At 60.5% G+C, this 55,436-nt stretch carries 60 protein-coding genes and 1 pseudogene (1 of these 61 running past the window's edge); 27 read left to right on the top strand and 34 right to left on the bottom strand.

The window, feature by feature from the left end; genetic code table 11:
* The 8 genes from regB to trxA form a co-directional block, all read left to right on the top strand.
* On the top strand, window positions 1-135 hold the end of the coding sequence (gene regB / locus ACW9UQ_RS05985) for a sensor histidine kinase RegB (RefSeq protein WP_458930106.1). 1,266 nt of this gene lie to the left of the window's left edge; 135 of the gene's 1,401 nt are visible here — the last part of the coding sequence; the start codon falls outside the window, past its left edge; the stop codon is at window positions 133-135.
* A 96-nt stretch (window positions 136-231) separates the two neighbouring features.
* Window positions 232-1,779 (top strand): PAS-domain containing protein, encoded by a 1,548-nt coding sequence (locus ACW9UQ_RS05980; protein ID WP_458930093.1) that lies wholly within the window; start codon window positions 232-234, stop codon window positions 1,777-1,779.
* Between the two features lie 67 nt (window positions 1,780-1,846).
* On the top strand, window positions 1,847-2,335 hold the full coding sequence (tsaE, locus tag ACW9UQ_RS05975) for a tRNA (adenosine(37)-N6)-threonylcarbamoyltransferase complex ATPase subunit type 1 TsaE (protein ID WP_458930092.1): 489 nt from the start codon (window positions 1,847-1,849) through the stop codon (window positions 2,333-2,335).
* On the top strand, window positions 2,332-3,336 hold the full coding sequence (locus tag ACW9UQ_RS05970; RefSeq protein WP_458930091.1) for an aminoglycoside phosphotransferase family protein: 1,005 nt from the start codon (window positions 2,332-2,334) through the stop codon (window positions 3,334-3,336). Before tsaE ends, ACW9UQ_RS05970 begins: the two co-directional genes overlap by 4 nt.
* Window positions 3,333-4,034, top strand: coding sequence for a nucleotidyltransferase family protein (locus ACW9UQ_RS05965; protein ID WP_458930090.1), 702 nt, complete (start codon window positions 3,333-3,335; stop codon window positions 4,032-4,034). Before ACW9UQ_RS05970 ends, ACW9UQ_RS05965 begins: the two co-directional genes overlap by 4 nt.
* On the top strand, window positions 4,031-6,967 hold the full coding sequence (gene addB, locus ACW9UQ_RS05960) for a double-strand break repair protein AddB (protein ID WP_458930089.1): 2,937 nt from the start codon (window positions 4,031-4,033) through the stop codon (window positions 6,965-6,967). The genes ACW9UQ_RS05965 and addB overlap by 4 nt, the downstream gene beginning before the upstream one ends.
* Window positions 6,964-10,275, top strand: a complete 3,312-nt coding sequence (gene addA / locus ACW9UQ_RS05955; RefSeq protein WP_458930088.1) for a double-strand break repair helicase AddA — start codon at window positions 6,964-6,966, stop codon at window positions 10,273-10,275. The genes addB and addA overlap by 4 nt, the downstream gene beginning before the upstream one ends.
* A 70-nt stretch (window positions 10,276-10,345) precedes the next feature.
* Window positions 10,346-10,666 carry a thioredoxin gene (trxA, locus tag ACW9UQ_RS05950; RefSeq protein ID WP_458930087.1) on the top strand — a complete coding sequence of 107 codons (321 nt, stop codon included), beginning with the start codon at window positions 10,346-10,348 and terminating at the stop codon, window positions 10,664-10,666.
* 93 nt (window positions 10,667-10,759) lie between these two features.
* Here the strand turns inward: trxA and rlmN are convergent, their stop codons facing one another.
* Both rlmN and ACW9UQ_RS05940 read right to left on the bottom strand, forming a co-directional pair.
* Window positions 10,760-11,932 carry a 23S rRNA (adenine(2503)-C(2))-methyltransferase RlmN gene (gene rlmN, locus ACW9UQ_RS05945; RefSeq protein ID WP_458930086.1) on the bottom strand — a complete coding sequence of 391 codons (1,173 nt, stop codon included), beginning with the start codon at window positions 11,930-11,932 and terminating at the stop codon, window positions 10,760-10,762.
* Window positions 11,933-12,017: 85 nt separating this feature from the next.
* Window positions 12,018-12,539 carry a hypothetical protein gene (locus tag ACW9UQ_RS05940; RefSeq protein ID WP_458930085.1) on the bottom strand — a complete coding sequence of 174 codons (522 nt, stop codon included), beginning with the start codon at window positions 12,537-12,539 and terminating at the stop codon, window positions 12,018-12,020.
* 235 nt (window positions 12,540-12,774) lie between these two features.
* Here ACW9UQ_RS05940 and ACW9UQ_RS05935 point away from each other — a divergent pair, with 235 nt between their 5' ends.
* On the top strand, window positions 12,775-13,770 hold the full coding sequence (locus tag ACW9UQ_RS05935) for an asparaginase (RefSeq protein WP_458930105.1): 996 nt from the start codon (window positions 12,775-12,777) through the stop codon (window positions 13,768-13,770).
* A gap of 18 nt (window positions 13,771-13,788) precedes the next feature.
* Here the strand turns inward: ACW9UQ_RS05935 and ACW9UQ_RS05930 are convergent, their stop codons facing one another.
* Window positions 13,789-14,442, bottom strand: a complete 654-nt coding sequence (locus tag ACW9UQ_RS05930; protein WP_458930084.1) for a DUF547 domain-containing protein — start codon at window positions 14,440-14,442, stop codon at window positions 13,789-13,791.
* A gap of 94 nt (window positions 14,443-14,536) precedes the next feature.
* On the bottom strand, window positions 14,537-14,722 hold the full coding sequence (locus ACW9UQ_RS05925) for a hypothetical protein (protein ID WP_458930083.1): 186 nt from the start codon (window positions 14,720-14,722) through the stop codon (window positions 14,537-14,539).
* 137 nt (window positions 14,723-14,859) lie between these two features.
* On the opposite strand from ACW9UQ_RS05925, the gene ACW9UQ_RS05920 reads away from it, so the two are divergent.
* On the top strand, window positions 14,860-15,387 hold the full coding sequence (locus ACW9UQ_RS05920; RefSeq protein ID WP_458930082.1) for a hypothetical protein: 528 nt from the start codon (window positions 14,860-14,862) through the stop codon (window positions 15,385-15,387).
* Here ACW9UQ_RS05920 and ACW9UQ_RS05915 read toward each other — a convergent pair.
* Window positions 15,384-15,836, bottom strand: coding sequence for a tRNA (cytidine(34)-2'-O)-methyltransferase (locus ACW9UQ_RS05915; protein ID WP_458930081.1), 453 nt, complete (start codon window positions 15,834-15,836; stop codon window positions 15,384-15,386). The genes ACW9UQ_RS05920 and ACW9UQ_RS05915 overlap by 4 nt on opposite strands.
* A gap of 154 nt (window positions 15,837-15,990) precedes the next feature.
* Here ACW9UQ_RS05915 and petA point away from each other — a divergent pair, with 154 nt between their 5' ends.
* The 3 genes from petA to ACW9UQ_RS05900 are packed head-to-tail and all read left to right on the top strand — an operon-like array spanning window position 15,991 to window position 18,744.
* Window positions 15,991-16,566 (top strand): ubiquinol-cytochrome c reductase iron-sulfur subunit, encoded by a 576-nt coding sequence (gene petA / locus ACW9UQ_RS05910; protein ID WP_458930080.1) that lies wholly within the window; start codon window positions 15,991-15,993, stop codon window positions 16,564-16,566.
* Window positions 16,563-17,882, top strand: a complete 1,320-nt coding sequence (locus ACW9UQ_RS05905) for a cytochrome b (RefSeq protein ID WP_458930079.1) — start codon at window positions 16,563-16,565, stop codon at window positions 17,880-17,882. Before petA ends, ACW9UQ_RS05905 begins: the two co-directional genes overlap by 4 nt.
* A gap of 10 nt (window positions 17,883-17,892) precedes the next feature.
* A complete protein-coding gene (locus ACW9UQ_RS05900) occupies window positions 17,893-18,744 on the top strand; it encodes a cytochrome c1 (protein ID WP_458930078.1) in 852 nt (283 codons plus the stop codon).
* A 169-nt stretch (window positions 18,745-18,913) separates the two neighbouring features.
* On the opposite strand, the gene hemC is transcribed toward ACW9UQ_RS05900, so the two are convergent.
* A complete protein-coding gene (gene hemC / locus ACW9UQ_RS05895) occupies window positions 18,914-19,849 on the bottom strand; it encodes a hydroxymethylbilane synthase (RefSeq protein ID WP_458930077.1) in 936 nt (311 codons plus the stop codon).
* A 111-nt stretch (window positions 19,850-19,960) separates the two neighbouring features.
* Between hemC and hemE the strand changes: the two genes are divergently transcribed.
* From hemE to ACW9UQ_RS05865, 6 genes are all read left to right on the top strand, one after another.
* Window positions 19,961-20,995 carry a uroporphyrinogen decarboxylase gene (gene hemE, locus ACW9UQ_RS05890; protein ID WP_458930076.1) on the top strand — a complete coding sequence of 345 codons (1,035 nt, stop codon included), beginning with the start codon at window positions 19,961-19,963 and terminating at the stop codon, window positions 20,993-20,995.
* A gap of 86 nt (window positions 20,996-21,081) precedes the next feature.
* Complete coding sequence (locus ACW9UQ_RS05885; RefSeq protein ID WP_458930075.1) at window positions 21,082-21,837, top strand: transglycosylase SLT domain-containing protein; 756 nt, start codon at window positions 21,082-21,084, stop codon at window positions 21,835-21,837.
* A gap of 7 nt (window positions 21,838-21,844) precedes the next feature.
* Entirely contained in the window at window positions 21,845-23,932 is a 2,088-nt protein-coding gene (flhA, locus tag ACW9UQ_RS05880) for a flagellar biosynthesis protein FlhA (RefSeq protein WP_458930074.1), read from the top strand.
* Entirely contained in the window at window positions 23,932-24,723 is a 792-nt protein-coding gene (locus ACW9UQ_RS05875; RefSeq protein WP_458930073.1) for a flagellar biosynthetic protein FliR, read from the top strand. The genes flhA and ACW9UQ_RS05875 overlap by 1 nt, the downstream gene beginning before the upstream one ends.
* Window positions 24,720-25,820, top strand: a complete 1,101-nt coding sequence (locus ACW9UQ_RS05870; protein WP_458930072.1) for an EscU/YscU/HrcU family type III secretion system export apparatus switch protein — start codon at window positions 24,720-24,722, stop codon at window positions 25,818-25,820. The genes ACW9UQ_RS05875 and ACW9UQ_RS05870 overlap by 4 nt, the downstream gene beginning before the upstream one ends.
* Window positions 25,817-26,215, top strand: a complete 399-nt coding sequence (locus tag ACW9UQ_RS05865; RefSeq protein ID WP_458930071.1) for a hypothetical protein — start codon at window positions 25,817-25,819, stop codon at window positions 26,213-26,215. The genes ACW9UQ_RS05870 and ACW9UQ_RS05865 overlap by 4 nt, the downstream gene beginning before the upstream one ends.
* Here ACW9UQ_RS05865 and ACW9UQ_RS05860 read toward each other — a convergent pair whose 3' ends face one another.
* The 9 genes from ACW9UQ_RS05860 to ACW9UQ_RS05820 all read right to left on the bottom strand — a co-directional run bounded on the left by ACW9UQ_RS05860 (window position 26,216) and on the right by ACW9UQ_RS05820 (window position 30,875).
* On the bottom strand, window positions 26,216-26,713 hold the full coding sequence (locus tag ACW9UQ_RS05860; RefSeq protein ID WP_458930070.1) for a flagellar basal body-associated FliL family protein: 498 nt from the start codon (window positions 26,711-26,713) through the stop codon (window positions 26,216-26,218).
* 9 nt (window positions 26,714-26,722) lie between these two features.
* Window positions 26,723-27,478, bottom strand: coding sequence for a flagellar basal body L-ring protein FlgH (gene flgH / locus ACW9UQ_RS05855; RefSeq protein WP_458930069.1), 756 nt, complete (start codon window positions 27,476-27,478; stop codon window positions 26,723-26,725).
* Window positions 27,475-27,891, bottom strand: coding sequence for a flagellar basal body P-ring formation chaperone FlgA (gene flgA / locus ACW9UQ_RS05850; protein WP_458930068.1), 417 nt, complete (start codon window positions 27,889-27,891; stop codon window positions 27,475-27,477). The genes flgH and flgA overlap by 4 nt, the downstream gene beginning before the upstream one ends.
* Entirely contained in the window at window positions 27,891-28,676 is a 786-nt protein-coding gene (gene flgG / locus ACW9UQ_RS05845) for a flagellar basal-body rod protein FlgG (RefSeq protein ID WP_458930067.1), read from the bottom strand. The genes flgA and flgG overlap by 1 nt, the downstream gene beginning before the upstream one ends.
* 15 nt (window positions 28,677-28,691) lie before the next feature.
* Window positions 28,692-29,414 carry a flagellar hook-basal body complex protein gene (locus ACW9UQ_RS05840; RefSeq protein WP_458930066.1) on the bottom strand — a complete coding sequence of 241 codons (723 nt, stop codon included), beginning with the start codon at window positions 29,412-29,414 and terminating at the stop codon, window positions 28,692-28,694.
* 89 nt (window positions 29,415-29,503) lie between these two features.
* Complete coding sequence (locus tag ACW9UQ_RS05835; protein WP_458930065.1) at window positions 29,504-29,773, bottom strand: flagellar biosynthetic protein FliQ; 270 nt, start codon at window positions 29,771-29,773, stop codon at window positions 29,504-29,506.
* Entirely contained in the window at window positions 29,773-30,063 is a 291-nt protein-coding gene (fliE, locus tag ACW9UQ_RS05830) for a flagellar hook-basal body complex protein FliE (protein WP_458930064.1), read from the bottom strand. Before fliE ends, ACW9UQ_RS05835 begins: the two co-directional genes overlap by 1 nt.
* A gap of 11 nt (window positions 30,064-30,074) precedes the next feature.
* On the bottom strand, window positions 30,075-30,464 hold the full coding sequence (gene flgC / locus ACW9UQ_RS05825; RefSeq protein ID WP_458930063.1) for a flagellar basal body rod protein FlgC: 390 nt from the start codon (window positions 30,462-30,464) through the stop codon (window positions 30,075-30,077).
* A gap of 12 nt (window positions 30,465-30,476) precedes the next feature.
* Window positions 30,477-30,875 (bottom strand): FlgB family protein, encoded by a 399-nt coding sequence (locus tag ACW9UQ_RS05820; RefSeq protein WP_458930062.1) that lies wholly within the window; start codon window positions 30,873-30,875, stop codon window positions 30,477-30,479.
* A 93-nt stretch (window positions 30,876-30,968) separates the two neighbouring features.
* Here ACW9UQ_RS05820 and ACW9UQ_RS05815 point away from each other — a divergent pair, with 93 nt between their 5' ends.
* Complete coding sequence (locus ACW9UQ_RS05815; RefSeq protein ID WP_458930061.1) at window positions 30,969-32,297, top strand: FliI/YscN family ATPase; 1,329 nt, start codon at window positions 30,969-30,971, stop codon at window positions 32,295-32,297.
* Between the two features lie 206 nt (window positions 32,298-32,503).
* Here ACW9UQ_RS05815 and ACW9UQ_RS05810 read toward each other — a convergent pair whose 3' ends face one another.
* The 6 genes from ACW9UQ_RS05810 to ACW9UQ_RS05785 all read right to left on the bottom strand — a co-directional run bounded on the left by ACW9UQ_RS05810 (window position 32,504) and on the right by ACW9UQ_RS05785 (window position 36,380).
* Window positions 32,504-33,343: a DUF1217 domain-containing protein gene (locus tag ACW9UQ_RS05810; protein WP_458930060.1), complete on the bottom strand. Its 840-nt coding sequence runs from the start codon at window positions 33,341-33,343 to the stop codon at window positions 32,504-32,506.
* Window positions 33,343-33,750 carry a flagellar biosynthesis repressor FlbT gene (gene flbT, locus ACW9UQ_RS05805; RefSeq protein ID WP_458930059.1) on the bottom strand — a complete coding sequence of 136 codons (408 nt, stop codon included), beginning with the start codon at window positions 33,748-33,750 and terminating at the stop codon, window positions 33,343-33,345. Before flbT ends, ACW9UQ_RS05810 begins: the two co-directional genes overlap by 1 nt.
* Complete coding sequence (gene flaF, locus ACW9UQ_RS05800; RefSeq protein WP_458930058.1) at window positions 33,750-34,127, bottom strand: flagellar biosynthesis regulator FlaF; 378 nt, start codon at window positions 34,125-34,127, stop codon at window positions 33,750-33,752. Before flaF ends, flbT begins: the two co-directional genes overlap by 1 nt.
* Window positions 34,128-34,228: 101 nt before the next feature.
* Window positions 34,229-35,485 (bottom strand): flagellin N-terminal helical domain-containing protein, encoded by a 1,257-nt coding sequence (locus ACW9UQ_RS05795; protein WP_458930057.1) that lies wholly within the window; start codon window positions 35,483-35,485, stop codon window positions 34,229-34,231.
* A gap of 239 nt (window positions 35,486-35,724) precedes the next feature.
* On the bottom strand, window positions 35,725-36,102 hold the full coding sequence (locus ACW9UQ_RS05790) for a hypothetical protein (RefSeq protein ID WP_458930056.1): 378 nt from the start codon (window positions 36,100-36,102) through the stop codon (window positions 35,725-35,727).
* Window positions 36,099-36,380, bottom strand: coding sequence for a rod-binding protein (locus ACW9UQ_RS05785; protein ID WP_458930055.1), 282 nt, complete (start codon window positions 36,378-36,380; stop codon window positions 36,099-36,101). Before ACW9UQ_RS05785 ends, ACW9UQ_RS05790 begins: the two co-directional genes overlap by 4 nt.
* Window positions 36,381-36,486: 106 nt before the next feature.
* On the opposite strand from ACW9UQ_RS05785, the gene ACW9UQ_RS05780 reads away from it, so the two are divergent.
* The 4 genes from ACW9UQ_RS05780 to ACW9UQ_RS05765 all read left to right on the top strand — a co-directional run bounded on the left by ACW9UQ_RS05780 (window position 36,487) and on the right by ACW9UQ_RS05765 (window position 40,426).
* Window positions 36,487-37,701 (top strand): flagellar hook-length control protein FliK, encoded by a 1,215-nt coding sequence (locus tag ACW9UQ_RS05780; RefSeq protein ID WP_458930054.1) that lies wholly within the window; start codon window positions 36,487-36,489, stop codon window positions 37,699-37,701.
* 15 nt (window positions 37,702-37,716) lie between these two features.
* On the top strand, window positions 37,717-38,406 hold the full coding sequence (locus tag ACW9UQ_RS05775; RefSeq protein ID WP_458930053.1) for a flagellar hook capping FlgD N-terminal domain-containing protein: 690 nt from the start codon (window positions 37,717-37,719) through the stop codon (window positions 38,404-38,406).
* Window positions 38,407-38,657: 251 nt separating this feature from the next.
* Window positions 38,658-39,758, top strand: a complete 1,101-nt coding sequence (gene aroC / locus ACW9UQ_RS05770; protein WP_458930052.1) for a chorismate synthase — start codon at window positions 38,658-38,660, stop codon at window positions 39,756-39,758.
* Window positions 39,755-40,426, top strand: coding sequence for an HD domain-containing protein (locus tag ACW9UQ_RS05765; protein ID WP_458930051.1), 672 nt, complete (start codon window positions 39,755-39,757; stop codon window positions 40,424-40,426). The genes aroC and ACW9UQ_RS05765 overlap by 4 nt, the downstream gene beginning before the upstream one ends.
* 102 nt (window positions 40,427-40,528) lie before the next feature.
* On the opposite strand, the gene ACW9UQ_RS05760 is transcribed toward ACW9UQ_RS05765, so the two are convergent.
* From ACW9UQ_RS05760 to ACW9UQ_RS05710, 11 genes are all read right to left on the bottom strand, one after another.
* Window positions 40,529-41,719 (bottom strand): class I SAM-dependent RNA methyltransferase, encoded by a 1,191-nt coding sequence (locus tag ACW9UQ_RS05760; RefSeq protein WP_458930050.1) that lies wholly within the window; start codon window positions 41,717-41,719, stop codon window positions 40,529-40,531.
* 114 nt (window positions 41,720-41,833) lie between these two features.
* Window positions 41,834-42,034, bottom strand: coding sequence for a hypothetical protein (locus ACW9UQ_RS05755; RefSeq protein ID WP_458930049.1), 201 nt, complete (start codon window positions 42,032-42,034; stop codon window positions 41,834-41,836).
* 103 nt (window positions 42,035-42,137) lie between these two features.
* Window positions 42,138-42,848 carry a TlyA family RNA methyltransferase gene (locus tag ACW9UQ_RS05750; protein WP_458930048.1) on the bottom strand — a complete coding sequence of 237 codons (711 nt, stop codon included), beginning with the start codon at window positions 42,846-42,848 and terminating at the stop codon, window positions 42,138-42,140.
* Complete coding sequence (locus ACW9UQ_RS05745) at window positions 42,845-43,768, bottom strand: sterol desaturase family protein (RefSeq protein WP_458930047.1); 924 nt, start codon at window positions 43,766-43,768, stop codon at window positions 42,845-42,847. Before ACW9UQ_RS05745 ends, ACW9UQ_RS05750 begins: the two co-directional genes overlap by 4 nt.
* Window positions 43,741-44,172 carry a hypothetical protein gene (locus tag ACW9UQ_RS05740; protein ID WP_458930046.1) on the bottom strand — a complete coding sequence of 144 codons (432 nt, stop codon included), beginning with the start codon at window positions 44,170-44,172 and terminating at the stop codon, window positions 43,741-43,743. Before ACW9UQ_RS05740 ends, ACW9UQ_RS05745 begins: the two co-directional genes overlap by 28 nt.
* Window positions 44,173-44,305: 133 nt before the next feature.
* Entirely contained in the window at window positions 44,306-44,923 is a 618-nt protein-coding gene (locus ACW9UQ_RS05735) for a hypothetical protein (RefSeq protein WP_458930045.1), read from the bottom strand.
* 105 nt (window positions 44,924-45,028) lie between these two features.
* Window positions 45,029-45,538, bottom strand: coding sequence for a P-loop NTPase family protein (locus ACW9UQ_RS05730; RefSeq protein ID WP_458930044.1), 510 nt, complete (start codon window positions 45,536-45,538; stop codon window positions 45,029-45,031).
* Window positions 45,539-45,577: 39 nt separating this feature from the next.
* Window positions 45,578-45,874, bottom strand: a complete 297-nt coding sequence (locus ACW9UQ_RS05725) for a hypothetical protein (RefSeq protein ID WP_458930043.1) — start codon at window positions 45,872-45,874, stop codon at window positions 45,578-45,580.
* Window positions 45,875-46,051: 177 nt separating this feature from the next.
* Window positions 46,052-46,405 carry a hypothetical protein gene (locus ACW9UQ_RS05720; protein WP_458930042.1) on the bottom strand — a complete coding sequence of 118 codons (354 nt, stop codon included), beginning with the start codon at window positions 46,403-46,405 and terminating at the stop codon, window positions 46,052-46,054.
* 106 nt (window positions 46,406-46,511) lie between these two features.
* On the bottom strand, window positions 46,512-47,456 hold the full coding sequence (locus ACW9UQ_RS05715; RefSeq protein WP_458930041.1) for a cyclase family protein: 945 nt from the start codon (window positions 47,454-47,456) through the stop codon (window positions 46,512-46,514).
* A gap of 220 nt (window positions 47,457-47,676) precedes the next feature.
* Window positions 47,677-49,503: an ABC transporter ATP-binding protein gene (locus tag ACW9UQ_RS05710; RefSeq protein ID WP_458930040.1), complete on the bottom strand. Its 1,827-nt coding sequence runs from the start codon at window positions 49,501-49,503 to the stop codon at window positions 47,677-47,679.
* A 357-nt stretch (window positions 49,504-49,860) separates the two neighbouring features.
* Here ACW9UQ_RS05710 and ACW9UQ_RS05705 point away from each other — a divergent pair, with 357 nt between their 5' ends.
* The 3 genes and pseudogenes from ACW9UQ_RS05705 to hemF all read left to right on the top strand — a co-directional run bounded on the left by ACW9UQ_RS05705 (window position 49,861) and on the right by hemF (window position 54,370).
* Window positions 49,861-51,708 carry an ABC transporter ATP-binding protein gene (locus ACW9UQ_RS05705; protein WP_458930039.1) on the top strand — a complete coding sequence of 616 codons (1,848 nt, stop codon included), beginning with the start codon at window positions 49,861-49,863 and terminating at the stop codon, window positions 51,706-51,708.
* Window positions 51,705-53,416, top strand: a pseudogene (locus tag ACW9UQ_RS05700) (ABC transporter ATP-binding protein). The gene ACW9UQ_RS05705 and the pseudogene ACW9UQ_RS05700 overlap by 4 nt, the downstream one beginning before the upstream one ends.
* Window positions 53,417-53,476: 60 nt before the next feature.
* Window positions 53,477-54,370, top strand: a complete 894-nt coding sequence (gene hemF / locus ACW9UQ_RS05695) for an oxygen-dependent coproporphyrinogen oxidase (protein WP_458930038.1) — start codon at window positions 53,477-53,479, stop codon at window positions 54,368-54,370.
* 7 nt (window positions 54,371-54,377) lie between these two features.
* Here hemF and ACW9UQ_RS05690 read toward each other — a convergent pair whose 3' ends face one another.
* Window positions 54,378-54,947 carry a glycosyltransferase family protein gene (locus ACW9UQ_RS05690; protein ID WP_458930037.1) on the bottom strand — a complete coding sequence of 190 codons (570 nt, stop codon included), beginning with the start codon at window positions 54,945-54,947 and terminating at the stop codon, window positions 54,378-54,380.
* Window positions 54,944-55,436: integrase core domain-containing protein (locus tag ACW9UQ_RS05685; RefSeq protein WP_458930036.1), on the bottom strand; the 493-nt coding region annotated here is incomplete at its 5' end. The genes ACW9UQ_RS05685 and ACW9UQ_RS05690, both read right to left, overlap by 4 nt.

Raw genomic sequence — 55,436 nt, 5'->3', positions numbered from 1 at the left:
CACGACACGGAGCCTGAGACAGCAACGCCCCCCGGTGCAATTGTCGAAATCGCATGGGAGCGGCGCGTGTTGGAAGTTCCGCGCGGCACATCGCGTGGTCCATTGGGTAACAACTCAAAGTTGATAAATTCCTAGCCTTCGTTAACCTGTGGTTAATATCCTGACCCGAGGCTGGTGGAACCTGCGTCTCTTCAGCTCAGGACAGCTTGCAACTTGGCGGATATACCCGGTTTGACAGAAATTTTCTCCCTACCCACCGTTCTGGCCGCGATGGCACTGGTGATCGCCATCATCGGGGCCTATCTGGCCTATACCAAGACCCCCGCGCAGCCCAGACTGGACGCACGCGATCCGTTGGGTCAGTTGATCTTTGACGGTGACTTTCTGCGCGAAAGCACGGGCCCTTTCGGGGCAAAGCTGCCGCGCGGTGCCGCACTGGATGAGGTTTTGACACTTTTTAATCCGCAGGAAGAACATCTTTGCCATTCCCTGCAATTGTTGATCGAAACCGGCACCCGGTTTGACGAGGTGGCGCAAGCCGCTGATGGCGATCTGGTTCACGTCACCGGACAGCCCGATGGCATTCTGGCCGAAGTTACGGTGCATGCCTCCTCGCCCATTTCCGAGGCGCTTTACGATATTCAGTCCCAGCTTGAGGTTCTGATGCAAGAGCGCGACCGGCTGCGTCGCCGGTTGGCCAGCGTGCCGCTGGCAATGATGGAGCTGGACAGCAAGGGTCGGGAAGTCTGGGCCAACCGGCGGTTCCGGGCGCTTTGCGATCAGGTTCGTGCGCCGCAGGAGCTTGTTACACTTATGAAGTCCCCGGCCAGCGAACCGGTTGAGGTAGATCTGCCGGGCGGTGAAACCCATTGGCTGCGCATCGTTCACCGCACCAGCGGCGATACCACGTTGGTCACCGCCTATCCGGCGGATGAGCAGATGCGGGCGGAAAATAATCTGTCGCGCTTCATGACCTCGCTGACCGACACCTTCGCGCATCTGAAAGTTGGGCTGACTGTGTTTGACAGCGAGCGTCGGTTGTCGCTGTTCAATCCAGCCATCAGCGACATGTTCAAGCTTGATCCTGCCGCCCTGATCGCCCGGCCCAGCCTGCGCGAATTCCTTGAGGCCCTGCGCCAGACCCGGATGCTGCCCGAAGTGCGCGATTTCGCCCAGTGGCGCGCCCGGCTGACCGAACTGGATGACAGTCTGGAAGGCGGCGTGTTTCAGGAGGATTGGAGCCTGCCCTCGGGCCAGGTTCTGCGCATCACAGGGCGCCCCCATCCCGATGGGGCGCTGGCCTTTCTGTTCGAGGATATCACCAGCGCCCTGACCCTGGAGCGCCGTTACCGTCAAGAGATCGAACTGGGACAAGGGGCGCTGGATGCCTTGGGTGATGCGGTGGCGGTGATTGATACCTCTGGCACAATGATCTTGGCCAATGCTGCGTTTGAGCAGATGTGGCAGGTTGAGGAGTCCTCGGGGCTGGACGCCCTGACCCTGAACCAACTGCTCAGCACCTTCCGCAAGCAGGCCCGGTGCGATGATGTCTGGATCCGCCTGCAACGCTTCGTCCAATCAGCAACCAACCGCGAAGAAAGCTGGACGGCCAAAATCACGCTGAAAAACGGGGCGAAACGCTATGGCCGTTTTCAACTGCTCAGCGGGGGCGCGGCAATGCTGATGTTCCACGACCACGAAAACCGCGCGGCTGAACAACCGCAAGGGGCCAGCACGCAAGTTGCAAGCACCAGCAGCCCGATGCGCAGTGTTTCCTAATCACAGCCCTTGCCACCGCCGCGCTGGCCCGGCACAGTCCGGACCGCAAACAGACTGACAGGCGGGCATGAGCCGTATTCACTTTGCCGATATGACCGAAGCCGGGGTGCATCGTCTGGCTGACCAACTGGCCTCGCATCTTAGGCCCGGCGATACGCTGCTTTTGTCCGGCCCGGTTGGGGCTGGCAAATCGGTCTTTGCCCGGGCGTTGATCCGCGCCTGGCTGGGGGATAGCGGGGCCGAAGTGCCCTCGCCCAGCTATACGCTGGTGCAAACTTATGAACGTGGGGATCAAACCCTTTGGCATGTGGACCTTTACCGTCTGGACCCGCAAGGCACTGAGGTGGACGAACTGGGGCTGGATGAAGCCTTCACCAATGCGGTCTGTCTGATCGAATGGCCCGAACGTCTGGGCACGGCCTTGCCGTCGCAGCACCTGTCGCTGAGCCTGTCCCCGCACACCGATACCGCCGACCGCCGCGCGGTGACCCTGACCGCAACGGCCGGTCTGACCCACCTCATCGCTGCGGCCTCACAAACAAAGGTGCCCGAGTGAGCCGAGATGCCCTTCTCCGTCGTTTTCTGACGCAAAGCGGCTGGACCGGCCCTGATCCGGCGCTGCTGGCGGGCGATGCCTCAAACCGTCGCTACCTGCGCGGCATTGGGCCAACAGGCCAGTCGGTGGTGATCATGGACGCACCCCCGGAAAAGGGCGAGGATGTGCGCCCGTTCATTGACATCACCGGACGGCTGCGGCGGATGGGGTTGAGTGCGCCTGACATTCTTGCCGCGGACACCAACGCTGGATTTCTGATCCTCGAAGACCTTGGCGACGATCTTTATGTCCAGGCGGTCCAAAGCGGCGCGCCCGAAGCCGTGCTTTATGGCACTGCCGTTGATCTGCTGGCCGCCCTGCACCGAGCGCCCGACGCCGCAACCGGCCTGCCCCCCTATGACATCGCCACCTGCCTGCGAGAGGCCCGGCTGGTGACCGAGTGGTATCTGCCGGGCGCAGACATCCCCGTTTGCTCGGACACACAGGCGGAATATGACCAGCTGATGACCATGCTATGCAGCGATCTGCTGCCGGATCAGCCGGTCTGCGTGCTGCGCGACTATCATGCGGAAAACCTGCTGTGGCTGCCAGAACGTGACGCTCTGGCCCGTGTCGGCCTGCTGGATTATCAGGACGCGCTGGCGGGTCATCCAGCTTATGATCTGGTCTCGCTGCTGGAAGATGCCCGGCGCGACACCACGCCTGCCCTGCAAGCAGAGATGCTGGCGCGCTATATCGCCACAAGCGGGGCGGAGGACACCAGCTTTCGCCGCGCCTATGCCATTCTGGGCGCGCAGCGGAACCTTAAAATCCTTGGCTTATTCGCGCGGCTGTCTAAGCGCGATGGGAAACCGATCTATATTGACCATATGCCAAGGGTCTGGGGTCATTTGCAGGGCAATCTGCAACACCCGGCGCTGGCCGGATTGAAAGACTGGGTCACGCGCCACGTGCCGCCGCCCGATACCGACCTTCGCGCAAAATTGGCAGGCCAGGCATGAATGTTCCCGACACAGCCATGATCTTTGCCGCAGGGCTTGGCACCCGCATGGGCGAGATTACAAGAACCACGCCGAAGGCACTGGTCCGCATTGGCAACGAAACGCTGCTGGACCACACGCTGGGCCATCTGACGCAGGCGGGTGTGTCGCGCGCGGTTGTCAATGTGCATCACCTTGCGGACCAGATCGAAACACATCTCAGCACGGTCACAGCACCGGCGATCACCCTGTCTGACGAGCGCGATCTGCTGCGCGAAACCGGCGGCGGGCTGCGTCATGCGGCTGATCTGGTTGGACCCGACCCGATCCTGACCGCCAATGCCGATGTGGTCTGGACCGGCGGCAACCCGGTGCAAACACTGGCCCGCACCTGGGATCCCGAGCGGATGGACGCGCTGCTTTTGGTGGTCGAAACCTCCCGCGCCATCGGTCACCTGAAAGCGGGTGACTTTTTTATGGATGATGCCGGTCGCCCGACCCGGCGCGGACAAGCCGATCATGCACCTTATGTCTATGCCAGCATGCAGATCATCCGGCCTGGCATTGCCGTCGCGCATGACGCTGAGGTGTTCTCGCTTAACGTTATCTGGGATCAGCTGATCGCCACTGGGCGGCTGTTTCTGGCCCCGTTTGACGGCAATTGGTGCGATGTGGGTCAGCCATCCTCCATCCCGCTGGCCGAGGCCTTGGTCAAATGAAACAGGACGGCCCGGGCCCGCATGTCTTTGCCTTGCCGCCGGGGGTGGATTTCGGTGCGCGGTTTATGGATGGCTTACGGGCGCGGATGACCGGTGCCGCGCCCGAGGATTGGGCCCGGGCCGAGATCTATGTCAACACCGAGCGCACCCGCCGCCGCATCGAGGCATTGTTCGAAACCGGCCCCGTCGCCCTTTTGCCGCGCATCCGGGTCTTTGCCGATCTGCTGCCAGCCGGGGGCAACACCCTGGCCCAAAGGCTGGATCTGGCCCGATTGGTCCGCGCCCTGATCGACCGCGAACCTGATCTGGCAGCCCGCACCGCCGCTTTCGATCTGGCGGACGGATTGCTCCGCCTTAGTGGCGAGATGCAGGAAGAGGGGCTGTCATGGGCCGCGCTGGATCGTATCGGTCCGGGCGATCTGTCCGGCCACTGGCAGCGGAGCCTGCGCTTCTTGCAACTGATCGCGCCGGTTCTCGACGCCCCGGATGCGGGGGGAGGTGAGGCCGGGTTGCGCCGGGCGATGCTGGATCAGGTCGCCGCGTGGCAGGCAGCCCCGCCGGATCACCCGGTCATCGTGGCCGGGTCCACCGGGTCACGCGGCGCAACGGCGGACTTTATGGCCGCAGCAGCCCGATTGCCAAAGGGTGCGGTGGTTCTGCCGGGGTTTGATACCGACCTGCCCGCAAAAACCTGGGCCCGGCTGACCGACCCGCAGCCGCAACCCGATCATCCGCAATACGGGTTTGCCGTGCTGGCGGAAACGATCGGCGTTGACCCGGCAAGTATCCCCTTGTGGGACAGCGCCGCTGCCCCCGCACCGGGGCGCAATGCGGTGATCTCGCTGGCGCTGCGCCCTGCGCCTGTGACGGATCAGTGGTTGCAGGAAGGCGCGGCGCATACCCCGACACTGACCGCCGCGACCGCCAACCTCAGCCTGCTCGAAGCCCCCGGCGCACGGGCCGAGGCGCAGGCCATCGCCACACGTCTGCGGCAAGCGGCCGAGGATGGGCAGCGGGCTGCCTTGGTCACGCCAGACCGTGTGCTGGCGCGCCGGGTCACAGCAGCGCTGGGCCGTTGGGGGATCACGCCCGATGACAGTGCGGGGCGGCCCCTGTCACTGACGCCGCCCGGTGTTTATTTGCGTCTGGTGCTGGACCTGATCGGCCATCCGCCAGCCCCGGCGGCACTGCTGGCGCTGCTGAAACACCCGCTGACCGCCGCCCCGATGCGCGGGCCGCATATGACCGCGACCCGGGCGCTTGAACTCTCCGTTCTGCGGGGCGGTGCGCCTGTTGCGGACTGGCCGGTCGTCACCGCCTGGGCGAAAGAGCATGATCATGGCGACTGGGCCGCCTGGCTACATCACACAATTGCCCCGCTGGCTGAAGCAGCACAAGCCGTCCCACTATCGGATCACCTATCCCGCCATATCGCCGCGGCAGAGGCTTTGGTGGCCGGTCCCGATGGAACCCCGGCCGAGCTTTGGGCGCAAAGGGCTGGCGAGGCGGCGCTAAGCCTGACCGAAGCCCTAGCGGAGGCCGCCCCCTCGGGCGGGCTGCTTGATCTTGCCGAATACCGCGCCCTGATCACCGCCCTGCTGTCCGAACAAAATGTCGAGGAAGAGGCCTTTGCCACGCATCCCGACATCGCCATCTGGGGCCCGCTGGAGGCGCGCACCCAGAATGCTGAGCTGGTGATCCTTGGCGGTCTGAACGAAGGCATCTGGCCACATATCGCCCGCCCTGACCCCTGGCTAAACCGCGAGATGCGCGCCACCCTTGGCCTGCATCTGCCAGAGCGCCGCATCGGCCTGTCCGCGCATGATGTGCAACAGGCGATGGGCGCATCAGAGGTGGTCCTGACCCGCGCCATTCGTGACGCAGATGCGCCCACCGTGCCCACCCGCTGGCTGCTCCGTCTGACCAACCTGATCGCCGGATTGGGGGAACCCGGCCAGCAGGCACTGGATGCGATGCGCCAGCGCGGGGCCACGATGACGGTCCTGGCCAGGCGGCTTGATACGCCGACCTGCCAAGCACCGCCCGCGCCGCGCCCAGCGCCCTGCCCGCCGGTTACCGCTCGTCCGCCGCGTCTGTCGGCCACCCGGATCGAAACGCTGATCCGTGACCCTTACGCTATCTACGCCCAGTATGTCCTGCGGCTCCGCCCGCTTGATCCACTGGGCCGCAGTCCCGATATGCGCGAACGCGGCACGATCAGTCACAAGGTGCTGGAACGCTTCATCGCGGCCACCGCCACTGGCCTGCCCGCTGATGCCGCCGCCCTGTTCGACAAGGTCGCCCAAGAGGTCCTGACGCAAGACGCCCCCTGGCCCGCAGATCGCACCCTTTGGCTGGCGCGGCTTCGCGCCTTTCGCGATTGGTTTCTGGACACAGAAGCGCAGCGCCGCCAAATCGCCACCCCGCGCGCCCAAGAGGTCAAGGGCGGCATAGATCTGCCGGACCTGCCACTGCCGTTCCGACTGACAGCAACGGCGGACCGGATCGACGTGACCCCGGACGGATGCCCCGTGATCTATGATTACAAAGGCACACCGGACAGCCCCGCCCAGATCCTGCATTTCGCTCAGCAATTGCCACTGGAATGCCTGATCGCCCATTTCGGCGGGTTCCCGGACATCCCCGCAGCCGCCCCCGCCGCTGCGGAACTGATCGGCATGTCAGGCCGTGGTCGCGCCCTTCACCTTGATCGCGTGATCGCCGAGGCACCGGAGGTTGACGATATGGACGGATTCTTGTCGCAAACCTATGAACGCCTCAGCGCGCTGATCACCGCCTATCAGCAGCCGGACCAACCTTTTGCGGCCCGTTTGCGGCCCGAAACGCTCAGCTATGAAAGCGACTATGACCATCTGTCCCGTCTGGGCGAATGGGAAGATGGCGCGCCATTTGATCCGCAGGGGGTGACATGATCGACCCCAAGCACCCTGCCTCAGCCAGTCAGATCCATGCGGCAACGCCGGGCAATTCCAGCTGGGTCTCGGCCAATGCCGGGTCTGGCAAAACGCGAGTTCTGACCGACCGGGTGGCGCGTCTGCTGCTAAACGGCACCCAGCCCGCCCGCATCCTCTGCCTGACCTACACCAAGGCCGCAGCGGCTGAAATGCAGACCCGCCTGTTCAAACGGTTGGGCGAATGGGCGATGATGCCCAAAGATGACCTGCGCCGCGAATTGCACCAGTTGGGCGAAGCCGGAGAAGCCATCGAGGACGCGCAGCTGAACCACGCCCGCACCCTGTTCGCCCGCGCATTGGAAACCCCCGGCGGGCTGAAAATTCAGACCATCCATTCCTTCTGCGAACAGATGCTGCGCCGCTTTCCGCTGGAAACTGGTGTCGCGCCTCAGTTCGAGGTGATGGAGGATCGGCAGGCCGCACAATTGCGTGCCGCAATTCTGGACGAACTGGCGCTGGACCCGAACAGCGGTTTTGCAGCACTCGTCCCATATCTGCCCGGACAGGATCCCGCACCGGTGCTGGATGCGATCCTGCGATATCGCCCGCATTTTGCAAAGCAGCCGGAGGACACCGCCTTACGGCAGGCGCTGGGGGCCACCGGGCCGGGCGATGAGAAAACCCTCGTTCTGAATGCGCTGGCGCCGATACCAGGCCATCTGCTGTCCCAAGCGATGGACGCAATGGACCGGTTGGGCAAAGCGACCGATGCCAAAACATGCGCCGCGCTTCGCGCTGCGTTGGCACATCCGGAAACGGCCCTCGTCCCCTTGCGTGCAGCCTTCCTGACCAATGACATGACCGTCCGAAAGGCGCTGATCACAAAGGCGGTGAAAGACACCGTGCCAGAGGCCGAGGCGCAGCTTGCAGATCTCGGCGAGGCGGTTCTTGCCGCTGTCAATCGCCAGCACGCCGAAGCTGCCTTTCAGGCCGCCCAGGCTCTGGGCCGGTTCGGTCATGCGTTTCTGGACCGCTACGCGGCGCGCAAAACCGCGCTTGGTAAACTGGATTTTGATGACCTGATCGACCGGGCCAAACGCCTGCTGTCGGAAACCGAGGCCACCGCCTGGGTGCAGTACCGCATGGATGGCGGCATCGACCATATTCTGGTGGATGAAGCCCAGGACACCAGCCTTGACCAATGGGCGGTGATCGACGCGCTGGCAGCAGAGTTCTTTACAGGTCAGGGCGCGCGCGACCTGACCCGGACCCTGTTCGTCGTTGGCGATGAAAAACAGTCGATATACTCGTTTCAGGGGGCTGACCCGACCGCCTTTGGTGACAAGCGCCGCCACTACAGCGCCGCCCTTGATGCCGCCACCATCGGGCTGGAACAATGCGATCTGCTCTATTCCTTCCGTACGGCAAGGCCGATCCTGCAACTGGTCGATCAGGTCTTTGCCGAAAATCCGGTGCATGGGCTGGGCGACGACATCGCCCACCGGGTGTTTCATACCGACAAGCCCGGGCGTGTTGATCTGTGGTCCTTTATCGAAAAGCCGGACAAGCCCGCGCCGGACCCGTGGCATCTGCCGGTGGACCAGCCGCCCCGCGATGACCCCGCCCTAGTGCTGGCGCGGCAAGTTGCGGCCCATATCGCGGATATCCTTAACCGCAGCCAGATCCTGCCCGGCACCGACAAAAGGATCAGCGCGGGCGATTTTCTGATCCTAGTACAGGGCCGCGGCGCGCTGTTTCATGCCATCATCCGCGAGCTGAAAAAGGCTGATGTGCCCGTCGCGGGGGCCGACCGGTTGAAGGTCGGCGGCGAGCTTGCCGTGCGGGACCTTCTGGCAGTTCTGCGGTTTCTGGCAACCGAAGACGACAACCTGTCGCTGGCCGCCGCTTTGCGATCACCCATCTTCGGGATCAGCGAAGCAGAGCTTTACGCATTGGCCCACCCCCGCGAAAGCAGCCTGTGGCACGCCTTGTCTCATGCGACTGCGCGTGCAGGCCCCGTCGCCATCCTGCGCGATCTGCGCAATCAGGCCGATTTCCTGCGGCCGTTTGACCTGCTGGAACGTCTGCTGACCACACATGACCGCTGGCAGGCCATCACCGCGCGTCTGGGCACCGAGGCAGAGGACGGGATCGAGGCGCTTCTGGACCTCGCCCTTTCCTACGAGCGGGTCGAAACCCCGACATTGACCGGGTTCCTGCAATGGATGGATAGCGAAGATGTCGAGATCAAGCGCCAGCTTGACGAGGCGCAGGATCAGGTTCGGGTGATGACAGTGCATGGTGCCAAGGGGCTGGAGGCCCCCATCGTCATCCTGCCCGAGACACATCAAAAGCGCGACGCCAAGGCGCCGCCCCTGCTGCTGGTCGACGACCTGCCACTGATGCGGATGCCAAAGGATGCGATGCCCGCAGCGCTGGGTGCGGCCGATAGCAAACGACGCCAGCTGGAGTTAGAGGAACGCTGGCGGCTGCTGTATGTCGCCCTGACCCGTGCGGAAAACTGGCTGATCGTCGCGGGTGGTGGCGAAAAGGGCAGCCCGGAAAAAGGCTGGTATGCGGCGGTGGAAACCGCAATGGACACGCTGGGCGCGCAGCCGACAGAAACCGGGCTGACACTTTGCCACAACTGGACCGAGGCAACCGATGACAAAAGGCCCGAACCACCTCGCCCACCAGAAAGCCCGACGTGGCTGACACAACGGGCCCCGACGCCCAAAGCCCCACCACAAGCCATTGCGCCATCACGCGACGGCGGCACACATCATGCCCTGCCCGGTGCAAATGGCGATGACACGGATATTGCGCTTGCCCGGGGCCGCGACCTTCACAAGATGCTCGAGGCGTTGTCCGGTCACGCGGCACAGGACCGCCCCTCACTGGCAGAGACGCTTTTCCCTGACATGCCAGAGGCGACGTGCCAGGACCTTTGCGCCGAAGCAACCCGCGTGCTCGACGCCCCGCATCTCTCCTGGGTCTTCAACGCAGATGCCATGACCGAAGTGCCCGTGCGCGGCCTTGTCAGCCAACTCGGCCCCCGCCCGCTTCGCGGTCAGATCGACCGGTTGATTGTCGGACCGGACGACATCTGGGCCATAGATTTCAAATCCAACCGCACTGTGCCGCAGGACCCGAACGATATCCCTGACGGTCTGATCGGGCAGATGGCGCTCTATCACGCGGCCCTGTCGGATATCTGGCCCGACCGGTCTATTCGCACCGGCCTGATCTGGACTGCAGAGATTCGTTTCATGGAGATCGAACAGAAAATCGTGAACACCTGGCTTGAAACGCATTGGAGCGGTTGACCCGCCCCCACCACGAACCTACCTTCCTTGCCAATCAATATCTCGTATCCCCCAAGCAGGAGCCACCAACATGGCCACAGTCGACGTCACCGACGCCACCTTTGAAACCGAAGTCGTCAATTCCGATATCCCCGTCGTGGTGGATTTCTGGGCAGAATGGTGCGGTCCATGCAAAATGATCAGCCCGGTTCTGGAAGAAATCTCGGAAGAGATGGCCGGCAAAGTTAAAATCGTCAAAATGAATATCGACGAAAACCCCAACAGCCCCATGCAACTGGGCGTGCGTGGCATTCCAGCACTGTTCCTGTTCAAGGCCGGCAAGGTTGTGTCCAACAAGGCGGGTGCCATGCCCAAAAGTAGCCTGGAAAGCTGGATTCAGGACGAAATCTGATTTTTGAGCACAGCCGCCTGATCCAAGCCCAATCAGAATGTCGCAAAACCCCGGCTTTGCCGGGGTTTTTCATTTTGACAGTAGGTGCAATCGTCAGCCGCCTGCCAGATCGGCGGCAATCTCGGCCCGCGATTTGCGCGCCCGCTCTGTCGCCGATTTCAGCTGTCCGCAGGCCGCCATGATATCCTCGCCCCGCGGTGTTCGGACGGGCGAGGCATATCCCGCCTTGTTCACGATCTCGGCAAAGGCCTCAATACGGTCCCAGTCAGACCGCTCATAGATCGCGCCCGGCCAAGGGTTGAACGGGATCAGGTTGATCTTGGCCGGTATGCCGCTGATCAGTTGCACCAGACGCCGCGCATCCGCATCACTGTCATTCACATCCTTCAGCATCACATACTCAAACGTGATCCGTTCGGAATTCGACAGTCGCGGATAGTCCCGACAAGCCTGAATCAAAGCCTCGATATTCCACTTCTTATTAATCGGCACCAGCCTGTCGCGCACGTCATCAGTCGTGGCATGAAAGGAAATCGCCAGCATACAGCCGATCTCTTCGCCCGCCCGTGCGATCTCAGGCACAACGCCCGATGTGGACAAGGTGATGCGACGGCGCGACAAGGCAATCCCTTCGCCATCCATGGCGATCTGCATCGCATCACGCACGTTGTCCGTGTTGTAAAGCGGCTCGCCCATGCCCATCAGCACGATATTGGACACTTTGCGCCGCGCTTCGGCATCCTTGTGGCCCCAATCCTCCAGATCGTCGCGGGCCACCATGATCTGACCGACAATCTCGCCCGCTGTCAGATTGCGGACCAGTTTCTGGGTGCCGGTATAACAGAAGGAACAGGTCAGCGTGCACCCCACCTGCGAGGAAATGCACAACGTGCCGCGATCCTCTTCGGGGATATAGACAGTTTCAACCTCATGCCCGCCCGCGATGCGCAGCAGGTACTTGCGGGTGCCATCTTCCGATATTTGCCGGGTCACGATTTCTGGCCGCTCAACAACAAAATGTGCCGCCAGTTGCGCCCGGAACTCCTTTGACAGATTGGTCATCGCATCGAAATCGGCGATACCCTTCTGATACACCCAGGCCCATAGCTGCCCGACCCGCATCTTCAACTGCTTGTCCGGCACGCCGATCCCGGCCAACGCCTCGGCCATTCCAGTGCGCCCCATGCCGATCAGGTTGGGCAGACCACCCGGCACAGTGCGTGGCACGGTGGTAAAGTCTGGTTTCAAAGGCGTGGCGACGGTCATTGGACCAAGGCTCCGTTTCGCTGCATCAAAAGAAGAAGCGGCAGACATAGCATGCCCGCCGCCTTTTTGCGATAATCGATTATCCTTACTGACAGAGCTTCTCGGCCTCTTTCAGGGCAGCAGTGAAGCCCAGCAGCGAAAAGTCGTCAATCGTTGTGGTCCCGCGCGCCGAAATCGCTGTGATTTTGGCGGACGCCCCAACCTGCATGGCCGCAATCAACTCTGCATCTTTTGCCGGGGTCGGAGGCCAAGCCCATTCCTTACTATTGCCGGAACCGACATTCATGGTGAAGCTGTCGTTTCCAATTTTCACATCCACGGTCGAGCCATCGCGGAAAGGATAGCCGCCGGTATAGCTGACCTCCTTGTTCACACCTTGCCCGGGCCGGATGGTCACAAACAGTCGAATCTCGCCGCGGTTAACCCTAACGGCCTCGCCACCTCGCCGCGCTGCCGAATTTACCGGCGGCGAAACAATATAGCACTCCTTGGGGTTCGAGGGGTTAAAAACGCTCCAGTCCTTGTAGGCCGCAACCCGTTCATCCGATTGGGCCTGGGCCGTCGTCGCTGCTGCGGCGATGACAATGGCTGCAAGAATGCGTCTCATAAGCTCTTCTTCCCTTACCGATACCTGCCTGCTGCCCCGCCGTTTCATATATATGTGGCGAGACATGGGCGATTGCCTGCTTTTTGGGGACGCTACCAAATCCCAAGGGCAGGATACTAGCCCCAAACGCGGAGTTTACCGTTCCGGGCGGAATTTTTCGCTTTCTTTCAGCCCTGTGACACAGCGATAAGGGGGTGAGGGGCCGCAAAGGGCAGCTGGGATGGCGAGGATAAAGATGCAGGATGCAGTGATTCTGGCAGAGCTATGGCGCGGCGATATGGTCGAAAGCCGCCATTTTGGCCATGCAGTCATCGCCACCACCGACGCGATCACCGAGGCATGGGGCAATCCGAACACCCTGATCTATCCCCGGTCCTCCTGCAAAATGATCCAGGCGTTGCCTCTGGTTGAAAGTGGCGCAGCGGCAGGTCTGACAGCCGAACATCTGGCGCTGGCCTGTGCCTCGCATAACGGGGCAGAGGGACATACCTCCCGCGTGGCGGCCTGGCTGTCGGATCTTGGTCTGGCAGAAGCAGATTTGCGCTGCGGCCCGCAGATGCCGCGTGACCGGGATGCAGCCCGTACTCTGCATTTGTCAGATCACGCCCCCTGTCAGCTGCACAATAACTGCTCGGGCAAACACGCCGGATTTCTGACCCTGAACCGGCATCTGGGCGGCAGCGCGGACTATATCGACCCGGATCATCCGGTTCAGAAGGCTGTACGCGCGGCCTTTGAAGATATGACCGAGGAAACCAGCCCAGGCTACGGAATTGATGGCTGCTCTGCACCCAATTTCGCCTGCACGCTGGCCGGGCTGGCGAAAGCGGCGGCTAAGATGGCCAATCCATCCAAGTTGGGCGCAACCCGCAGCGATGCCGCAGAGCGGTTGGTTCAGGCCATGGCCGCGCACCCGTTTCTGGTGGCTGGCGAAGGTCGGGCCTGTACCGAGCTGATCGAGGCCAGCAGCGATGGCACCGTCGTCAAAACCGGTGCCGAGGGGGTCTTTTTGGCTATCCTGCCAAAACAGGGTCTGGGGATCGCGCTGAAAGCACAGGATGGCGCGACCCGGGCCGCCGAAGCTGCCATGGCTGCCCTGCTGGTCCGCACCGGTGTCCTGGCGCGGGCGCATCCTGCGGCGCAGCGGCGCATCCGGGCCGAACAGCGGAACCGGCGCGATCTGCTGACCGGGCATGTTGTTGCCGCCGAGATGCTGATGCAGCCGGTTTGAAACAGCCGCATCGCCGTTTTACCCTGCGTTTACAGCCCAGTCATAGCCATGATCAGCGATGCGGGTGACCTGCTGAAGCGCGGTCCCAAGCTGCGGGTCCGCATGCGCCTTGAGATGCGTAATTACCCCGGCATCGGTGCCACTAAAATCGCTTTTATACCAATGATAGATCGACGAAACGATCAGCCGACCACCCTCGACCCGCGCGCCGCGTGGGTGATTGACATAGGCCCGCGCCGCACCGTCCAGCGCGGCCCCAAGCCCGCGTCCGGTAAAGGCCCATGCGCCAAGATCCGGACACCCGCGCGAGGCACAATTTACGACGTAATGTATACGGGCGTCCCGCCAGATCGGCCGCAGGATACCGTGTTCGATATCATCCAGTGACAACTGCTTTCCGGCGATACGGACCAGTTTTTGCCGCCACAGGCCGGATGAAAACACCCCGCCACCGATATCGCGAATTGACCCCACCGGCCAAGCGTTCAGCATAGTTCGCACTGTGACTGCGTTATACAGATTGACCCAATAGGCAAAGGCATCACTTTGGCGCAGCGTCACCGGGTCGATATTGGCAAGCTGGGTCAGATAGGCCTCTACCTCTGCCATTGGCGCCCTTGCATAGGCAAAGCGCGCAATCCCATCCCGGCCCATGCTGCGATGCTTGCGCAAAAACGCATCCCAAAGGCCGTGATCCGGTGCGGCAGCGGTGCCAAACTGCGCCCAGCGGCGGTCGATTAAAGCGTTTCGAGTTTACCTTGAGACATCACATAAAATCGAAACGCGTACACCATATAGGCTTATCACTGCGTTTCAGGATAATCTTTTGTCTCAGGTTTATCCCGAAACGCTTTAGTCGGGCCTTGGGTGCCGCCGTAACCGGTTGCGCCAGCACCGTCGCCACCCCAGCCAGGCCCAGCCCAAGGGCTATGCGTCTAGAAATATGTGTCATGAAGGGCAATCTGACCCGAGTGTCGCTTTAGGGCCAGCCCCCTCACCCGCTTGTGATGCGTCACAAATCCTCAACTTGATTTGAGTTCGGCGCTTTGCGAGGGTAGCAGTCGGGTGATTTTGTTTAGGGGCGGTGCGATGCCTTTTCTACTTGCTATTCTTGGTGCGCTGGGGGCTGCGGCTTATTGGTACTGGCATCTCAGAAATGCCGGGAATGCCGCCTCGGACCTAGCCGATGCTGCGAACAATGTGCGACTGGCCGCGCGCCGGTTCAACTATCGCCGCCGCCACAAGACCCATCCCGTTGACAGCATCGACGATCCGCGCCTTGCAGCAGGCGGTATCATCGCCGCCATTGGGGGCATGGATACCGCATTTGACCGCGGCGATCATGACATGGCGGTCATCCAGTGCCAGTCGAAATTCAATGTGTCGAAAGACGAAGCCGATGAGATCATGGTGTTCGGCGAATGGGTCGCGGGACAATGCGGCACCAAGGATGAAGCGGTGCGTCGTTTATGCAAGCGCCTGTTCAGCCTGTCCGGGGCCGAAGCCGGGTCGGACCTTGTTGAGATGGTCGATGCCGTTGCGAAAGTCAGCGAAAAGCCATCTGACTGCCGCGAGGCTGAAGCCATGGCGCGGATCCGCCGGACATTCTTTCACTAAACGCCTTTGGACACCTGACGCAAAGCCTCCGACAGAACAATCGCGGCAGACACGGCGACATTCATCGAACGACCGCCACCGGGCATCGGGATCATCAGCGCGGCATCGGCGGCGGCATGAACCTCATCCGGCACACCGGCGCTTTCACGTCCCACCAGCACAGTATCATCCGGGCGAAAGGCAAAATCCCAATGCGGCACGGCGGCCCGTGTGGTCAGCAATATCAGCCGCCCGCGCGGCAATTCCGCAAAATGTTCCCACGAATCGTGCCGTGTCACGGCGACTTTTTCTGCATAATCCATCGCCGCACGGCGCATCGCTTTGTCAGAATAAGGAAATCCGCAAGGCTCGATGACATCTAGGCCAGTACCAAAACAGGCGCAGATTCGCACCATAGCGCCAAGATTGGCGGCAATATCCGGCTGATAGGCCGCCAGGCGCAGTGACATGGTTGCATCCTTTGGGTTTCGACCCTCCTGCGGCGCAAAGTCCGCTGGACCGCGCGCAGATGTTGTTTTAGGAAAGCGCTCAAAATCCCGCAAGCCTTGCGGGCTATGACGGTTGGCAGCCAAAAGCCAGCCCCCATGTTAAGGAGAACCGTCAATGGCTCATACGGAAGAGGAACACGGCACCCGCCGCGATTTTCTATACGTGGCCACCGGGGCGGCCGGTGCGGTTGCAACTGGCGCTGCGGTCTGGCCGATCGTGCACCAGATGAATCCGTCCGCCGATGTTCTGGCCCTGTCGACCATTCAGGTTGATATCAGTGAGATCCCGGTCGGCACGCAGGTCAAAGCCTTTTGGCAGGGCAAACCGGTCTTTATCCGCCACCGGACACCGGAAAATATCGCCGAAGCGCGCGAAGTCCCGATGGAAGAGCTGATCGACCCGTTTGCCCGCAATGACAATCTGCCTGAGGAAGATCCCGCGCTGGATCAGAACCGTTGCCTCGACGAACAGGGCGAATGGCTGGTGATGATCGGTGTTTGTACGCATTTTGGATGCATCCCGGTCGCTGATCAGGGTGATTTCGGCGGCTGGTTCTGCCCATGCCACGGATCGCATTACGACACAGCTGGTCGTATCCGCAAAGGTCCCGCGCCCGAGAACATGGCTGTTCCATATGCAGAGTTCCTATCTGACAACGTTATTCAGTTGGGGAAGGATGAAAAATCATGAGCGGTATTCCTCACGATCATTACGAGCCGAAAACCGGCATTGAGAAATGGATTGAGCGGCGCCTGCCCATTCTGGGCCTGATGCATTCGACGCTGACCATCCCCACACCAAAAAACCTGAACTGGATGTGGATCTGGGGCATCATCCTGACCTTCTGTCTGGCGCTGCAGATCGTTACCGGTATCGCATTGGTGATGCACTATACGCCGGATACAGGCCTCGCCTTCGCCTCGGTCGAGCATATCATGCGCGACGTCAACGGTGGTTGGGCGATCCGCTACTTGCATATGAACGGCGCTTCGCTGTTCTTCTTTGCCGTTTACCTGCATATCTTCCGTGGTCTCTATTACGGTTCATACAAGGAACCGCGTGAGATCACCTGGATCATCGGTATCCTGATCTATATCCTGATGATGGCCACCGCCTTTATGGGCTACGTTTTGCCTTGGGGGCAGATGTCCTTTTGGGGTGCGACCGTGATCACCGGCCTGTTCGGAGCAATCCCCGGCGTTGGTGAGACGATCCAGACCTGGCTGCTGGGTGGACCGGCAGTGGACAACTACACGCTGACCCGGTTCTTCTCGCTGCATTACCTGCTGCCTTTCGTGATTGCAGCTTTGGTTGCCGTGCATATCTGGGCCTTCCACACCACCGGCAACAACAACCCCACCGGGGTTGAGGTGCGACGTGGCTCGAAAGAAGAAGCCAAGAAAGACACGCTGCCCTTCTGGCCCTATTTCGTGATCAAGGACCTTTACGGTCTGGCCTTCGTTCTGGTTGGTTTTGCGATTTTCGCTTACTTCATGCCAAACTATCTGGGCCACCCGGACAACTATATCGAAGCTGATCCGCTGAAGACGCCAGCGCATATAGTGCCCGAATGGTACTTCCTGCCGTTCTACGCGATCCTGCGCGCGTTCGATAACACCGTCTGGATCGTGCAGATTTCCAGCTTTGTTACCGGCGGCATCGTCAATGCGAAGTTCTTTGGCGTACTGGCCATGTTCGGAGCCATTGTTGTGATGGCACTGGCACCTTGGCTGGATACTTCTTCGGTTCGTTCGGGGCGCTACCGGCCGCAGTTCAAGATCTGGTTCTGGATCCTGTGCTTCGACTTCCTGGTGCTGATGTGGTGTGGCGCGCAACCCGCAGAGCCGCCCTATTCCACCATCGCGCTGATCGCCTCGACCTATTGGTTCGCCTACTTCCTGGTGATCCTGCCGCTGTTGGGCATCTTCGAGACACCGACCGAACAACCCGAAACCATCGAAGCCGATTTCGACGCGCACTACCCCGTCGAAACACCGGCTGAGTGACCGAGAGGATATGACAATGATGAAGCACATTCTCCTCTCTGCCTCTTTGGCACTGATGGTAACCGGCGGCGCACATGCTGCCGGGGGCGGTGGTGATACCAAAGACGTGGCGTTTTCCTTTGAGGGCCCGTTCGGTCACTATGACAAGAACCAGCTGCAGCGCGGATTTCAGGTTTATACCGAGATTTGTTCAGGCTGCCACGGGCTGAGCTATGTCTCGTTCCGCGATCTGGAAGCGCTGGGTTATAGCGATAAAGAAGTCCGCGCCTATGCCGCAGGCATCGACGTGCCGGATGACGGGCCGGATGCCGAACCCGGTGACACCCGCCCGGCAAAGCCTGTCGACAAGTTTCCTGCGTCGTCCGACCCGAATGCCCCGGACCTGAGCCTTATGGCTAAGGGGCGCGCCGGGTTCCACGGCCCCTATGGTCTGGGTATCAACCAGATCGTCAAAGGCATGGGTGGGCCAGAGTACATCTACACTTTGCTGGTTTCCTACGAAGATGAACCGGCCTGTGCAGATGGTGCGGATGGCAGCTACAACACCTATTTTGGCGCCGGAAGCTACGCCGAAAGCTGTAAAGACGAAGACGGACACCATACCGTCGGCGGCACATGGATTGGTATGGGGCAACCGCTTTATGGCGAAGATGTCGAATATGCCGATGGGACCCCTGCAACGCTAGAGCAGGAAGCCAAGGACGTCGCCGCATTTCTGATGTGGACCGCGGAACCTAAGCTTGAGCAGCGCAAGAAATGGGGCGTGGTTGTGGTTTCATTCCTGACACTGCTGACCGTGCTTTTGTATCTGACAAACAAGAAGCTTTGGTGGCCGCATAAGCATCGCAGCAAGAACGACTGAAATCTGCGACAGTGACAATCAAAACGGGGCTCTCAGAGCCCCGTTTTTTGTTCAGAGGTAAGCCGCTGAGTGCATAAGCCGACGTGAGTCATCATCGTAGCCGTACCAACAGAGCGATGATCGCCACTCTCTGATGTTCGTAAGTTACGCTATATGTATCTTCGGTATGTCAGACGGTCAGGAAATCGCGGCCAGCGCGCCCAAGCAGATCTTCGGCCATCGCAGCACCCATCTTGACGGCGGTTTCAGCCGGGCCGGTCTGTTCAGCCGTCAATGCCTCGCTGCCATCGGGGCGGATGATCTCACCCCGCAGCCGCAGGCGGTTCCCATCAAGCATTTCCGCCAGCCCGCCAATCGGCGTCTGACAGGACCCATCAAGACCACGCAGCAGGCTGCGTTCCGCTGAAATGCGGGTCCAGGTCTCCGCATCATGCAACGGGTGCAACAAGGTGGCTGTGGTGGTGTCCTCGGTCCGGCGTTCAATGCAGATCGCGCCTTGCGCGACCGCAGGCAACATCCGGTCGGCGGGGATCGGTGTGGCGGGCAGGTCGAGGCCAAGGCGGCGGATGCCAGCCATGGCCAGAAAGGTCGCCTCTGCCACGCCATCCTGCAGCTTTTGCAGGCGGGTCTGCACATTGCCGCGAAACGCCACCGTTTGCAGATCGGGGCGCTTGTGCAGCAATTGCGCCCGGCGGCGCAGGCTAGAGGTGCCAACGACAGCGCCTTCGGGCAAATCATCAATGGAGGCATATTTCAGCGATACAAACGCATCCCGCACATCCTCGCGTGGCAGGGCACAATCGACGGACAGCCCGAGGGGCTGCTCAACCGGCACATCCTTTGTGGAATGCACCGCAATGTCGATTTGGTCGGTCAGAAGCGCCTCTTCCAGTTCTTTGGTGAACAATCCCTTACCGCCGATTTCCGAAAGGGAGCGGTCCAGAACACGGTCTGCGGTGGTCTTGATCACTACGATCTTAAAGGCCTCCGTCGGCAGGCCATGCGCATCCATCAGGCGCTGGCGGGTTTCCTCAGCCTGAGCCAGCGCCAGCGGCGAACCACGGGTGCCGATACGCAGCGGGTTTTTCGGGGTCGGATGTGTCATCGGCGCGGACCCTAGCGCCGCTCACGCGTCTGTGCAATGCGCCATTGCGCGCCCTTTCCCTCTTGCAGCGGTCCGTTTAGTGTCACGCGCAAACACGCCGGGGAGGGCAGGATGAACACCAAAGACAAATTGCTGATGCGCGCCCTTGCCGGAGAGGTCCTGCCGGTGCCGCCCGTGTGGATGATGCGGCAGGCCGGGCGTTATCTGCCGGAATACCGCGCAACGCGGGAACAAGCGGGTGGGTTTCTGGATCTTTGCTACAACCCGGACCTGGCGGCAGAGGTGACCTTGCAGCCGATCCGTCGTTATGGGTTTGACGCTGCGATCCTGTTTGCCGACATCCTGCTGGTGCCACAGGCCCTGGGCGCGGATCTTTGGTTTGTCACTGGCGAAGGCCCGCGCCTGTCACCGATCACCAATGTCGCCGAGGTGGCCGCGTTGAAACCGGTTGAGGCGATCCATGATACATTGAACCCAATCTACGAAACCGTGCGCCTGCTGCGCAGGTCCCTGCCCGTAGAAACAACCCTGATCGGCTTTGCCGGTGCGCCCTGGACCGTTGCGACCTATATGATCGGCGGGCGCGGCGGCGAGGATCAGTTGCCCGCGCGCAAGATGATGTATCACGACCCGGCCGCGTTTGATGCGCTGATGGACCGGCTGACCGACGCGACGACCGAATATCTGTCACGCCAGATCGACGCCGGGGCCGAGGTTGTTAAACTGTTCGACAGCTGGTCCGGCGCACTGCCCGCACCGATGTTCGAGCGCTACGCCATTGCCCCCGCCAAACAGATCGTGACGGCTTTGGCGCAGCGCCACCCAGGCGTGCCGGTAATCGGCTTTCCCCGGCAGGCAGGCGAAAAGGCCGTGGATTACGTGCGCCAGACCAGCGTGCAGGGCTGTGCCATCGACACAACGACCGATGCAAGATGGGCCGCGCGGGAACTGCAACCGCTGACCTGTGTGCAGGGGAACCTTGATCCGCTGTTGCTTGTGCTGGGTGGTGAGGCATTGGATAACGGCGTGCGCGCGGTGGTTGAAGCGCTGTCGGGCGGGCCGCATATCTTTAACCTCGGCCATGGCATCACGCCCGATGCCGACCCGGCCAATGTGGACCGGATGCTGAAAGCCCTGCGCGGCTGACGCTTTAAGGAAATCTCCCGACGCTTACCTGTTGGTAACCAGATTGCCGGTATCACACTTCGCAAATGATTTGCGGAGAATCCCAGATGTGCTGTCGGGTCCTGTCCCTGCTTTTGGCTGTCATATGCGCCAGCGGTGCATTTGCACGCGATGTCACCGAAATCTCAGCCATCTGTGATCAGGCCGGAAGCTGGGCTTCGCAGCAAACCGGCGTGCCGCGTTCGGTGCTGCAGGCAATCACGCTGACAGAAACCGGGCGCAAGATCGCTGGCGCGCATCGCCCCTGGCCCTGGACCGTCAATATGGAAGGCACCGGCAAATGGTTCGCCACAAGGCAAGAGGCCCTGGATTATGTGATGGAGCATTACAACAAGGGTGCGCGCAGCTTTGATGTGGGGTGTTTCCAGATCAATTATCGCTGGCATGGCAATGCCTTTGCCTCCATCGAGGATATGTTCGATCCGAAGCAGAATGCGCTCTATGCTGGGCGTTTTCTGCGCAATCTTTACGGCGAAACAAAATCCTGGTCGAAATCAGCCGGGGCCTATCATTCCCGGACACCCAAATATGCAACGCGGTATTCCGCCCGCTTTGACCGCATTCTGGCGGGGCTGACCGGACAGAAACCGCCCCCCGCACCGGCCCCCGGCACCGAATATGCCCACCATATGAGCGAGGTTCCCGCCCAGCCAACATCGCAAGAGGTTCCGCTGGCCGAGCCTGAGGTGCCGCAAACTCCATGGGTGCCGCCACCGCCCAGCGCCTTTGGGTCCGTCGCGGCGGTCGAACATCTGCCTGCCGGGCCGCCACTACTGACCCAGGCGCGGCGCGGGCTTTATTGAGGCGCGCATGAATTCCTCCTCTCTGTCGCTTTCCAACATTTTTCAGCCAACGATCCTGCTGGCGCTGGCGCTGATGGCGGTCATCGTGATGATGGTCCTGCCAATGCCCGCGATCGTGCTGGATATCGGGCTTTCGGCGTCTTTCGGGCTGGCGATCCTGATCTTTACCATCACCCTGTTCATCGAACGCCCGCTGGATTTTTCAGCCTTTCCGACAATTCTGCTGGCGTCCTTGATGTTGCGGCTGTCGCTGAATGTGTCCTCTACCAAGCTGATTATTGGGGAAGGCCATCGCGGCACCGCCGCCGCCGGGGGCGTGATCGAAGGGTTTGCCATGTTTGTCATGGGCGGCTCGATCTTTCTGGGGCTGGTGGTGTTCGGCGTGCTGATGATTGTGAATTTCATCGTCATCACCAAGGGCGCGGGCCGCATGGCCGAGGTTGGCGCGCGCTTTGCCCTTGATGCCATGCCGGGCAAGCAAATGGCCATCGACAGCGATATTGCCGCAGGCGCCATCAGCCATGAGGAGGCACGCGCGCGCCGGAAGCTGGAGCAGGAGGAAACCACGTTTTTCGGCTCGCTCGACGGGGCCTCGAAATTCGTCAAGGGCGATGCGGTTGCGGGGCTTTTGATCACGCTGCTCAATCTGGTGATGGGGCTGATGATCGGGATATTTCTGCATGGAATGCCAGTCGGACAGGCGTTCGAAACCTATTCTATCCTGACGGTCGGCGACGGGCTGGTCAGTCAGATCCCGGCGGTGATTATCTCTATCGCTGCCGCACTTTTGTTGTCCAAGGGCGGGGCTGCCGGATCTGCCGATCAGGCGTTGATGGGGCAGCTGGGCGGTTATCCCATGGCGCTGGGAACCGTCGCGGGGCTGATGGCCTTATTCGCGCTGGTGCCCGGCCTGCCCTTTCTGCCATTTCTGTTGGGCGCAGCCGTGCTGGGCTTTGCCGCCATGATGGCCCAACGGACCCGGCAGGCGGAAGAAGCCGCAAAGGCCGCAGAGGCCGCAACGCCCGAGGAAAAACCCCGCAAGCGGCTGGGCGACATGCTGGATGTCGACGAAATCCACATGGAGTTTGCCGCCAACCTGGTCGCCACCGTGATGGAGGATGCAACCGGTCTGGACGGGCGCATCGTTAATATGCGCAACCATATCGCGCAGGAATACGGCGTCATCCTGCCCGAGATACGCCTGACCGATAACCATGCCTTGCCCGACGGCACCTACACGATCCGGGTCCAGGGCGTGGAAATCGCCCGCTCTGAGGTGGAGGTGGACAAGGTCCTGATGCTTTTGTCCGAAGGCGCACCTGCCTCCCCTGCCGGGCGCAACGTGGCCGAGCCTGTCTATGGCGCGCCTGCACGCTGGATCGAGGCGAGCCAGCAGGAAGAAGCTATGCTGGAAGGCTACTCCGTCGTTACACCGACCGAGGTGATCGCCACCCATCTGCTGGAAGAGATCAAACAGAATTTTGCCCGCCTGTTCTCTCGTCGTGCCCTGCGCAAACTGCTGGACGAGTTTGTGACCCTGTCCGATCCGGCACGGGCCGAGGCAAACCGGCGCATTCTGGACGAGTTTGTGCCTGATAAGGTGCCGGTCGATCAGTTGCATGCCGTGCTGCGCCTGCTGCTGGCTGAACGCGTCTCCATCCGCAATCTGGCGCTGATTCTGGAAGCGGTCGGTGAGGTTAACGGCCTGACTCAGGCACCCGAAGCCATTTGCGAGCATGTGCGCCACCGCCTTGGCTTTCAGATCACCGCAGACCTGCAGGAAGAGGACGGCACCCTGCCGCTGATCCAGCTGAACCCGGCCTGGGAAGAGCTGTTTCACGAGCACCAGTTGGAGAACCCGGGCGGTGTCGTGGATGTCGCCCTGCCCCCGTCTGAATTCAACCGACTGGCCACCTCCATCGCCGAGAAAATCTCGACCGCCGGACAACAGGGGCGGTATCCCGCACTGGTGACCACCACCAAAAGGCGCCGCTTCCTGCAAACGGTGCTGACCGCCAAGGGCATCCGCAACCCGGTGTTTTCCTTTGACGAGATTGGAACGACCGCCAAACCGGCCATGGTCGGCGTGGCCTGATGCTGGATGTCTTCGACCAGATCGCCCCGCTGCTGAATTTCTCGCAATCTGCGCTGGTTGCGGCGGTGCTGGTATTTGTCCGCGTCGGCGCGATTGTGTCGCTTGCCCCGGGCTTTGGCGAACAGTTCATTCCTGTCCGCGTCCGACTGTCCATTGCGATCTGTTTTGCGGTGATCGTCTGGCCCTTGCTGGATCACAGCGCGCTTTCCGGTCCGTGGACAGCGCTCCGCTTTGGGCAAATGATCCTTGGCGAAGCAGCGATCGGTGTGCTGATTGGCCTGTCCCTGCGACTGATGGTGATGGCCCTGCAACTGGCCGGTGCCATCGCTGCCCAGACCACAGCCTTGGCGCAAACTGCAGGTGCGGGCGTGATGCCCGAACCGATGCCTGCCATCGGGAATGTGCTGCTGCTGGCCGGCCTGGCCCTTGCGATGGTGCTGGACTTGCATATCAAGCTGATCGGCGCAGTGGTCACCACCTATGAGATTGTCGGCTTCGGCGGCGGCATGACCGGCCCGGATATCGCACAGTGGGGCGTTGCGCACGCGATGCAGGCCTTTGCCCTTGGCTTTACATTGGCCGGATCGTTCCTGATCGCAGCCTTTCTTTATAATGTGGCGCTTGGAGCCATCAACAAGGCAATGCCGCAGTTGATGGTCGCTTTTGTCGGCGCACCAGCCATCACATTTGCCACGCTGGTTCTGCTGTTGCTGGCCGCCCCGGTCATCCTGACGGTCTGGTCAGACCATCTTGATGCCCTGCTGACCAACCCGCTGATGGTTCCGAAATGAGCGAGGAGAACGGATCAGCCGGGGAAAAGGTTCATGACCCCACCCCAAAGCGGCTGGAGGATGCCCGCAAGAAAGGCGACATTGCCAAATCGGCCGAGGTCACGGCGGCTGCGGCCTATACCGGGTTCCTGATTGCCCTGCTCGCCCTTGGCGGCCCGGCCCTGCAAGCGGCCGGTGGCGCAATGATGCAGTTTCTGGCCCAGCCGGACCGCCTGACCGGACAAGTGCTGGGCCCGGGCGGGTTTGAAATCAGCGGCAGCTTTCTGGCCCGAATATCGGCAGCGCTGGCCCCGTTCATCCTGCTCCCTGCCGGTGCCGTTCTGGCCGCGCTGATCGCTCAGCGCGCCTTTGCGCCATCGCTGTCGAAACTTGCGCCAAAGCTGTCGCGCATCTCGATCCTTGCCAATGCCAAGAACAAGTTCGGGCCCACCGGGCTGGTGGAGTTCGCCAAGTCTGCCGTCAAGCTTATGGCCATTTCGCTGGTCGCAACGCTGCTGCTGCGCAGCGAAATCGAAACCGTGATCGGCGCGACACGTGCCCAGCCGGGTGGCCTGAGCCTGGTGCTTGGCGGGCTTTTGATCCGCCTGCTGATTGGCGTGACCCTGATCGCCACAGTGATCGCCTTTATCGACTATTCCTGGCAGCAGTTTGATCACAAGCGCAAATTGCGCATGTCGCATCAGGACATGAAGGACGAACATAAGGAATCCGAGGGCGACCCCCATATGAAGTCCCGCAGACGTCAGCGCGCGCAGGAGATCGCCTCGAACCGGATGCTGTCGGATGTGCCCACGGCCGATGTGATCATCGTCAACCCGACGCACTACGCCGTTGCGCTAAGCTGGGATCGCAAGCCTGGCTCTGCCCCGGTTTGCATTGCCAAGGGTGTTGACGAAATCGCCATGAAAATTCGGGAGCTCGCGGCCGAACACGCCGTGCCGCTTCACCGTGATGCCCCAACCGCCCGCGCCTTGCATGCAACGGTAGAGATCGGCCATCAGATCCCGCCCGAGCATTACCGGGCCGTGGCCGCAGCCATCCGCTTCGCCGAAAGTATGCGTGCGCAGGCCCGTTCTCAAAGCTGGGGACAAGCATGAGGGAGCCCGCCTATCGCCGCCTGCTGCAACTGGCCGAGATCAAACTGGCCCGCGATATGGCCGCCACCGGCGAAATCCGGGCGCGGATCGCTGCACGTCAGGCCCGCCGCGGGAACCTTTCAAGCCAAAGCCAGGCTGAATTTTCCGGGGTCGAAAATCATCCTGCGACCCTGACCGCCTTTGCCCGCTGGACGGAATGGACGCAGCAGCATCGCACGCAACTGGACAACGCGGACAGCACAGATACAGCCCTGTTGGATGATGCCAAAGCCAAGCTGAAAACCAGCTTTGGCGAGACGCGCGCGCTGGATTTTCTGTTGGTGCAGGAAAAGGCGGCAGCCCGAAAACGCCGCGCCCAACGGGCAGAGCGTGATGGCCTGCCGCCCGAGGATTGATCAGAAGTCCTGCCGGACAACCTCGGTCAGCAAAACCTCCTGAAAACTGTCACCGACAATGGGGTCGGCGACCTCATTCAAGCGCCCTTTCAGGTCGTCAATCTTGCGCTCATTCAGGAAGTTTCCGTTAAACCCGCCTGAGGACGCATGCACGAACAGCACCCGCAAAAACGCATCCCGCAGCCTGGGTTCCAGTGCAAACGCGGCCTCCACATGGCCGCTATCCACCGCAATCGCGACCGAAACGACCACCAGGCCGGTGACCTTTCCGTCCGTCAGCATCGGAATGACAAACTGCTTTTTGAAGACGGCAAAGGCAGTATCTTCGTTGTCCTTCAGCTCGTCCTTGGCAATCGGTCCCTTATGGGCATCCTCAGCCTCGCAATCTGCGTCTTCTGCACACTCCGCCTCTTCGGGGGGCGGGCGCAGGAACATACCCGCGCCCACACCACCGCCAAGGCCCAGCAGAACCAGAAGAATCGGAAGCAGTTTGCCCATCTGCGCCCCTCAGAACGGCAGGATGATGTCGGCAACCTGCTGGCCATAGCGCGGTTGCTGCATGTCGGTGATCTGACCCCGGCCGCCATAGGCGATACGCGCACCGGCAATCTTGTCATAGGTGATCTGATTCAGGCGCGAGATATCCTCGGGCCGCACGATACCGGTTACCTGCAGGTCGCGCAGTTCGAAATTGACCCGAACCTCCTGACTGCCCTGCACTACCAGATGTCCGTTGGGCAGGACATTGACGACGGTCGCGGCCACCTTCAGCGCGATTTTCTCATTGCGCTGAACGCTGCCATCCCCAGCCGAGGAGGAGGAGGAGTTGGTGTCCGCCAGCGTATCAAACGAGGCTCCCTCAGGAAGGCGATTTTGCAAAAGCTGCGGCACACCCAGAAAATTCGGCACCCCAACCTTTTCCGAGCCAGAGCGGGACCGGCTGGTGGAGTTCGATATCTGCGCCCTGTCGTCAATCTCGATCAGCACGGTCAGGATGTCCCCCTTGCGGCTGGCCCGCCGGTCGCCATAGAGCGAGGTCGGCCCGGAATTCCAAAGCGACGACCGCCGCGCCCCGCGCCGGATCGAGGCCGGCGCAGGCTGGGCCAATGCAGCGCGGGCAGCAGACACGCGGTAAGGCACCTGATCAACCGACCCGTCGATGGGCGAAAAGGCGGGCGGTTTGCCGACATTCTCCAGCCGGCCACAACCAGAAAGCCCGACCGCCACAGCGGCCAACAATGTCAGGGAATAAAGCTTGGTCATCTTCCTACCTCGATAACGCCGCTTTCGGTAACGCGGCCGGTGATGGTGGTGCGTGAAGACAGATTCATCACGCGGATAAAGTCGCCGATCCCCGCGCGTTCCATGGCGCGGCCCTCGGCCTCGATGGTCAGCGCGCCAGAGACAAAGCGCAGTTTGACGATGTCGTTCCGCTCTACGATGGCAGGCGGACCCAGATCGCCCATGCGGACGGGTCGCCCGGGGTAAATGCTGACCCGCGCCTCCAGCCCCACAGCATCCACGATGCTGCGATAGGCCCCGGGTATGGTCTGGTCGGTCAGCGCGACATCGGTTTCGGTGATCACGGATTTCGCCGGGATCGCCCGATTGGCGATCAGCGACTGCGCCTGCAGACCGGAGCCCGCCAGAAGCAATATGATCAGCGTCCAGCGCATCAGCGGATCTGCGTCGTTGCGCCCAGCATCTGATCCGCCGCAGTAATCACCTTGGCGTTCAGTTCATAGCCGCGCTGCGCCTCGATCAGTTCCGTGATCTCGCGCACTGCATCGACGGAAGACGCTTCAAGATAGCCCTGCCGGAAGGTGCCGCGACCATCCACGCCCGGCTCTCCGGTCAGGGGCTGGCCCGAGGCCGAAGTTTCCAGGTAAAGGTTCGACCCGACCGCCTCCAACCCCTTTTCATTGGTAAACGTCGCAAGGCTCAGCTGGCCCAGCAGTTGCGAGCGCACTTGATCCGAGAAATAGGCGTAAACCTCCCCCTCTGCATTGATGGTAATCTGACGGGTTTCGTCCGGGATGGTGATTTCAGGGATCACCGGATGACCATCTGCCGTGACGATCAGACCATCGCCGGTCCGCTTCAGGGCGCCATCCCGGGTATAGGCCGATTGGCCCGAGGGCAGCGTCACCTCAAGATACCCGGCCCCTTCAATCGCAACATCCAGATCGCCGCCTGTGGCCTGCAGCGTACCTTGCTCCACCTCCATCGAAACGGACGCCGCCCGCACCCCCAGCCCCAGTTGCACACCGGTTGGCAGGGCGGTTCCATCGGCGGCGCTGATGGTGCCGGCGCGGCTGACCTGCTGGTAATGCAGATCGGCAAAATCAGCGCGGCGCGCATTGTAGCCGGTGGTCGACATGTTGGCGAGGTTGTTGGAAATCACCTCCACCCGCATCTGTTGTGCATCCATACCGGTTGCGGCGATGTTCAGGGCTCTCATACTTGTCTCCTGTTATCAGCGGTGCTGGCCAAGGGTTCGGGTGACGGCGCGAATGCGTTCATCCTCGCGCTCAAGAAGTTTCTGGCCCAGTTCATAGGAACGCTGCACCTCGATCATTCTGGTAATCTCGCCCACCGGGTTGACGTTGGATTCCTCCAGATACCCCTGGACAATCTGCGCATCCTCAACCGGGATCAGGCCACTTTCGTTACGGAAATTGACGCCATCCTCACGGAACAGCTGCAGCATATCCTCCGGCATGACCGCCCCGATCTGCGCAACGGGCTGACCATCGGCGGTCATGGTGCCATCGGGGCCCACGGCAACCGAACGGGCGTCTGGGGGGACAAAGATCGGCGATTCGCCCGCATCTAGCAGCCGGTGACCAAGGGCGTTAACCAGTTCACCTTCTGCATTCGGCATGAAGGCCCCGGAACGGGTCAGGCGGGTGCCTGCCGGGGTTTCGACCATAAAGAAACCGTCGCCTTCAATCGCGAAGTCAAAGCGCCCGCCGGTCCGGGCCAGCGATCCTTGCGCCTCATCGGTAAATCGTGCCCGGGGTGCGGTCAGGGCCACAGCCCCGCCTTCGGCATCCAGGGCGCGCACAACCTCTGCAAAAACAACGCCTTCGCGCCGGAACCCGGTGGTAGAGATATTGGCAATATTGTTCGCCACCGCCTGCATTTCACGCATCAAGCCGGTCTGGCGCGACAAGGCGACGTAGCCGCTGGTATCCATATCTCTCCTGCCTCCGTTCTGAGGGCGATGTCTGGTCAACACCTATGACGATGCTTGGTTAAGAAAGGCTTCGCGTCGGGGCGATTTTTTCAGCCCGGGCGCTGGATCATGTCGATCAGCGTGTCCTGATAGAACGAGATCAGCAGATTTCCGGAAAATGCCATCGACATCCAGAACGCCACAAGGATCGCACCAAGTTTTGGCACGAAAGTCAGGGTCATCTCCTGAATAGAGGTCAGCGCCTGAAACAGGCCGATCAGCAGGCCGACCACCAGCGCCACCCCCAGAACCGGGGCCGAGATGATCACCGTGTTCCAAAGCGCCTGGCGCAGAACATCCATCAGTTCCCCTTCGGACATCAGACCGGCATTCTCAGGATTTCCTGATAGGCTTCGACCACCTTGTCACGGACGGTCACGGCGGTCTGCACGGCGATTTCGGTGGCTGCCAGTGCCTCCACCACCGCTTGCGGGTCTGCCTTGCCGATCAGGCCTGCCTTTACCGTCGCCTCATTGGTTTGCATGGTTTCAATGAAATTCGCCGCCAGTTCGGCGAATGATGTATCCCCCGGTGCCGCTGCGCCGCCTGTCTTGGTCGCGCTCTGCGCATCAGAATAAAGTTGCGAGGCGATATGGGATGGAAACTGCATAGCGTGCCTTTCTAGCGACGAATTAAATCAAGAAGAGAGGTGGTCATCTGCCGGGCCTGATCGAACATTTTAAGGTTGGCTTCATAGCTGCGCTGCGCTTCGCGGGCGTCGGCAATCTCGATAATCAGATCGACATTGGAGCCATCATAGGTGCCATCCGCCCCGGCCAGCGGATGGCTGGGGTCATAGATTTCATTCAGGTCGGACCGGTCCAGACGCACCCGTCCCGCCTGTACGATTCCTGCCTTTTCGGCACCAAATGCCTGTTCAAAACTGGTCAGCTTGCGGCGGTAACCAGGTGTGTCGGCATTGGCGATATTCTCTGTCGTCAGCCGCAGCCGCGCGGATTGCGCCGCCATACCGCTGGCCGCCGAGGTCATGGATTTGATCAGATCACTCATCTTAGCAGCCCCCTATCGACCCGGGCCGAGCGAGATACGCAAGATGTCCAGCGATTTGCGGTAAACCCCCAACGCCAGCTCATGCTGATGTCGCACCGCAACAGAGCGCATCATCTGATCTTCCAGTGAAACCGTGTTGCCGTTGGGCGATTCGGCACCAAAGACGCTATCGACCTCAACCGCCGCGTTATGCGGCGTGTAGTCCGGTTGCAGATGCCCGAGCCGCGTCGCCTTCAGCTGCAGGCGGCCCGGGCCATCCCCCTGATATGCCTCGGAAAACGAGGCCAGATCTCGGGCTTTGTAGCCCGGCGTATCAGCATTAGCGATGTTCTCGGCAATCAATCCCTGCCGGTCCGCCGCGTGCGAAGCGAGTCCTCTCGCCACGCGTAAAATTTCCAGATTCATGTCCATTTCGGGCTTCTCCCAAACTGTCTGAAACCGGTTCTTAAGCGTTTGTGGTGAATAAACCGTTGTGCAAACCCGAAGCATTTTAAGGAAAACGCGATGTTTCTCGATTTTTCACCGCTCGTTTCGGATATCTCTGCGATCCGGCCGGTGCAGTGTTGCGGCAAGGTCACCTCGGTGGGTGGGGCGACGCTTGATATCGCCGGGATCGGTCGGCAGGCGCGTGTTGGTGACGTGGTCACGGTTGAGGCCCGCGATGGCCTGATTGCGGAAGGCGAGGTTGTCGCGATGTCGCAATCCGGGGTTAAGGTGATGACTTATGGCCCCTGTGACGGGGTTGGCCTGCTGGATCCGGTGCGCCTTTTGCCGGCAGTCGATATCTGCCCCAGCGATGCCTGGATCGGGCGCGTAGTTGACGCCTTTGGCCGACCGCTGGACGGGCATCCGTTGGAACGTGGTCTGATCGCGACAAACCTAAAGGCCGCCCCTCCTCCCGCAGCAGACCGGAAACCGGTTGGCCCGCGCTTGCGGACCGGGGTTGCGGCGATGGATACAATGTTGCCATTGGCGCGCGGACAGCGGATCGGGATTTTCGCAGGGTCCGGCGTTGGCAAATCCTCCTTACTGGCGACGCTGGCCCGGGGGGTGGAGGCCGATGTCGTTGTTTTTGCCCTGATTGGCGAGCGCGGGCGGGAAGTGCGTCATTTCATTGACGAGGTTCTCGGCCCAGAAGGCATGGCGCGCTCTGTTGTCGTCTCGGCCACATCAGATCAGTCCCCGCTTTTGAAGCGGCGCGCGGGATGGCTTGCTATGTCCATTGCCGAACATTTTCGCGACACTGGTCGGCATGTCCTGCTGCTGGCCGACTCGATCACGCGCATGGCCGAATCCCATCGCGAGATTGCCCTGACCGCAGGTGAGGCTGCTTCGCTCCGCGCCTTCCCGCCATCAACGGCCAACCTGATCTCTGGCTTTGCCGAACGTGCCGGGCCAGGTTGCATCGGCACAGGCGATATCACCGCAGTGTTCAGTGTCCTGGTCGCCGGATCGGATATGGAAGAGCCCGTCGCCGACATCACCCGAGGGGTGCTTGACGGACATATAGTACTGGATCGCAGCATCGCCGAACGCGGTCGCTTTCCCGCCATCGATGTCCGTCGCTCTGTGTCACGATCCCTGCCGGATGCAGCCACACCGGATGAGAACGCCCAAATCGAACGGGCCCGACGTGTACTTGGCACCTATGAGATGGCAGCCCCGATGATCCAGACCGGACTATATTCTGCAGGATCTGACCCCCAAATTGACGAGGCCATCCGCGTTTGGCCCAAATTGGACCAGTTGTTCGCAAGAACCAACCTGCCCACACCAAAGGATGCCTTTCGCGAGGTGCTGGCATGCTTTGAGGATCAGGCTGCTGGCGAATAGAGATATCTTGTTGCATTGAATTCGAAAGCACAGCGACTTTCTGATCAAACCGTTAGGATGTCCATCAGAAACCGCAGAAATCGCGTCAATCTGCGCTCAGATAACGCTGATTGAGAGCACGTACCTAAGCTCTTCCAGAGGGGACCCAGAGCCTCAAATATATTGCCACGCGCCAGAGCGAACAAGCCATATGGAACCGCGACTGATTACGCATTTGATAGTATCAGATTGATTTGTCCCGCAGCACCAAAGCCAGTCAAAGGTTGCAGTAGTGACAGCGCAGTTGACCCTGGTGCGTTCGGGGGCGGGCCGGCCGCGATCTGAGCACGGGCGAGGAAGCAGTCGATGAACTTATTAGCAGCCTCCGGGGACTGGAATACCGCCACACGATCGCTTCCCAGAACGGCACGGGTTTCTTCTTGCAACACCTCGCGTTGACGATCTATGTCCAACTGCCCAAAGGCCTTGGGTAAATTGAACGCAGTCTCAAAAACCTCACGCAGGGGCGGCTTTCCCATGATCGAAAACCATGCGGTGTCATCCGATTGCCCGCTACTTGCGTGGATTGCGATCTCACGTTTGAAAGACATCGCAAGCCGCAGCGCGGGCTCTGTTTGCCCAACCGCGATCTCAAACTGTCGATCCTTGTAGGCGCGTGTCACCGTTTCGGCAAAATCGGAATATCCAGTGCGCGCACCCAAAAGATTGCCAAACCCAAAGGCTTCGGAGATATCATGGAACCTCTTATCAACTAAGCGACTGGCCAGGGCAGAGCGGTCTTCCGTTCCCTCCTCGAGAATCTTGCGCATAAAGAACTTGGAACCGAGTTGCTCATCCAGTCCAAACGCCCCCAGTGCGACCTTGAACAACGTGTGGTCCTTGACCAGGTCTTCTGCGGTTTTGACCTTGGCGATATTCTCTTTGAAGTAGGCCACATCCCGCGCCAAAGCAGGCGATTTGTCAAAAGCGACCTGCTGCGCATCCTGCGTGCGCTGCAGAAAGTTCCAGCCCGCTATACCAGACAAAGGTGTGACCGGGCGAAACACTATTGCCTCCGCCCATGTTCCAGCAGCCGTTCTTCACGAGCAATCAGATTCCGCAACGATTTGAGCGCCGGATAGTATTGCCCCGCGACAGTTTTTTCGGTGGCGCAGTTCAGATGCAGTTGGCTTTCACGATCCGTGAAAACCTGGCTGAGTTGTTCGATCCCCTGCAACAACTGTCGGCGGCCTTCATCTGCCTCTGCTTCACCGGCAAGAACCATCTGCGCGACATAGCAGACGCGCTTGACCGGTGTGGTTGCGTCAGATGGATGTATGGCATCGCGCAGGCGCAGGACGTTCGCCTCGGGCGTGATAACGCTTAGCCGTGTCCGGCGGTCACCGTTTTCCATCACCACGCCGTTGATCATAATTCGTTCCCGCGGGCCGAGCTTCAAAACCAGGCCGGACATCACCGTGCCCCCCCGCCAGCGCGTAGCCCGGTCATCACAGCGGTGTTGATATCAACCAGCGCATCAACCTGACCATCCCCCGCAAGAACCCGGCGGCTGTGCAGCATGGTGAATTCTGCCAGATAGACAATCTGGGCGCGCACCTTTTCCGGCAACGGATTGCTGCCAAGGGTCACATCATCGGCCAAGATACCCCAGAGCAACTGGTTCCTGTGCAGAGCCGCGGCAAGGCGTGGAAAATCTGGAGCATTCGACCCTGCATATGCTGCGAGATCACGGGTGATCTCTGCAAACGCACGATATTCGGTGTCAAGCGATGTTGGGGCGATTCGGGTAGCGCCGGAATAGGCGTTTTGGGCAAGAGCTGAGGCGTTCATTCTGGCTGTCCTTGATCACACCGCCTAAAAGGGGGGGGGCGCCGGGTCATCACGTCAGGGTGGCGGTAGAGGCGAGGATACCCCCGCCTCCCCATGTCCGGTTACCGGAACAGCGACAGAATGTTCTGCGGCGACTGGTTGGCAATCGACAGCGACTGGATACCCAACTGCTGCTGAACCTGCAAAGCCTGCAGACGCGCCGACGCCTCTTCCATATCGGCGTCAACCAGCGCACCGATACCCGATTTCAGACTGTCGGTCAGCTTGCTGACAAAGTCGTTCTGGATCTCCAGGCGCTTCTCGCCCGTCCCGAACTCTGCAGCCGAATCGATAGCCGTCTGCGTCAGGTTCTCAATCGCAGCCAAAGCCGCTGCCGCACCATCTTCGGTCGAGATGTCAATATCACCCAGAAGCTCCAGACCACCGCCGACGGTACCATCGGCCGCAGCACCATTGGTATCTTCGGAGGCATCAGCCGTTGCGATTGTGATCGCGTTGGCAGAGTTGTTGGTCAGATCAATCTGACCTGCCGTGGGGGATGCTGAAAAGCTGACCAGATCACCAAATCCGGCGGCTTCTGCCTCGAAGTTCAGGCGGGCAACCATGTTGTCGACCACGTCAGCCATAGTGTCACCTTCCCGGGCGACATAAGATACCGTCGTCGTCCCGAAATCGAGATCAGCGCCTGCATCCAGACCACCAGCCATGTCGAATTCGAAGCTCTGGCCGGCAACGACGGAGGTGGACGTGAAGGCCGCTGCAGCCCCCGTTGCACCCGCAGCTACTGCCGCATTGGCCCCGACGGTATCTGCCATGGTTCCGGCAGTGTTGTTACCCTGACCAAGATCCTGTTTGGTGATCGAAATCTCGGATGCGGTCACGCTGCCAGCCGAATCGCGGTCAAGAGACGCCAGAACGCTCATTGTCCCGTCACCTGCCGTTGTCGACGTATTCGACAGCAGGTTCTGGCCATTGAACTGAGCCGCCGAGACAATCCCGGTGATCTGATCACGAAGCGAGGACAGGTCAGCCTGCAGCTTTTCACGGTCGACATTGTCCTCCTGCGCGGCGACAACCTTCGACTTCACCTCATTAAGCAAGCCGGTAATCTGCTCTGACGCGTTACGTGCAACGGCAACGGTCGACGACCCAAGGCTTAGCGATTCGGAGATTGCCTTGAACCCGGCAACATCCGATTCCATCACGGTAGAAATCGCCCAGATGGCCGAGTTATCACGCGCCGACGCGATCGACTTACCCGTCGAAATCTCGTTCTGGGTGCTGGCCAGGTTGGAGTTGATACCCTTAAGGGTCTGCAGCGCAACCATGGCGCTGTTGTTGGTAAGAATGCTAGACATTGACTGTCCCCTTTGGCGTTGCGGCGCTTTCGACGCCGCGTTCACAACAATGACCACAAAGCGTGGTCGCGATTTCGCCATTCTGACGCTTGCGGCAGTCCTGGGATTTCGCCCCGCCGCGCCGACCGCTTGGGTCGCTGGGGACAACCTGGCCCATTGTGAATAACAGGACCTTAAGATTTGTCTTTTGATCAGATATAGTTAGAGACGATTTTAGGTTAATCTTGCCTTACCAAAACTCAGGAGCGTTTCTCTCGTGTTGGCGCGCTGCCAACAATTTCGCGGCGCTGACCCGCACCCGTATAAGTATTCAACTGTGCCTGCGCCTCGTCAATCTGGCGCAACTTCCGTTTTGCGGCTTCAAGCCCACGCAGGCTGGCCTCAGCCAGACCCTGATTGCGCTGCGCACTGGTTTGAACCCGCGTCAGCAGATCCATGGTTCGGGGGTCGTCGACCAGCTCAAGCGCCTCGATCTCGCTGGTCAGCGCAGTCAGCTTTGGCAAAAGGTCCGTCAGCGCCGCAATGCGCCCCTGCAACAGCAGAGCCCGCTCTGCCTTCAGCTGCTTTAGTAGTGCCTGCAGTTTTCTGTGCAGGGGCCGGTCGCCGAGCAGGTTCATTGCATGTCCTCCGCCAGGGCGCGCACGATTGCCTCGCTTAGCCCCAGACCGCCAGCAGCGGCCATCTGATCTGCATAAGTGCGCACCATGAAGGAGGAAAAAGCTTCCTCCCCCGCGCCACCGCCAAAACTCTCTGACGGGCGGGCAATCCCGGCGGATTTCAGCATCTCGGCCAGGAAAGCTGCCTCAAGTTCACGCGCAGTTTCCTGCAGGCGTGTTGCCTGCGCAGGGGGCATTTTTTGTGGCACCGTAAGAGGTAGGTCAGGCAGAACGGTCATCGGCGTATCCTTCGATTTCCCGACACTATCTGCAGGTCCGGTAAATAATTGGTAAGGCAAACTAGGGAATGTCGGTGCAATCAAATCTGTCAGGACACCGATTCGCATGCCGCACCCCCTTGCCGCCCTTTCCCCAACCGAAACCACGCGGCCTTCCAGATCATCCCAAAGCGCTGTGGAAGAGGCATCCGGTGTCACCTTCACACTCGCCATAGAAACGGCGCAAGGACTTGAACAGGGTGAGGCGATGCAAACGGAAGCAGAGCTGACAGATGATGCTGCGGTATCGTTAATAGAGGTGCCGGATACACCCGCGATTCCGACCCCCGAAGCAATCGCTACAGGAACGCCCAACATTGGTGATCCGGTTTTCGAAAAGCTTGCGGAGAACGGCACTGAAATCGGTGAAGCCTCGCCGGGAACCCTGCCCCGGCCAGACTTGAACGGCACGCCGGGAGCCTCAGAGGACCAGGTGGGCCTGCCCAATAATGCTCGGCCCGAGCCGCCAATCGGAGCGACGCTCACCGGCGATGCCCCTGTGGCTGAAACGCCGCGTCCAGCATCACCAAAGGCCGACACGACATCCCAATCCACTACGCCTCAGTCAACGCTGTCAGAGCCAACTTATGGCAAAGCCGCAGCAAACCAGAGCTTCGCACACCCCGTTGCCGAGCCTGAGCAACCCACAACTCAAGAGGCAGCGGATAACGAAGGCGACCAGCCATCACCGCCACGAATTGCGGTGACCGCGCCGCAGGTCTCCAGTCCTGTTCCAACGTCGCCTGCCGCTTCGGGACCAGCAGCCCCTACGGCAGACATCGTGTTTAGTTCAGACCCAGCGACGCCGACCGAAGAACCCGCAATTCCAGCGCCATCTTCGCGGGACATGCCGACCGCACCGACCGAAGCGGCCCGCTCGGTCCTTGCCGTGCCGCCCCGGGTGACGGAACAGGTGGTGCGTCTTTTGCAAAACGCGGACCCGACAACGGGGGGGAATCTGGAACTTCGGCTCGATCCGCCGGAATTGGGGCGAGTGAGGATCAGTTTCAGCGGGCTTGAAGGGGCGTTGACCGCCACCTTGTCGGCGGAACGGCCAGAGGTTGAGGCGCTGATCCGCCGCCACGCCGATGAGTTGCTGCGCAACCTGGCAGAGGCTGGCTTTGACGGTGCCTCCCTGAATTTTGCGTCGCATGGAGCAAAACACCAAAAGGATGCGTTGGGGACGGGTCTTTCTCTTGAGGACAATGTCGCGCCGGAAAACGCAACAGGCCAGATCGGCTCGCGGGTTTTGGACGATGGCCAACTTGATATTCGCCTTTGACAGCAGGAGACCGGGATGATTGTTGATACAAATGTGACCACCAGCGCCGCAGGTGCTGCCGCAACGTCGCTTAACAATACCAAGGAAGAAAAATCCGCGATCAGCGGCGATTTTCAGACCTTTTTGTCCCTTCTGACCGCGCAGATGCGCAATCAGGATCCGCTGAAACCAATGGAATCGACTGAGTTCGTCTCGCAACTGGCCAATTTCTCTGCGGTGGAACAGCAGGTCAAAACCAATGATGCGCTGGCAGCGATCTATACCGCGCTGAGCTCGGACGCCAATCTCGGTAACCTCGCCAGCTGGATCGGGCGCGAGGCGCAGGTAACCGGCGCGGTCAGCTTCGTCGGTAATCCGCTTACCATCTCTACCACCCCCGCCCCCGGGGCAGATGCTGCCGTGCTAGAAGTGATGAACGCCAGCGGCACCGTGGTGCAGCGCCTGCCAATCCCGCCGGACGCGTCAGAGGTGACATGGGATGGCAGTCTTGCTGATCTGACCTTTGCCCCAAGGGGGGCTTATTCCTTCCGTACCTCTTATTCAGCGAATGACACACCCATGGGCAGTGTGCCCGGACGTGTCTTCGTTCCGATCACCGAGGTCCGGATTGAGGATGGCAGCGCCGTGTTGGTCGATAACGGTGGGAATGTCATTCCTCTGACCGAGGTGGCGGGCGTTCGGGAACCCGTGACTGCCGCGAATTGACTGCGCATTGGGATCGACGGAATTGGCATGGTCCAGTTCGGCCAAGCCATTTGTTAGACATGTAATACGAGACAACGCTCAGTTGTCGTCGGCTAGCCGAACCTAATTGGGTCGCCACTCTCTAATCCTGATCGTTGCTGATCATCCTCCGCCTGAACCGCCAAATATCCTTTATGTAGCGATATCCCGGCCTGCATCACCCTTCCCTCTGCCTCCAACCTGCGCTACCAGCAGGGCTGGAGGAATGCCGCATGTCACTGAACAGTTTCGGACATCTGTTCCGGGTTACCACTTGGGGCGAAAGCCATGGCCCTGCGCTGGGTGCAGTCATTGACGGCTGCCCGCCGGGGATCGCGCTGAGCGAAGCGGATATTCAGACCTGGCTCGATAAACGCAGGCCCGGGCAGAACCGCTATACCACGCAGCGGCAGGAGGCGGATCAGGTGGAAATCCTGTCCGGCACATTCGAAGGACAGACCACTGGCACGCCGATCCAGTTGTTGATCCGCAATACCGACCAACGCTCCAAAGACTATTCCGAGATCGCGCAAAAGTTCCGTCCGGGCCACGCCGATATCACCTATCACATTAAATACGGCCTGCGCGATCCGCATGGCGGCGGGCGATCCAGCGCGCGCGAAACGGCTGCACGTGTTGCCGCCGGGGCCGTGGCCCGCCAAGCGTTGGCCAAGCTTGTGCCCGGCCTTTCGATCACCGGCTATATGGTCCAGATGGGACCGCATCGGGCCGAACGTAGCCGGTTTGATATGGATGAAATCGCGAACAACCCCTTCTGGGCACCCGATGCAGAAGCTGCCGCCGCATGGGCCCCCTATCTGGACGGGCTGCGCAAATCCGGCAGCTCTGTTGGTGCGGTAATCGAAGTAACCACCAACGGGCTGCCCGCAGGTTTGGGCGCGCCGGTTTATGGCAAGCTGGACACCGATATCGCAGCGGCCATGATGTCGATCAACGCGGTCAAAGGTGTTGAAATCGGTACCGGTATGGCCTCGGCTGAACTGACGGGCGAGGCGAATGCGGACGAGATCAGCATGGGGCCAGACGGGCCAGAGTTCTCGTCCAACCATGCTGGCGGCATTCTTGGCGGAATATCCACGGGGCAGGACATTGTCTGCCGCTTTGCGGTCAAGCCGACCTCCTCCATCCTGACGCCGCGCAAAACCATCACAGTCAGCGGCGAACCGGCCGAGATCATAACCAAGGGACGTCATGACCCCTGCGTTGGTATCCGCGCCGTCCCGGTGGGCGAGGCGATGATGGCCTGCGTTCTGGTCGATCATCTGCTGCTGGACCGGGGCCAGACCGGCGGGCTGCGCGGCCAGATCGGATGACCGATCCGCTGGCACAGCTGCGTCAAGCCCTGCGCCAGGACCTGTCAAAGCACCTCAACGGCACAGACCCCGCGCATGATCTGGCCCATAGCGACCGGGTCTGGCGCAACGCCGCGCTGATTGCCGACACGGAAGGCAGCGACCGCAAGGTCCTGCTGGGCGCGGCCTATCTGCACGATCTGGTTTCCCTGCCCAAAGATCACCCGGACAGAAAAACCGCCTCGACCCTATCGGCGGAGACCGCCGCGCCGATCCTGCAACATCTGGGGTTTTCGAAAGCTGAGATCGCCGCCTGCCAACATGCCATTGCAGCACACAGTTTCTCCGCAGGGATCCCGGCCAGAACGCCTGAGGCGAAAATCTTGCAGGATGCAGACCGGCTGGATGCGCTGGGGGCAATCGGGATCGCCCGGGCTTTCGCAGTGTCAGGGCAACTGGCCCGCCCTTTGATACATGCCGATGATCCTTTTGCACGCGACCGCGCGTTGGATGACCAGGCCCAATCCCTTGACCATTTCGCAATCAAACTGTTGCGCCTACCGCAGATGATGCAAACCAACACAGGCCGCAAACTGGCCGAAACCCGCGCCGCGAGCATGGTCGGATTTCTGCGGACACTCGGCGAAGAAATCGGCCACGCGCCGCCCGAGGCATTCCTGCGCCTATAGCATCATGCGAAAAACCTTAACCATCTGACGCTGTCTGGCATCAGAGACTTCAACGCGCCCGATGATGCGTGATGTCTTAGGTATTGCACAAGATGTTATAGATTAACGCGAAAACCGCGCGACAATCTCGATATGCGGTGACCAGCGAAACTGATCGACCGGCTGGACCCAATCCAACGCATAGCCACCCGCCAAAAGGATCGCCGCATCCCGCGCAAAGCTGACCGGATTACAGGACACGGCCGCAATCACCGGCGGCCCGGCCTCTGCCAGCACATGCGATTGCGCTTCGGCCCCGGCGCGCGGTGGATCAATGACCACGGCCTGAAACCGGGAAAGCTCGTCCTTGGTCAACGGGCGGCGAAACAGGTCACGCATTTCGGTCGTCACGGCCTGCAAGCCATCCGCCCCGCGCCATCCCGCCTGCAATGCGTCCAGCATTGCGGCATCCCCCTCAACCGCATGCACCTCTGCGGTTTCGGACAAGGGCAACGAAAAGGTCCCGCATCCGGCAAAAAGATCGGCGATACGCCGGGCCTCGCCCAAGGCCTTGCGCACCAGTTGCAGCAATGCGGCCCCGGCTTGCGAACTGACCTGCAAGAACGCTTTGGGTGGCAGCGGCACCCTGGCCTGACCAAACCTTACCATCGGTGCATTGGGCATCAGAACCGGCTCCCCCTCCCATGTCAGGCGGGCCAGGTCCGGGGGTATCATTCCGGCAAGATGGGTGCGCAACACCTGACCCAAAACTCGCCCGCCACTGACATCTATGTCCCAGCCGGTTTCTGTCGCAGTGACCTGCAGACGCACCGTGCCACGGCGCGAAGCAGCGGCGAGGGTCAATTGCAGCAATGCGGGGCGCAAGGCCTGAAAATCGGGCAGCAGCAAAGGGCAGTCGTCGATATCAATCAGATCGTGGCTGGCACGCACATGAAATCCAAGCCGCGCCGCCTTGCGCCCCCGTTGTCCGGCAAACACCGCCCGCCGGCGCAGCCCAGCCGCAAAGTCAAGCGCTTCGGGAACCTCGATTTCAATGCCATGCGCGGCCAGCGCGCGGCCAACCACCTCGGCTTTCCACTGCCGCAGGAAAGCGTCCGAACCATGCTGCAGGGCGCAGCCGCCGCAGGTTTCGAAGTAACGGCAACTGGGCTCTACCCGGTCGGCTGACGGTGTCAAAACGGCAAAGGGCACCACCGCCACCGTTTCACCTGGCAGGGTGAACGGGATCGCCGTGCCATCTGCGGCCAGCCCATCGCCAAGATGGCCCAACCGTGTGATCTGGGTCGTTTCCATACCTCAGTGATACGCGGGAAATGCGGGTTAACAACCGGGAAATGATAGCTGCACCGTTCTTGTGAAACGCTCTAGGCCCAGGCCTCAACGGTTTCCAAGATATCGACGTCAGCGCTAGGTCCGTTGCGCCCCATTGGTCCGGCAAGACCATTCTGCCACCCGCCAACGCGGATGCGCCTCCACCCATTTCGCCAGTTCGGGCGGTGCCTTCATCATGCAGGTTCTCTGGCTGATCTCGGGCGAGAACAACAGGCTGCGCTCTTCGCATTGCCCGGAATTGGTGCTCAGACAGGCGACAAAGAACAGCTCAATCATTGCGAAATCTTTCCCGGGTCAGGTCTTTGATCATTCCTCTATTAATGTCGGGGTAATCCGCGCGCGCAGACAGCGCTACCCCGCCATTTGGCGCATCTCGGGACTATTTCCGGGCCACCAGCAAAAACTCCTGATTGCCATCGCTGCCCAGCACCGGGCTTTCGATCGCCCCCAGAACCTGCCAGCCGGCCCGCGTAACAAAGGCCTGGCAATCGGCCAGCGCCTGCTGCCGCAAGGCCGCGTCGCGCACGATGCCCCCCTTGCCAACACCGCGTGGACCAACCTCGAACTGCGGTTTTACCAGCGCCACCAGCGCCGCCCCCTTGGCCGCAACGGCCAATGCTGGTCCCAGTGCTTTGCGCAACGAGATAAAAGACAAATCGCTGACCACCCAATCAACAGGCGGCAGGTCCTCCGGCAAGTCTCGGGCGTGGGTCCGCTCCAGATTGATCACTCGCGCATCCGCTGCAACGCGATCATGCAACTGCCCATGCCCGACATCCACCGCATAAACCTGCGCCGCACCGCGCGCCAGCAACACCTGAGTGAAACCACCAGTGGAGGCACCAAGATCCAGCGCAACGGCGCCGTCCGGCGACAGGTCAAAGCGATCCAACGCCGCCACCAGCTTGAGCGCCGCACGCGATACCCATTCCAGCCCGGCCCCCAAAAGCGTGATCTGTCCGCTCACCGTCTGCGCCGGTTTGCGGATCACGACCCCATCAACCGCCACCAATCCGTCCGCGATCAGCGCCTGCGCCCGCGACCGGCTGTCGGCCAGCCCTTCGGCCACCAACGCCTGATCCAGCCTCACAGCCCCGGCATTCCGGCCTGATCGGGATTGCGACGAACATAAACATCCTTGATCATGCGCGAGGTCTGGCGCGACCCATCATGGCTCCAGCCCGGCGGCATTACCGCATACATCAGCCGGTGTTTCAGGCTGATCCCCGGCTGAAACATATCCTTGAACACCCCGATCCATTCGTGAAACGCCACCCTCAGCGGGTTGAACGTGCCCAGATTATGCACCAGCCCGTATTCGACTTTCTCATCCTTTTGCTCCGGCACGAAGGTGCCGAACAGCTTGTCCCAGACGATAAAGGTCCCGGCATAATTCGCATCCAGATAGCGCGCATTGCGCCCGTGATGCACCCGGTGATGGCTGGGCGTGTTCATCACCGCCTCGAACCAACGGGGCAGTTTCACAATCGCCTCGGTATGGATCCAGAACTGATACACCAGATTGACCGCACCGCAGAAAATCACCATCAGCGGCTCAAACCCCAGCAGGATCAGCGGCGCGCGCATCACCATCATAAAGGTGAACGTCCCGGTCCAGGTCTGACGCAACGCCGTCGACAGGTTGTAATGCTGGCTAGAGTGGTGATTGACATGGCTGGCCCAGACCCAGCGCACCTCATGCCCGAAACGATGCACCCAGTAATAGCGCAGATCATCCAGCACAAAGCACAGCAGGATCACATACCAGGCATGCCCCAGATCCCACAGCCGGAACTGCCATAGGAAGGTGAAAAAGCCATAGGCGACAAAGGCCAGTAGGATGCCAAACGCAAAATTCCCCGCCCCCATCAAAAGCGAGGTCAGCGTATCGCGCGTCTCATACCGCCCGCCACGACCCTTGACCTTGATCCAGGTAATCTCGGCCAGCATGAAGATCAGAAAGAACGGCACCGCCAGCGCGATCACGTCGGGGTAGGTGAAGTCGTCCATGCCTCTAGCTCCTCTGTTTGGGCCTGCAGCGCTGTGCGCCATGCTGCCCGATCATCTTCGTCCGCCAGGACGACCCGGATCGCCGGTGCGATAAAATCATCCATATGCAGCAACAAACCATCGGGCTGATCCGCAACCTCGGGCGAACCGTCCAGATGCCGCACCACTGCATCATCGCCAAACGCCCGGATCACGCCCCGCCGACCGTCGTTCAGGTGCACCAGCGCAGCGTGCCCAAGATCATCAATCCGCGCTTCATCCGGGTGATCTCCGGCCCAGATCGCCTGCGCATCCGCCAAATCGTCGATATGCCGCGTCATCGTGCCACCGGTCATATGCACCAGCAAAACCACTGCGGCGATCCCCAAAACGACGATCGGCAGCATGATATGCATCGGTATCATACCCGAGCCTCCTCTGGGCAGGAACTATCGCGCCAAGCGCTGCGCCAATCAAGCCTGACACAACGTTAGCGTGCCAGCGCGCAGAACCGACGCGATTAAGGCGATCTTCCGCGCGGCCCGGCTATGAGATCAGTCAGGTTGGGTGGATCACCTTGACGCTTGATACGGCAAGACCAGGGACTGACAAATCTCCCTCAAGAACGCTCTTCAGGCCATCATCAGTCAGGGCACTTGGATCAATCTGTTGCGCAATACGGAACTCCGCGCAAACCGATCCTTTCTGTGACGGCCCTGGCTGAGCAAACATAGCTTTATGGTCTGCGGGGTACACAGGCTCTACCTTGCCATCCAAAGAACGATAAAGCACCAACTCCGTCGAAAACGCGCGAAGAATGGGCATCGGCGCCGGTGAATTTTCGCTTCTATGCAGCGCAAACTCATCAGGCATAAGCGTATTAGAATAAGCCAAAAGCGACTTACAGCGCCGCTGAAAGTCCGGACATTCATCAACGCAATAGTCGACCACCACTTGGGCCTGACGCCCTGCCAAATAAACGCTAAGAGACGCGTCTGACTTGAAACAAACGGCCCCGTCTCGATTAACCACAAGCGCAAGCAGGACGTCCACGGCCAAGCCGATCAATCTCGCAGCCCCCAGTGCACCAACATCACCAAGATACATCTCAGGTCGCTCGCGTAGTCCCTCCTGGAGGTTAAGCACCTTTATGCTTTCCGGCCCATATTCTGGCACGTTCAGACATCCTTGCGCCGACGCTCGACCATGCCGTCAGCCTACCTGTTTCAGCAAGGCAGACCAAGCCAAGTCACAACGAGAGGGGACACATATTCAAAACAATCACACCTTCAAATCCCGCAAAAAGGCCCGCACCGGTCCCGGCCCCCGAAGGTGATGACACACCAGATGCGCGGGCGGATCGTCAAAGATCGTCTGCATCTTTCGGCGCGCGCTATGCCGCGTGTTCCAGATCCAGCGCAGAAACTCCCAGCTCAACTGCTCGGGGCATCCCTCGGCCATATCCGGGCGCACCTGTCCATAACTGAATGCCGTTCGCCGCAACACACGCAAATAACGTAGCCAAAGCGGCGCATCGGCCCAGATCAAGGTGTCGGCCCGCGCCAGCCGTTCCGGCCAAGTCGCCGAATGCCCACCCTCGAAAATCCACGCGTCGCGCGCATGCACCTCGGCACACAGCCGGCCCTTCTCGGCCCGCGACCGCTCCACCCAGCCGGACTGCCAATGGATCTTGTCGATATGCACCACAGGCAATCCCGTGATCCGCCCCATCTCAGCCGCAAGCCACGACTTCCCGCCGCCCGGCTGACCAATGATCATCACCCGCTTCATCATAGCTTCATTGTTCCGCAAATATCCCCGCCGGAGGCACTACTCTTTAAAGTCCGGCAGGACAAGCGCCTCGGGATCCACAAAAACGCGATGCCCATCCGGGGTTTCGACCAGAACCCAACCGGTGGTTTCATCATAGTCAAACCCAGTGACTTGTGTCCCAGCAGGCAAAACCGACTGACCACCGGGCATGATGGTCGCCCCGGTGTCGGCGACCTGCGTCACAATCGGCTCTGCCGGGTCGATCACTGGCGTACCTTCGGCAACCAGAAAGCGCCGTAGCACCTTACCCTCTGGTGATGTTTCCTCGCGCAGCATAAAACCCGAGAAGTTCATGGCCTGCACCGTTGCAACATAGGGCAGACCGTCCGGTGCAATCCGATAATGCGTTTCATACCAGGACGGCCCAGATCGCGCATAGCTGACTAATCCCTTGCCATTCGGCAGGATTTCAGGATTGCCAATATTTCCCGCTGGCTGCCATCCTCTTTGCGGTGCGAAAATCAGAATCTGTTAGAACAGATTGACGCCGCCATAGCCGACACCATCCAGGATCATCAGGTCGGTCCAGCCATTACCATTGATGTCTTGCGCGATACCAATGTGCTGATCGAACCGGAGCAACTCTTCATAGAACGCCACGGATATATCAGGCCCTACCGGCCCCGAGACCATCAGCGCCTCCTCCGACAGCGTCAGCAAAACATGGCTGTCCTTTCCCACTTCGACCGATAGGCTTTGACCTGGCAGCAAGACCAGCTCATTGGCAAGGCTGGGACCAGTTGAAAAGACCGACAAACATAGCACCCAGCACGCGCAGCAATGCCGATCAAAGCGCACAATGGCCCGAACAAGACATGAAACCATGGCAATCCCCTCCACTGCCAAGGGATACTGCCCCGCCCTCACTTGCGTCAACCAAGCAGGCGATGGACTTGCCGGAGCGTCAGCAAAACGCCCCGGGCCGGTTGCATCAGCGGATGGCCGTTGGGTTGATCATCATCTGCACCGCGCCGCGCATACGGGTCACACCCAGCACGAACATGAACTCATGCACGCCATCGGCAACCAGTTCGCGGCTGTCCATGTTTTCCAGAATATAAATCCCATGTTGCGGCAGCAGGATCTGGTGAACCTTGAAAATCCCGTTCTGCGGGTCTTCAAACGGCACGGCCTCCAGCCCCCAGGTATCGCCGCCAACGGCTACGACACCAATTTCGGCCAGATACTCCGCCCCTGAAACACCCAATCCCGGCTCGACCGAGACATAACGCTTGTGATCCGGGGTCTCACCATCAAGCAGGTTCAGCCAGCCCGAATGGAACAGCACGACATCGCCTTCGCGGATTTCGACGCCCTGCTGCTCGGCGGCGGCGATGACATCCTCTTTGGTATAGGCGGTGCCTTCATCAAGGATGTCCTTACCGTAATAGGCTGCCATATCCAGCATCACACCGCGTGCAACCAGTGGCGGCAGCTTCTCCAGCCCCAGCTTGGTCAGTCCGTCAGCCTTGGCAAAATCCGGTGATTTGAACCCGTTATAGTAGGTATGACCGACACCGATATGGCCCAACCCGTCGATCTGCGGACCAATCCCCAGCCAGCCCATAAAGATATCGTCATTATAGGTCATCTGATTGCCGCCCAGACCCTTTGTCTCAACCTGATTGGGCTGAAGCACAGTCAGGCTCATGGAGCGCGGCGCAAAGGCTGGTGTCTTCGAATCCACCACAATCCCCAGATTGTAGGTCTTGCCTTGCGTGACCAGACCAGCGGCGGCTTTGACGCTGGCCGGCGTGATCCGGTTGGCCGCGCCGATCTCATCCTCCGCGCCCCATTGCGACTTTGTCCAATCCTGAGCCTGAGCCCCAGAGGCGGCCAGACAACAGATCACAGCAGCATGCATCACAAGTTTCATTGTGCTTCCTCCCGAGTTATGCGGTCTGTTTTTTTGTCGGCGTAGCACGACCGCATTGCTGTTGAACAATACGAAGGTCACCATTTACATGGTGACATTCTAAGGCAGGAGACGGTTGCGCCAAGTTATATCTTCGTCTCGATCAATCCTGCGGCTGCCCGGCAGAACATCACGCGGCGATTGCGAACCCCCCGCTTAGTCTTCGGTCCGAGCGTCGCTATTACTCGGCAGCTTCCAGATCCAGGAAACCACCAGACTGCCGGCTCCAGAAACGGGCATAAAGGCCATCTTTTTCCAGCAAGGCATCATGGGTGCCCTGTTCCGCGATGCGTCCCTGATCCAGCACGATGATCCGGTCCATCTGGGCAATCGTGGATAGCCGGTGCGCAATGGCGATCACCGTCTTGCCTTGCATGACTTCGTTCAAAGCCGCTTGAATTTCCGCCTCCACCTCACTGTCGAGGGCCGAGGTCGCCTCGTCCAGCACTAGGACCGGGGCATCTTTCAGGATCGCGCGAGCCAGGGCGATACGCTGGCGCTGCCCCCCGGACAGCTTTACACCGCGTTCGCCCAGATGTGCCTCATAGCCTTCGCGCCCGCGATAATCCTGAAGGCCCTGAATAAAGTCATGGGCCGAGGCGCGCGCTGCTGCTTCGTGCACTGCGGCGTCGCTGGCCTCGATCTGACCATAGCGGATATTCTCTGCCGCCGGGCGGTTGAACATGGGGGTTTCCTGCCGCACCACCGATATCTGACGACGCAGACTGTCCTGCGTCAGGTCCCGGATATCCACCCCATCCAGGGTGACCGCCCCACCCTCGACCTCATAAAGCCGCAGCAAAAGCGATCCCGCCGTGGTCTTACCCGCGCCCGACTGACCGACCAGCGCAACCTTCTCGCCCGGTTCGATATGCAGATCAAACCCGTCCAGTGCCGCGCGATCCTCTCGCCCGTATCCGAACGAGACATTCTTGAACGCAACGGCACCCCGGCCCCGCTTAAGCTCTATCGCATTCGGGCGGTCGACGATCTCGTGCGCGGGTGACAGGGTGCGAATGCCATCCTCGATCTCGCCTATATTCGCAAATATCCCCAGCGCCGTATGACTGACCCAGCCGGACATCTGCGCCAGACGTGTCGCCAGCAGGCCTGCGATGGCAATATCCCCGGCGGTCGCCTGACCGGCAGACCACAGCCACAGCGTTGTTCCGATCAAGGCGGTCGGCAGCAATCCGGCCAGCGTGAACAGCACCAGCCGGAACCAGACAACGACCGCACCGAACTCCAGCCCGGCATCGCGAAACCCGGACAGTGCATCCTTGGCGGCGTCATCTTCATGCGCGCCATGGCTGAACAGCTTGACCATCGTGATATTGGTGATCGTATCGACCACCTGCCCGGTCACCATGGCCCGCGCCGCAGCCCGCGCCCGATCCCGAATGCGCGGCAGGAACGCCCGGATCAGTATCGAATAGGCCGCAACCCAGACCAGCAGGATCAAACCCAGCCGCCAGTTCACCGAACCCATGATCAGCGTCGCGCCCAGGACCGAGGCCACAACAAAGCCGCCGATATTCGCCGTCTCTAACACCACATCGGTCAGCGCCCGCGCGGTCTGCTGCGCCTTTTGTGCAATGCGCCCGGCGAAATCGTCGTCAAAGAACCGCATCGACTGGCCCAGCGTGTAGCGGAACAACCGCGACAGGATCAGCGAAAACAGGTTGGGGCCAAGCGCAACCGACTGCATCGCGGCGTTCAGCGCCATCAGGGCCGGGCGCAGGACAACAAAGAACAGCGCAATGCCGATCAGGCTGAATGCGGCGATACGGATAAACTCCGGCCCGGTCTTTTGCGCCTGATCTATTGACCAGCCGATCAGCACGGCCCCGGCAACCTCGGACAGTCCAACGGCAACGGAAATCGCCAAAGCAATCAGGAATGTCCGCCCCGATCCGCGCAAAGCCCATCCCAGAAACGGCCCAAGCCGGTTTGGCATCACGCCTTCGGCCGCGCCAAACGGCGCTATCATATCTGCAAAGAATTTCATGTTGCTGCCCCGCAAGCCTGCGATCCGCAATATAGCGCCAGCCGGGCGGAAACCCAGAAAAAGCGAGCAATATCACGGCGAAAATATTTCTTGATAAGGGGGGTGACGGAATGTCGCAAACGGTCTATACGACCCACATCGACTCATGGAGAGGTCTTTTGATGGAATTCTGCGGCTCACGATTTAGCTGACACCAGCGCAACGCCGTAGATGGCTGCGCTAGGCAGCCTCACTTCCTGACATTCCGACCTTTTTTGCCCCTTGGGAGGGCAGCCATGACTCGCCTTTGCACTCAGATGTTTGCCGTCGCTGCGCCTACGCAGTCCTTCCCCTTTTTCGCTTTGACGGAGGGCTATCATGCCTGATTTTGAGAACCTCGTTGATCCGTTCCAGCCTTACAAAGAAACCACGCCGCCCAAGACCCTGCGGCTTTATCTATGGGAGCATATTCAGCCCTTTCGCAAGGTGCTGGGCATGGTCGCCATTGCAGGCCTCTGTGCCGCGCTTCTGGAAACCGCGCTGATCTATTATGCCGGGCATGTCATCGACCTGATGACCGCTGCCGGTCGTGCGGATTTCTGGGGATTACATGGGGCAGAGCTTGCCTTTGCCGCCGTGTTGATTCTGTTCCTTCGGCCCATCACCATATCGGTGAACTTTGCTCTGCTGTTCCGGGCGTTTTCGACCAATATGGTGCCACAGGCCCGCTGGCGCGCGCATAAGCACATGCTGGGTCAGTCGGTCGGCTTTTTCCAGAATGACTTCGCCGGGCGGCTGGCGAACCGGGTCATGAATATGGGTTATGCGGTCGAGGACAGCATATTCCTGATGTTCGAAGGCTTCTGGCATGCCGCCATTTTTGTGATCGGCACCTTTATCGTGCTGTCGCAGATGGACATCCGGCTGGCGCTCCCGCTTTTGATCTGGGTCAGCATCTATCTGGGCTTTGTGATCTGGCTGGCTCCCAAGATTGGTCAGGCCTCGGAAAAACTCAGCCATGCCAACTCTGCCGTGACGGCACGGGTGGTCGATGCCTATACCAATATCGAAACGGTCAAGCTGTTCTCCCATGCGTCGCGCGAAGAAACTTATGCCAAGTCGGCCATGTCCCGGCACCGACTGCGGTTCTCGCGTATTTTGCGGCTGTTCTCGTTGATGATCACCGGGATTGCAGCGGTGAACGCTCTGGCCTTCCTGATGCTGGTCGGTCCGGCGATCTGGCTGTGGACCGCGGGCGCCCTGACGATTGGCGAAGTGTCCACCGCCGTGGCGCTGACGGTGCGGCTGAACGCCATGACCGGCTGGATCATGTGGCTGACGGTCCGCATTTTTGAGCATTTCGGCGTGATCCGAGAAGGGTTGGAAAGCATTGCCGTGCCGCAGGCCGTGGTCGATGCACCAGACGCCAAACCTTTGCAGGTGGCCAATGCCGAGATCCGTTTCGACGGGCTGACGCATCACTATGGCAAGGGCAAGGGTGGTCTCGACAATGTGTCGCTGACCATTCCGGCGGGGCAGCGTGTGGGCCTGATCGGACGCTCTGGCGCGGGCAAATCCTCGCTGGTGAACCTGTTGCTGCGCTTCCGCGATGTCGAAGGCGGGCAGATCCTGATCGACGATCAGGACGTGTCAAAGGTCACGCAGGACAGCCTGCGGGCCGAAATAGGCATGGTCACGCAGGACAGTTCCCTGCTGCATCGTTCGGTGCGCGATAACATCCTTTACGGTCGCCCCGATGCAACCGAGGCTGAAGTTATCGCCGCCGCCAAGCGGGCGGAGGCGCATAGCTTCATTCAGGACCTGAGGGATCCGAAGGGGCGCGCGGGCTACAATGCTCAGGTTGGAGAGCGGGGTGTGAAGCTGTCCGGTGGCCAGCGGCAGCGGATCGCATTGGCGCGGGTGATCCTAAAGGACGCACCGATCCTGATCCTGGACGAGGCAACCTCGGCCCTTGATAGCGAGGTCGAGGCCGCCATCCAGCGCACGCTTTACGGCGTGATGGAAGGCAAAACCGTGATCGCCATCGCGCACCGTCTGTCGACAATCGCGCAGATGGACCGGATCATCGTTCTGGATCAGGGCCGCATTGTAGAGGACGGCACCCATGACGATCTGCTCGCTGCAGGCGGCACCTATGCCGGCCTGTGGAACCGGCAATCAGGCGGGTTCCTTGGCACCGACACCAACCCGACAGCGGCGGAATGAAAACCTTCCTTCGCCGCCTTGCCGCACCGCTGGAGGGGTTGGCCGACCCCTACCAGCCTGCCGCTACGCCACCTGACCCAAGGGTTGGCCCGTATCTGCGGGCCAGCCTTGCGCCACTGCGCAAAGTCCTGATCGCCAGCCTGATCTTTACCATCATCGCCGCGTCGATTGAGGTCTGGCTGATCGGGTACGCTGGGCGCCTGATCGACAGGCTTTCCGAAATTGAACGTGGCACCCTTTGGCAAACCCTTGGCTGGGAGCTGGCCTTTGCTGCGCTGATGCTGCTGGTGCTGCGGCCAATCTCTCATTACCTGCGCGAGGGGACCAATGACCTTGGCCTCCGGCCCAATGCGGCGACATTGTTTCGCTGGCGCGCCGTCCGCCATGTGGGGCAGCAATCAGTAGGCTGGTTTCAGAACGATTTGGCCGGGCGCACGGCAAGCCGGGCGATTGAGATCGGCACCAACGCCTCAAGCGCCATCTATAATGTCATCAACGCGCTGGCCTATGTCATGGTTTATCTGGTCGGCATCACCATCCTTATGGCCTCTGCCGATCTGCGCCTGATGTTGCCGATCCTGCTGTGGCTGGCGCTTTATGCCGTCACGATGTGGGTGCTGATACCGGCATTCACGCGCACAAGCGAGGCCTTCCAAACCGTCCGCTCTGCCATGACCGGGCATTTGGTGGACAGTTGGTCAAACATCGACACGGTCAAACTGTTTGCCGACAGCGCGATGCAGGAAAACGATGCGCGCCAGCGGGTCGAAAAAACGCGGCAGGCGTTCTTTTCGCTTCAACGGGTCGAAGTTGCCATCAACATGACGATCACGGTGCTGGACGGTGTCATCATCGTCGGACTGACCGGCTTTACCATCGTGCTTTGGCAGAACGGTGCGGCGACTGTCGGGCTGGTCGCTGCAGCACTGGCCCTGTCGCTGCGGATCACCGGCATGGTCGAATGGATGATGGAAGCCACCACTATGGCAAAGGGGTGGGGGGCCTGGACCACATCTCGCTTAGCATCCCGGCTGGCCAGAAGGTGGGTCTGGTCGGCCGCTCTGGCGCTGGCAAATCGACCCTGGTCAACCTGATCCTGCGTTTTCATGCAGCAGAACAGGGCCGGATCATGATCGATGGTCAGGATATCACTACCGTTACGCAGGACAGCCTGCGGTCCCAGATCGGCATGGTAGCGCAAGAGGCCGCGCTACTGCATCGGTCTGTCCGTGACAACATCGCCTATGGCCAAAATGGCGTAACGGACCAGCAGATTGCCGAGGCAGCAGCGCGTGCCGAAGCGCATGAGTTCATTCAGGACCTGCAGGATCAGGAGGGACGCAAGGGCTATGAAGCGCATGTCGGCGAACGCGGTGTGAAGCTGTCCGGCGGGCAGCGGCAGCGAATTGCGCTGGCGCGGGTGATCCTGATCCTGGACGAGGCCACCTCGGCCCTCGACAGTGAGGTCGAGGCCGCCATCCAGCACACACTTTATGGCGTGATGGAGGGTAAAACCGTCATTGCCATCGCCCACCGCCTGTCCACCATTGCGCAAATGGACAGGATCATCGTTCTGGATCAGGGCCGCATCGTCGAGGACGGCACCCATAACGACCTGCTGGCCACTGGCGGCACCTATGCGACCCTGTGGGACCGGCAATCAGGCGGGTTCCTCGGCACGGACACCAAACGGGACGCGCCGCAATAGCCCCATTGTCCTTGGCGTATGACCATCGTATCACCCTTTGATCCGCAAGGGAGATGACCAATGTCCGATGATCTGACCAACGAGAAAGCCCGCGCAAGTGCTTGGTTTACAGAGTTACGCGACCAGATCTGCGCAGCGTTTGAAGGTCTTGAGGACGCGCAGGACAGTGGTCCATTCGCCGATCATCCCGTCGGCCGTTTTGAACGCAAGGAAACCCGCCGCGATGCTGGGGACGGCTCGGATGCCGGTGGCGGCGTGATGTCTGTCATGCGCGGCGGGCGTGTGTTCGAGAAGGTAGGCGTCAATATTTCCACCGTGCATGGTGAGTTGGGAGAGGCCGCGCGCCGGTCTATGCGCGCCCGACCCAACCTGGCCGGGATTGACGACGATCCGCGCTTCTGGGCCTCGGGCATCTCACTGGTTGCGCATATGCAAAGCCCCAAGACACCCGCCGTTCACATGAACACGCGCATGTTCTGGACCCCGCATGCTTGGTGGTTCGGCGGCGGCGCCGATCTGAACCCGATGGTTGAGGTTGCCGAGGATACGGAGTTTTTCCATGCGCAGCTGAAATCCGCCTGCGACGCGCATGACCCAGCCTATTACCCCAAATTCAAAGCCTGGGCCGATAACTATTTCATGATCCGCCACTGGGGCGAGGCACGGGGTGTCGGCGGCATCTTCTATGACGACCATTGCACCGATGACTGGGAGGCGGACTTCGCTTTCACCCAGGACGTCGGCCGCGCCTTCATCAACGCATTTGTCCCGATCACGGAACGCCGCATGCCCGAAGCCTGGACCGACGCAGACCGGGACTGGCAACTGATCAAACGCGGGCGCTATGCCGAGTTCAACCTGGTCTATGACCGCGGCACCCAGTTCGGCCTGCAAACCGGTCACAACCCCGAAGCCGTGCTGATGTCCCTGCCCCCGGTCGCGAAATGGCCCTGAGCAGTCCCTATGATTTCACATGCCGGATCTCAAGGTTCGGCAAGCCAATCGGCGTGACCCCGAAATCGCAGCACAACTTGCCAAAACCTTCCGTCTCTAACAGGTCGCAATAAGGCCGCTCAGGAAAGATAAGACCGGCACGGTGCAGGTCGGCGCGGACAAGCAGCATGGTTCCGCCAACACCTGTCAGGTGGGTCTGGTTAACGAAACGCAGATTATTCAGATGTCGCCGACCGCCATAGCCAATCGGTGGCTGGAACACCCCACCGTGGCAGCGTTTGTAGTACCTGTAATCGCGGCTCCCGTGCATCTCCACGAAAGAGTTCATGTCAAAGCTCTGGCCCGCTGGGTCCAGCACACAGTTGGGCACGACAACACTGGCCCGTGTATCCAGCAGGCGGTTCAACACGTCGGGAGGATAGTCACAGACATCCACATCGATCCATAAGCACCACTTGTCTTGCGGTCTAAGGCCCTTTGCAATCAGGTGATTGCGGACCTGGGCCAAAACACTCCGGCGCTTTGCCTGGAATTTCGGTTTCCAGCGTGACCTGCCCCCCGAGGCTCCCTCATTCATAACGAGAGTCTGCGGGTCTGGTTTTCATATTCGTTGGTTTCGTTTTGGGCAAGCGCGCCGGGCGCGGAGCCCTCAAATTGCTCAAGCGTCCGGCGCGCTTCTGCGGGTGTTTGGTTGCCGAGCGATGAGTGCGGCCTGACGTTGTTGTAGTCGTATCGCCAGAGCGCCAGCTTGCGCCTTGCATCCTCTAGGCTGTCGAACATCTCCTCGTTCAGGAGCTCGTCGCGCAGGCTTCCGTTGAATGACTCGATGAAGGCATTCTGCTGCGGCTTGCCCGGGTCGATGTAATGCCACTCGACATTGTTGTCGTTGGCCCATTTCAGGATCGCCCGGCTGGTGAACTCGGTCCCGTTGTCGCTGACTATGCTGGCCGGTCTGCCATAGACCCGGACAAGCGCATCCAGTTCCCGCGCGACGCGGGCACCCGAGATACTGGTGTCGGCCATCAGGCACAGGTTCTCGCGGCAGCAATCATCGTTCACCGCCAGA

This window comes from Halovulum sp. GXIMD14793 (assembly GCF_054457435.1).
The sequence above is the reverse complement of the archived record's forward strand: the minus strand, read 5'-3'. Positions and strand labels throughout refer to the sequence as shown.

Coding starts and splice junctions, on each gene's coding strand:
- tsaE (WP_458930092.1), top strand. CDS start 1,847: ATGAGCCGTATTCACTTTGCCGATATGACCGAAGCCGGGGTGCATCGT.
- ACW9UQ_RS05965 (WP_458930090.1), top strand. CDS start 3,333: ATGAATGTTCCCGACACAGCCATGATCTTTGCCGCAGGGCTTGGCACC.
- addB (WP_458930089.1), top strand. CDS start 4,031: ATGAAACAGGACGGCCCGGGCCCGCATGTCTTTGCCTTGCCGCCGGGG.
- addA (WP_458930088.1), top strand. CDS start 6,964: ATGATCGACCCCAAGCACCCTGCCTCAGCCAGTCAGATCCATGCGGCA.
- trxA (WP_458930087.1), top strand. CDS start 10,346: ATGGCCACAGTCGACGTCACCGACGCCACCTTTGAAACCGAAGTCGTC.
- rlmN (WP_458930086.1), bottom strand. CDS start 11,932: ATGACCGTCGCCACGCCTTTGAAACCAGACTTTACCACCGTGCCACGC.
- ACW9UQ_RS05940 (WP_458930085.1), bottom strand. CDS start 12,539: ATGAGACGCATTCTTGCAGCCATTGTCATCGCCGCAGCAGCGACGACG.
- ACW9UQ_RS05935 (WP_458930105.1), top strand. CDS start 12,775: ATGCAGGATGCAGTGATTCTGGCAGAGCTATGGCGCGGCGATATGGTC.
- ACW9UQ_RS05925 (WP_458930083.1), bottom strand. CDS start 14,722: ATGACACATATTTCTAGACGCATAGCCCTTGGGCTGGGCCTGGCTGGG.
- ACW9UQ_RS05920 (WP_458930082.1), top strand. CDS start 14,860: ATGCCTTTTCTACTTGCTATTCTTGGTGCGCTGGGGGCTGCGGCTTAT.
- ACW9UQ_RS05915 (WP_458930081.1), bottom strand. CDS start 15,836: ATGTCACTGCGCCTGGCGGCCTATCAGCCGGATATTGCCGCCAATCTT.
- petA (WP_458930080.1), top strand. CDS start 15,991: ATGGCTCATACGGAAGAGGAACACGGCACCCGCCGCGATTTTCTATAC.
- ACW9UQ_RS05905 (WP_458930079.1), top strand. CDS start 16,563: ATGAGCGGTATTCCTCACGATCATTACGAGCCGAAAACCGGCATTGAG.
- ACW9UQ_RS05900 (WP_458930078.1), top strand. CDS start 17,893: ATGACAATGATGAAGCACATTCTCCTCTCTGCCTCTTTGGCACTGATG.
- hemC (WP_458930077.1), bottom strand. CDS start 19,849: ATGACACATCCGACCCCGAAAAACCCGCTGCGTATCGGCACCCGTGGT.
- hemE (WP_458930076.1), top strand. CDS start 19,961: ATGAACACCAAAGACAAATTGCTGATGCGCGCCCTTGCCGGAGAGGTC.
- ACW9UQ_RS05885 (WP_458930075.1), top strand. CDS start 21,082: ATGTGCTGTCGGGTCCTGTCCCTGCTTTTGGCTGTCATATGCGCCAGC.
- flhA (WP_458930074.1), top strand. CDS start 21,845: ATGAATTCCTCCTCTCTGTCGCTTTCCAACATTTTTCAGCCAACGATC.
- ACW9UQ_RS05875 (WP_458930073.1), top strand. CDS start 23,932: ATGCTGGATGTCTTCGACCAGATCGCCCCGCTGCTGAATTTCTCGCAA.
- ACW9UQ_RS05870 (WP_458930072.1), top strand. CDS start 24,720: ATGAGCGAGGAGAACGGATCAGCCGGGGAAAAGGTTCATGACCCCACC.
- ACW9UQ_RS05865 (WP_458930071.1), top strand. CDS start 25,817: ATGAGGGAGCCCGCCTATCGCCGCCTGCTGCAACTGGCCGAGATCAAA.
- ACW9UQ_RS05860 (WP_458930070.1), bottom strand. CDS start 26,713: ATGGGCAAACTGCTTCCGATTCTTCTGGTTCTGCTGGGCCTTGGCGGT.
- flgH (WP_458930069.1), bottom strand. CDS start 27,478: ATGACCAAGCTTTATTCCCTGACATTGTTGGCCGCTGTGGCGGTCGGG.
- flgA (WP_458930068.1), bottom strand. CDS start 27,891: ATGCGCTGGACGCTGATCATATTGCTTCTGGCGGGCTCCGGTCTGCAG.
- flgG (WP_458930067.1), bottom strand. CDS start 28,676: ATGAGAGCCCTGAACATCGCCGCAACCGGTATGGATGCACAACAGATG.
- ACW9UQ_RS05840 (WP_458930066.1), bottom strand. CDS start 29,414: ATGGATACCAGCGGCTACGTCGCCTTGTCGCGCCAGACCGGCTTGATG.
- ACW9UQ_RS05835 (WP_458930065.1), bottom strand. CDS start 29,773: ATGTCCGAAGGGGAACTGATGGATGTTCTGCGCCAGGCGCTTTGGAAC.
- fliE (WP_458930064.1), bottom strand. CDS start 30,063: ATGCAGTTTCCATCCCATATCGCCTCGCAACTTTATTCTGATGCGCAG.
- flgC (WP_458930063.1), bottom strand. CDS start 30,464: ATGAGTGATCTGATCAAATCCATGACCTCGGCGGCCAGCGGTATGGCG.
- ACW9UQ_RS05820 (WP_458930062.1), bottom strand. CDS start 30,875: ATGGACATGAATCTGGAAATTTTACGCGTGGCGAGAGGACTCGCTTCG.
- ACW9UQ_RS05815 (WP_458930061.1), top strand. CDS start 30,969: ATGTTTCTCGATTTTTCACCGCTCGTTTCGGATATCTCTGCGATCCGG.
- flbT (WP_458930059.1), bottom strand. CDS start 33,750: ATGTCCGGCCTGGTTTTGAAGCTCGGCCCGCGGGAACGAATTATGATC.
- flaF (WP_458930058.1), bottom strand. CDS start 34,127: ATGAACGCCTCAGCTCTTGCCCAAAACGCCTATTCCGGCGCTACCCGA.
- ACW9UQ_RS05795 (WP_458930057.1), bottom strand. CDS start 35,485: ATGTCTAGCATTCTTACCAACAACAGCGCCATGGTTGCGCTGCAGACC.
- ACW9UQ_RS05790 (WP_458930056.1), bottom strand. CDS start 36,102: ATGAACCTGCTCGGCGACCGGCCCCTGCACAGAAAACTGCAGGCACTA.
- ACW9UQ_RS05785 (WP_458930055.1), bottom strand. CDS start 36,380: ATGACCGTTCTGCCTGACCTACCTCTTACGGTGCCACAAAAAATGCCC.
- ACW9UQ_RS05780 (WP_458930054.1), top strand. CDS start 36,487: ATGCCGCACCCCCTTGCCGCCCTTTCCCCAACCGAAACCACGCGGCCT.
- ACW9UQ_RS05775 (WP_458930053.1), top strand. CDS start 37,717: ATGATTGTTGATACAAATGTGACCACCAGCGCCGCAGGTGCTGCCGCA.
- aroC (WP_458930052.1), top strand. CDS start 38,658: ATGTCACTGAACAGTTTCGGACATCTGTTCCGGGTTACCACTTGGGGC.
- ACW9UQ_RS05765 (WP_458930051.1), top strand. CDS start 39,755: ATGACCGATCCGCTGGCACAGCTGCGTCAAGCCCTGCGCCAGGACCTG.
- ACW9UQ_RS05760 (WP_458930050.1), bottom strand. CDS start 41,719: ATGGAAACGACCCAGATCACACGGTTGGGCCATCTTGGCGATGGGCTG.
- ACW9UQ_RS05755 (WP_458930049.1), bottom strand. CDS start 42,034: ATGATTGAGCTGTTCTTTGTCGCCTGTCTGAGCACCAATTCCGGGCAA.
- ACW9UQ_RS05745 (WP_458930047.1), bottom strand. CDS start 43,768: ATGGACGACTTCACCTACCCCGACGTGATCGCGCTGGCGGTGCCGTTC.
- ACW9UQ_RS05740 (WP_458930046.1), bottom strand. CDS start 44,172: ATGATACCGATGCATATCATGCTGCCGATCGTCGTTTTGGGGATCGCC.
- ACW9UQ_RS05730 (WP_458930044.1), bottom strand. CDS start 45,538: ATGAAGCGGGTGATGATCATTGGTCAGCCGGGCGGCGGGAAGTCGTGG.
- ACW9UQ_RS05725 (WP_458930043.1), bottom strand. CDS start 45,874: ATGAACTTCTCGGGTTTTATGCTGCGCGAGGAAACATCACCAGAGGGT.
- ACW9UQ_RS05720 (WP_458930042.1), bottom strand. CDS start 46,405: ATGGTTTCATGTCTTGTTCGGGCCATTGTGCGCTTTGATCGGCATTGC.
- ACW9UQ_RS05715 (WP_458930041.1), bottom strand. CDS start 47,456: ATGAAACTTGTGATGCATGCTGCTGTGATCTGTTGTCTGGCCGCCTCT.
- ACW9UQ_RS05710 (WP_458930040.1), bottom strand. CDS start 49,503: ATGAAATTCTTTGCAGATATGATAGCGCCGTTTGGCGCGGCCGAAGGC.
- ACW9UQ_RS05705 (WP_458930039.1), top strand. CDS start 49,861: ATGCCTGATTTTGAGAACCTCGTTGATCCGTTCCAGCCTTACAAAGAA.
- hemF (WP_458930038.1), top strand. CDS start 53,477: ATGTCCGATGATCTGACCAACGAGAAAGCCCGCGCAAGTGCTTGGTTT.
- ACW9UQ_RS05690 (WP_458930037.1), bottom strand. CDS start 54,947: ATGAATGAGGGAGCCTCGGGGGGCAGGTCACGCTGGAAACCGAAATTC.